Consider the following 47,426-nt stretch of genomic DNA (forward strand, 5'->3'; position numbering starts at 1 on the left):
TAGCATGTTAATTCTTTTTTGCATAAAGCGGATCGAATTGTTGAGCAGTTTGATTTGCATGGGCTGTAAGCATGGTACTTGCCTGGCCGCTTCTTCCATGAAATTGTTGGGCATTAACACAGCTTCGGTTGATTCGATGGCATCGATAAAAAATATTGATGGCTCATTGTTCATGTTGTTACGGTCGGAAACTAACCAATTTTCGGGGGCGAACTGGAGGATGTGTTCTTTGCCTTTCGCATCAATCGAATAGGCACGCAACAAACCTTTGCCTACAAAATATCCGTGTTTAAAATTATCTCCGGTATATTGAAGTATTTCGTTTTTCTCGAATTTTTTAACCTTTAAAACAGATGATATGCTTTCGAACTGCTCATCAGTTATCTCTATTTTTTCCTGTAAGTATTTTTGGAACTGATGAATCATAAAGGTGGAATATTATTTTTTTACGGGCTTAATATCGGAAAAATCTACACCACATTTGCAATTGCCACCACATCCATCTTTTTTTACCTGTAAAGATTTAAAAACCAAACGGCCAACATATACCAATGCTACCGCAAAAAGTAAAAAGACTAAAATCGTTTGAATATCCATAATACAAATATAAGTGCTTTTAAGGGGATGGTGTTCAGGGAAGTGTAAATTATTAATGTGCATTTTTACCACAGAGGAAACCGAGTTTTACACAGAGGACATAGAGCCACTTATCGACTGGGTTCGTGTCTACGCGAACCCTTAGTTTTGCTAAGAAACTCAGAAGGATTGTATCTCTTTGGTCCTCTGTGTCTTATCCTTAGTGATCTCTGTGGTTAAGGAAAACATAGTTTATTCTTCCATAAAACCTACCGTACCGCCAACCCAATCGAAATCGGCGTTATAGCGTACGCCAATCATTTTGCCTTTGCTTAATCTGGCCAGATTAATGCAAAGCTGAGGCTCGCCACCATCAGGCCATAAGTACATCATTCTTACTTCTGCTTTTACACCACCATCAGGTGCCTGTACGGCTGGCTCGTAATTTACTTTTCGTTGTAAAATCCAATTTTCGGGATCTTTTATATTGGTAATGTCTGTTTCGCTTACATCGATAATCACGCCCATTCCAGCGAATGAGAATAATGGCTTAAGTACGTAGTTTTCTAAATCAGTCGGGATTGTATTTAACTCATTTAAAAAAACTGTTTGGGGTACAAATTCGCTTTTCAAGAAAGGCATGGTGTATTTGCTGATGCGGTAAAACCAGTTTGGATGTGTTACCCATTCCACATCGAGTTCTTCACGCGGATCGAAACTGTTTTTGAAAATTTCGGTGTTATTGGCAACTTCATCAAAAATAAGGCGGTTGTAAATTCTTTTTAACTGGATCTTTTTGCCATCTTCTTCGTAAAAGAGTTGTTTATCAACTTTTTTGATGTCTTCCAGGGCCAAAATCTTAATGCCGAGCATATTTCGGGTAACTAAAAAATCAATAGCCGTTTTTTGGTTAAGTGCATCTACATCCATTAAGGCCACTTCTTCTGGTCGATGTTTGCCGATAATAACTTCTTTAAGCAGTTTGATGTACTTTTCTTCGGTAAATCCGTTTAATAAATAATTTGCCGAATGGTCTATTTCGAAACTGTTTTGAAAGGTTTTTGCCAGATGATGCTGAAAGCCATATAAAGAAGGGAAACCTTGCATTTCGATTAACATAGGAACAAGTTCTCCTGCTTCATTTTTACAGATGCCGAAATCGAAAGTTAAAAAGTGAGGCTGTTCATTTTCATTAGGCACGTTCCAGTCTGTTGGGATTGCCTTTTGGGTAAGTGCTTTAAAATTAGGTTGTTTAATCAGGTTTATAATCTCTTCTCCAGCTGCAATTAATTTTTCTTTCAGTGCTTTCGGAATAAATACCGGCGTTTCTGCAACCCTGAAAGGAATTGGAGGGTAGCCACTTTGCAGTTTAGCGATGAAGTTTTGGTACTTCTCATCAGTAAATTGTTGGTTGTATTTTTGGCGTTGAGCAGGTATCATAGGTTTATGTGTTTGATTTCTGTTGCCCAAACCGTCATTTCGACTGAAGCATCGCGAAATGGAGAAATCTTTTTGGTTAATCGTAAAAGATTTCTCCACTACGGTCGAAATGACGATTTAACGTAATAATGACCTCTTATTTTTATACTTCCTGCAAATCCCCAATGGCTTTTTGTAAGAAATTAGGTAAAATAACACTTTGCGTAAGCACAATCCTTGCCGGATCATCTAAACTGTTTAACATATCCAGGTATTTTTGTTCTCCGTGCATATCAACAATTGCTTTTTTCTTTTCTTCCTGAAGCAAATACATTTTCATGCCTACCGGATCAGCTTCTGGATGGAACTGTGTACCAATGATTTCATTTGAAAAGCGGATCGACATCATGCAGCGTTCTAAATCGACATGTTTACGTTCTTTTTCGATGGCCAATAATTTAGCGCCTTTTTTCTCAAAAGCAGCAAAATCTGGCTCGATCACTTGCCAATCTCTACTGTCGACCGAAAAGAAAGGGTTGGTGATGCCATTAAAAATTTCGTCTTTTTCTCCATCTTCCGTTAAAGTAATCGGGAAAATACCAAAAGCATTCGACCGTCTTTCGGTTACGTTGCCCAATTCATATTTTCTACAAGCCAATTGGAAGGAGTGACAGATTAAAAAAGCATACTTTTTTCTATCGTCGTTTTTATGGTTAAAAGCTTCTATCTGATCTAAGAGATTAAAAAAATCATTTTCCCATGATTCGCCCTTACTTTCAATCGGACTACCCGGGCCACCACTAGAAATATAAGCATCATATCCGATGCCCGGTACTTCTCCTTTTTGCCTTAAATCAAATATATCAAAGGTTAAATCGATATTGTTTTCGTTTTTAAAACGGGATAAAATTTCCTGAATTCCCCGCATACCCTGATTAGGTGCACCGTTATTCATGTCAATAACGGCCACCTTTAAGCTACTTTTATCCATTATAAAATTACTTTGCGCCTATAAGTGTTTGAGTAGTAATATAATCTACCACCGCCTCAAAGTTACCAGTTTGTTGGTAAACTGCCAACTGCCGGTCTGCGCCTGTGCCATGTTCAAGAATTTTATGCACGTAATTAATATCATCACGGCAGCCTAAATCATCCACAACATCATCCACAAAATCCAATAATTCTAAAATAAGGTTGCGGCAATTTACTTCCATTTCTTTTCCAAAATCGATTAGATTCCCATCAATGCCGTAACGTGCAGCCCGCCATTTATTCTCGTTAATTAACGCTCTCGAATAACTGATAAATTCCATGTTCTGCAAACGCAGTTTGTACAGTTTGGCACATAAAGCCTGAAATAATGCTGTAAAAGCCATGGTTTCATCAATCAGCATCGGACAGTCGCAAATGCGGAACTCAACCGTGTCGAAAAATGGATGTACACGGATATCCCACCAAATCTTTTTTGCATTATCCATGCAATTGGTTTTGATGAGCAATTTTACATAGTTGTCGTAATCCTCAATGCTATTAAAAATATCTGGAATACCGGTGCGGGGAAATTTGTCGAAAATTTTAGTTCTGAAAGATTTGTAACCTGTATTTCGCGATTCCCAAAAAGGAGAATTGGTTGATAAAGCGAAAACGTGCGGTAAAAAATACCTCACTTGATTGGCGATGTGTATAGCCAGTTCGCGAGATTGGAAACCTACGTGCACATGCAGTCCAAAAATGAGGTTAGAACGTGCAGCTTCCTGCAGTTCGTTCACAATCTCATTATAGCGGGGATGTTCAGTAATTAACTGTTTTTCCCAGTGCGAAAAAGGGTGAGTACCAGCAGCCCCAATCCTTAAGCCTTGCTCACCGGCGAGTTGCGATACGGTATAACGTAACTGAGAAATCTCTTTACGTGCTTCGGTGGTAGTTTTACAAATGCCAGTTCCAACTTCTACCACAGCCTGGTGCATTTCTGCCTTAACCTGATCTTTGTGAATCTTTTGTGCGGCCTCTACAATTTTTTGGTCGTGAGAAGTAAGCTCTCTGGTAACGGGATCAATTACCATGTATTCTTCTTCTATGCCCAGCGTAAACTCGTTCATCCTAATGTTGATTAAAAATTAAATCCCAATTATTTTTTTGCTGCAGCTTTTTTAGGTTTTGCAGGTGTTTTTTCTGCTGTGACAACTTTCTTCGGTGCAGCTGTTTTTGCGGTTTTTGGTGCGGCCTTAGCAATTAGGGGTTTACCACCAACCGACGATTTAATGTATTCGCCCCAGGTTAAATTATCTTGTCCGTCTTTTTGTGCTTTAGCCCTTTCTATGGCATAATTTGCAGTGGTTTCTACTACCCAGTCGAAATTTTCCTGACCAACACTTTTAATATCGGCATCAGGGGCAGGGTTACAGAAATCGATCGCAATAGGTATTCCATCACGCACGGCAAACTCTACCGTATTGAAATCGTATCCTAAATATTTGCACAGTCTTAGGGTGTATTCTTCTACTGTTTTAAGCAATTTCGGATCTGGCGATTTACCTTCAGTTGCATAACGCAGGTGATGAGGGTTCCGTGGATCGTACTGCATAATACGAACGTATTTGCCGCCAATGCAATAACACCTAAAATATTCTTCAAAAATGATTTCTTCCTGCAAAAGCATCACCAATTGTTGTGTGCCGCTATGTTTATCAAAAAAATCTTCTTTATCATGAAGTTTATAAACATCTCTCCAGCCACCACCATCGTAAGGTTTCATATAGGCCGGAAAACCTGTGTATTCGAAAATGGCATCCCAATCTAAGGGCATGGTTAGGTTAGAAAAAGATTCTCCAGTGGTTCCTGTTGGATGCTCTCTTGAGGGGATTAAAGCTGTTTTGGGTACCGGTACGCCAATTTGTTCGGCAAGTGCATTATTAAAAAACTTCTCGTCGGCACTCCACCAAAATGGGTTGTTGATTACAGCGGTTCCAGTAATTGCAGCATTTTTTAACGATGCACGATAGAATGGCACATCTTGCGAAATGCGGTCGATAATTACCGAATAACCTAATGGCACATTCTGAAATATTTTGTCGATTTGAACAGCTTCGGCAGTGATGCCTTTTTCTGCTTTTTGATTGATTCTTTCGATTACGGCTTCAGGAAAAGAGCGTTCCTGTCCAAATAAAATCCCTATTTTTTTCATTGTTTTAAATTTGTCTTTCAATGGTGATGAAGCGATCATGAGCAGCGTTGCTGGTTATACTTTTGCTCATGATGGTTTAATTGGTAAGTATTGAGTTTAATTGTTTAACTGCTTAATCGGTTAATTGTTTGATTATTATAATTTAATCAACTCGGGGCTTAAGACTACCGACTTTGGACTAAACTAAAGCTGCGCAATATAATCTGGAAACATCTCTCTCCAGATGGGCCAATCGTGATCGGCATTTTGCCTGATATCCAGCCAATGGTCGATGCCCTTTTTGTTTAAGATATCTGATAAACGTTCATTGTCAGGCCTGCACATATCCCGATCGGTTGTGCCCAAAACAATTTTCATGTAGTGCAGTTCGGGGTTACTGTTGTTCAGAAGATTGTCTACAGGGTTGTTGAAATAAACATCATCGTTGTAAAAACCGTCCAGCTGACCAGAAATATCAAAAGCACCGCTCATGCTAAACATATGGCTAACCAGCCAGGGATGCCGGAAAGCGAAATTTGCCGCATGATAACCGCCAAAACTGCAACCAGCAGTAATAATTTTGCTATGCCCTGTTTCGTGCCTGGCCAAAGGCGCTACTTCTTCCAATAAATACTTGTCGTACCAGATATGGTTTTTAACCCGATCTGCGGGATGAATACTTTTATTGTACCAACTTAGTTTATCAACGCCATCAGGGCAATAGATCTTAATTTTTCCTTCATTGATAAATCCCTCAACAGAATCTATCAACTTGAAATCTTTATTTTCAAAATATCGCCCCATGCTTGTCGGGAACAGTAGGATAGGGATGCCACCGTGACCAAAGATGAGCATGTCGATTTCGCCATTTAAATTCGGGCTGTACCATTTCTTATGTTCTTCTTTAACCATAATAAAAATTGAATGACTTAAGGTATAAATTAAAATCTACAAAAAGAATAGTTTAGGTAGTAAAATGATACAAATCAAAAGCCTATTGTAAAAATTAACCCATGATAATTAATAGTTTACAGAGATTTGTACCTTTGCACCCTAATTCTGAGGCGAGAGCCATGTGATAGGGGATTTTGATTATGATATACTCCACAATTTTAACGGTAAAAGTTAACACTAGTAACTTTAAAATACCCTCTGCTTACTTAAAGCACGAGGTAGAAATAGATATTTATGCCCCTGAAGGTATTTTAGGAAATGAAAAAATAGAACTTCTTTTATTGAATGATGGGCAGGATGTTGCCAAAATGGATTTCAGACGGATTTTGGAAGAAGCCCACCACAGCAAAAGAAACCATAGGTTAATTGTTGTAGCGATTAAAGCATCAGCAGATCGTTTAATGGAATACGGCGTTGCAGGAGTGCCCGATTTTAAGGGACGCGGAGCGAAAGCCAATCTATACACCGATTTCGTGATCAAAGAACTTTTACCTTTTGTTAAAAAGAAAATTGCGATGCCGATAACCGGCAAAGTAGGTTTTGCAGGATTTTCTTTAGGCGGTTTATCTGCTTTTGATATCGCCTGGAATAATCCATCAGCTTTTGATGCCATCGGTGTTTTTTCCGGAGCTTTTTGGTGGAGAAAAAAAGATCTGGCAGAAGGTTATACTGATGCCGACCGCATTATGCATGCGCAGCTAGAAAGTACTTCAACCAAACCTGATATGAAATTCTGGTTAATGACCGGAACGGAAGATGAAAAGGCCGATCGGAATAAAAACATGATCATCGATTCTATAGATGATACAATTGATATTGTTAAAATCCTCTTGAGTAAAGGTTATAAACGGCCTGAAAATGTTTTTTACTACGAAAAAGTTGGGGGTAAACACGATGTTCCAACCTGGGAAAGTGTAATGCCGGCCTTTTTAGATTGGGCATTTGAGGTTTAGTTAAGAGAAATTCGTCATCTCGACTGAAGCAAGGCGGAATGGAGAGATCTATAGTAGATTTCTCGACTACGTTGAACTCCGCTAGAAATGACGATCATTTATTTATACTTCAAAAAAATATCGGTATCAAATATTGTCCATAAACAGCTGCGTTGACCGCACTTTTTTAATGCGGCGTTATCTATCGATCGGTGTCAAACCGACCGAAATTCTGATTGATTTTTTTTGCCCTACTGCACAATCTTGCCTCGGCTAGCCGCCGCCGAAGGGCTCTTTCTTTTTGGCATCAAAAAAGAAACAAAAAATGCCGTCTGAAAATTTTTCTTTGGAAGCCAGTAGGTTGGCTTGGTCAGTGGAGTCCGAAAAATTTGTTAGGCCGGAATTAAGCTGAACGGAGATATAGTGCGGCGGCCTCGCTTTGTGTAAATGTATGGTGCCGCCAATAGCTCTTAACACATTATTAGAACCTAGTTGTCTACTCATATTTCAAAAAAATCCCGGTATCAAAAATAGTCCACAAACAACTTCTTTGTCCACACGATTTTAAGGCTGCATTGGCCCAGGTATTGCAGGTTTTAAAAATGCTGTAACTTCCTTCTGCTTCATAAAAAGCATCACCAATATCATAATGGATGTTCGATTTAACATTGATCAAGTGTCCTGCTTCATCTTTTCTGAAACTATTCAGTACATAACTGATCAACTGTCGATATTGCGTTTTGCTGATGATAATTTTCTTACAGCTCGCATCTTCCTGAATGTTTTTGTAATAGGTGGTGTGCATGGCAGATGTGCTTAAACCTGAAATAGCTCTTAGCCCATTACTGAGTTTAAGGTCTGAAAATTCTGGAGTTTCGAGGTAGAATTTCTTGTCTCCCCAACCCATCGCCAGGTATTGATAAGTGCTATCGGCTTCTAGCGTGTTTTGGTAACTGATTTCCTTTGTCCAATTTATTTCAGCACTGACCGCCGGAACCACAATATCAGTATGTACGCCGTTAGTCATGATGTAGATGGCAACCTCTTTAGCGTTTGTTGGATTGGCGTTTATGGTGATCCGTGAACAACAAAAAGCCGTTAAAAAATAAATTCCAATCAGCAGGATAAAAGCAATGCAGCATCTACTGGCATATTTTAAAAACCTTTTGTTCATTTCGATCGGATTATTTTATACTTAATACAGCGTTTGAGTTTTTGGTAACCCATTTATTGATTTTATTGATGGCGGTATCGAAAAACATGATTTTTTGGAGCTCTAACTTATCTCTACTTTCACGCTATGATAAAGGGACTATTTGAAACACATATTTATGTTGAAGATTTAGCAAGATCGATCGATTTTTATAGCAATACTTTGGGCTTAACACAATGCCATTACGAAGAAGAACGCAAAATTGCATTTTTCTGGATAGGGAAGCCAAAAGAAGCGATGCTTGGGATCTGGGAAAAACCAAAAAACGAAATCGACATCAGGCATTTTGCCTTTCGTTGTGATGTAGATGATGTACTGAATAAATCAGTTCAATTTCTTGAATCTAAAAATCTTCAGTCCTATAATTTTCTTAAAAATGGAAATCGCGAACCCATGGTTTTTGCGTGGATGCCTGCCTTAGCCATTTATTTTAACGATCCGGATGGACACGCATTAGAATTTATAGCCATTTTAGCAGGAGAAGCAAGGCCCGAGCTAGGCGTAATTTCTTACGAAGATTGGTTAAGCATATAATATATCAATTAGCTAGCTTTGTTAGGGCTTCGGCTGTAGAACCTAAAAAATTGATGTGTTTGCTCTTATTGCTTTCGTAAATAAAATCTTTAATGCTTTTACTTTGATATGGGCTAAAATCGCCGATAATAGCCAGGCTTACCCGGTAATTTGAAAACTTTTGGAGAATTTCTCCAGCTATTCCGGTTTTAAGATCAAAGAAAGCAGGGGTAATGTTCTGTACGTGTATAATAATTTTATCAAACCCTTGGTAATATAAGTTTCCCAATAAATCTAATCCATCTTCTGCATGATTAATAATGATTTCTTCCGAAAGAACTTCGGCAATATTGATATTGTTTATCGTGTGTGATTCAATTTTCATCTGTTGATTTTTAATAGGCTGTTAAAGGTAATGATATTCATTTTCTTGCTACTAATATAAAAATTATGCTTTTAACAGGAAGATCTGGTTAAAATCTGTTCATCATGTTTTAGAATTTATAGCGATATTAGACTCTCAATGCTAATTAACCTCTTTAAATCATGCAAGAAATCGACATTGTTGCCTATGCGTTCGCTCAGTTTGCTAAAATGGATGCTGAAGCGTTCGAACCCTCAAAGCCGCATTGGAAAATAAAACAATATAAAAAAGGCGATTTCTATAATCAGCACAGAACGGTCTGTAAATTTTTAGGATTTATCATTGATGGTGTATTTCGATCTTATGTGGTTGATGAGAAAAGTGGCGAAGAGAAGAATGTCTTTCTCTATTCTGGCAACCAGTTTGTCGTTACGTTTAAAAGTTTTATCAATCAGCAACCATGCGATTACCATACGCAGGCCATGACCGATGCCATGGTGGTTTATATCCATATTGATGATTTATTGCAACTGTATCAACAATCTCATCAATGGGAAACCTTTGGACGTCTTTTGGCGCAGGAGGCATTTAACATTGCCATGGATAGGGCCGAGAGTTTTGTTTTTAAAACACCCGAACAGCGTTATCTAGATTTGATTAAATACCATCCACAGATTTTCAATAATATTCCACTTTATCATATTTCTTCCTACTTGGGCATTCAGGGGCCATCGTTAAGCAGGATAAGAAAAAGACTTACAGGTAAATAACGATTTTAACTTAGGTTAAAATTATTGCTGTTTTTAAGCTGGAGATTTGAGGTATCAAATTAAAACTAAAAACAACATGAAAACTTTAAAATCTAAAACAATCGTATTTGTACATGGTCTATTCGTAAACAATAAAAGCTGGGAAAATTGGAAAACTTTCTTCGAAGCTAAAGGTTACACCGTTTATACACCTGCAAATCCATCACACGAAGGTAATCCAGCTACTTTAAGAACAAACATCGACCCTAATTTAACCAAGGTAAATTTTGTTGATGTGGTAAATAATCTCGTAAAATTTATCGACACCCTGCCAGAGAAACCAATCCTGATCGGACACTCATTGGGCGGTTTAACGGTTCAAAAATTAATGGATCTTGGTAAAGGCGAAGCTGGCGTTATGATTGATGGTGCTCCTCCAATGGGTGTTATTCCATACGAATGGAGTTTTTGGAAATCTAATTTTACTGTTGTTAATCCGTTCAAAGGTAACACTGTTTTTATGCCAACAAAATCGTGGTTTCATTATACCTTCGGTAATACTTTAGCAAGAGCAGAATCTGATCAAGTATTTGATGAATTTGTGGTGCCAGAAAGTAGAGCGATTGCCTGGGGAACGTTAAAAAGTTATGCCAAGGTAGATTTTAAAAAAGCCCACCAACCTTTATTGTTTATCGCTGGCGAAAAAGACCATATTATGCCTGCTACTTTGAACAAAAGAAATTTTAAAGCCTATAAAAATCCAGCTAGCATAACCGATTTTAAAATGTTTGAAGGAAGAGGCCACTTCATTTGTGGTGAAAAAAACTGGGAAGAAGTAGCAACTTATATCTACAATTGGATCAAAAACTAAAATCCGGATGCGTTTGCTTAGGGTTTTCGATCTGTCTAATCAGAGAAGCGAGTGTATAAGAAAGGGAAAACATTGTGCTCACTTTTCTGTTTAAAAATGAGATAATTACAACATTATCATCATATTAAATAGTGAGAGATATAGTAGAAAATCCATTTCAAAACACTATCTTTGCGCCAAATTTGAGGCGCATTTTATGCAAAAGATTAGAAATATAGCTATTATAGCACACGTTGACCACGGCAAAACTACTTTGGTTGATAAGATTTTACATTCTTGTTCTATTTTTCGTGACAACGAACAAACAGGAGATTTGATATTGGATAACAACGATTTAGAGCGCGAGCGTGGTATCACGATTGTATCTAAAAACGTATCGGTTCAGTACAAAGACGTAAAAATTAACATTATTGACACTCCTGGTCACGCGGATTTCGGCGGTGAGGTAGAGCGTGTTCTGAAAATGGCAGATGGTGTACTTTTACTTTGCGATGCTTTTGAAGGTGCAATGCCTCAAACGCGTTTCGTAACGCAAAAAGCTTTAGCCCTTGGTTTAAAACCGATTGTGGTGGTAAACAAAGTGGATAAAGAAAACTGTCGCCCAGAAGAGGTTTACGAACAGATTTTCGAATTGTTCTTTAACCTTGAAGCAACTGAAGAGCAATTGGATTTCCCGGTTATTTACGGTTCATCTAAACAAGGATGGATGAGTACGGATTGGAAAGTGCCAACTACTGATATTTTCGCTTTATTGGATGCAGTTGTGGCTAACATTCCACCTGCACCGATTAACGATGGTACTTTACAGATGCAGATCACTTCTTTAGATTATTCATCTTTCGTAGGCCGTATCGCTATCGGTCGTGTTCACCGTGGTACAATTAAAGAAAACCAACCGGTTACTTTAATTAAACGCGATGGCAAAATCGTAAAATCAAGAGTAAAAGAATTGTATACTTTCGAAGGTTTAGGAAAAATCCGCACTACAGAAGTAAGCTCAGGCGATATTTGTGCTGTTGTGGGTATTGATGGTTTTGATATTGGTGATACCATCTCTGATTTCGATTCACCAGAACAATTGCCTGTTATCAGCATTGATGAGCCAACAATGAACATGTTGTTTACCATCAACAACTCTCCATTTTTCGGTAAAGAAGGTAAATTAGTAACCTCTCAACGTATTAAAGAACGTTTATACAAAGAGATGGAGAAAAATTTGGCTTTAAAGGTTATAGAAACCGCATCTCCAGATTCATGGTTGGTTTACGGTCGTGGTATTCTCCATTTATCTGTATTAATCGAAACGATGCGTCGTGAAGGTTATGAAATTCAGGTTGGTCAGCCACAGGTTATCGTTAAAGAAATAGACGGTAAAAAATGTGAGCCAATTGAGACATTAATTGTTGATGTTCCGGGAGAGGTTTCTGGTAAAGTAATCGAATTGGTAACTCAGCGTAAAGGTGAGTTGTTAATTATGGAACCAAAAGGCGATTTACAACACTTAGAATTCGAAATCCCATCTCGTGGCATTATCGGTTTACGTAACAATGTTTTAACTGCTACAGCGGGTGAAGCGATTATGGCTCACCGTTTCAAAGCTTACGAGCCTTGGAAAGGTACAATCCCTGGTCGTTCGAACGGTGTATTGGTTTCAATGGATAAAGGTCAAACTACAGCTTATTCAATCGATAAGTTGCAAGATAGAGGTCGTTTCTTTGTAGATCCAGGAGTTGATGTTTATGAAGGTCAGATTATGGGTGAGCATATCCGTGATAATGATTTAGTAGTAAACATTGTTAAAGGTAAAGCATTAACGAATATGCGTGCTTCTGGTACAGATGATAACGCCCGTATTGCTCCTGCAATTAAATTCTCTTTAGAGGAAGCAATGGAATATATCCAGGCTGATGAGTATATCGAGGTTACACCTGCAAGCATGCGTTTACGTAAAATCTTCTTAACAGAACAAGAACGTAAAGTTAAAGGAAAGCAGTTCGCTTAGCCCTTAAATCCCCTAAAAGGGACATAAAATACGAAGCCTCGATGTAAATCGGGGCTTTTTTGCGTTTAAATGGTTTTATTCGAGTTGACAACTTTAATAGTAAACAGACCCTGAAGTTGTCAACTCTAGAAGTTAGATTTTTAGGGCTGTGATAAAAATAATAAGGAAAGCAATTTCGGTACCTTTTTTAATGTCCGTCCTTCTTTCCGCTAAATCCCCGATGAAGAATCGGGGGATACCGCTGCTATAAGGTTTAAGACCGTTGGGGCTGTGGTATTAGGTTTCTTCAATTTTACTTATCTTTCCACAATAATATAATATCCATGCAAAGTTACCTCCAATCCTTTAATATTCTTTCGCCGGCAGAAATAGAGATTTTTGTGGCAGGTGCAAAACCTAGAAGATTGAAAAAGGGAGAATTCTTTATTACAGAGAATAACATCTGTAAGGAAGTGACATTCATAAAATCGGGTATTCTGCGTTCTTATTATACTTCGGCAAGTGCAGAAGAATATACTTATTGCCTTACTTTTCCGAATCAGTTTATGACAGCTTATTCATCGCTGATTACCGGTAATCCAACTGCCGAAAATATACAGGCCATGAGTGATGTAGATTTATTGATCATTAAAAAGGAAGTTATTGATGGCTTAGCCACGTCGAGTATAAATGGACTAAAGTTGTTAAAAAAAATCGCAGAGCAGCAGTATTTACATTTAGAGAAACGTGTTTTTCTGTATCAGAAAGATGCTGCTAAAGTGCGTTATCTGGAGCTTTTTAAAAGCCATCCCGATTATATAAAACAAGTTCCGGTAAAGTACCTCGCTTCTTTTCTGGCCATTACGCCAAGGCATTTGAGCAGGCTGCGGCGGGAAATTATTTAAGGACATTTGTCTGCCTTTTGTGTAAATGATCGAAGTTAGTTTTGTGGTGTAAAAAAAAGCAGCATGAAAAACATTTTGATTATCAATGGTCATCCGAATAAAGATAGTATCAATTTCGCTTTGGCAGAAGCATACTATAATGGTGCGAAAGCAGCAGGAGCAAATGTTTCGTTAATCCACATTGCCGATTTAACATTCAACCCCAATCTGCAGTTCGGTTATCGGCAAAGGATGGAATTAGAACCCGATCTATTCTCCAGTTTAGAAAAAATCAAGGCTGCAAATCATCTGGTTTGGGTTCATCCGATTTGGTGGGGTGGCATGCCTGCTGTGATGAAGGGATTTATAGACCGTTTGTTTCTTCCGGGGATTGCTTTTAGATACCGTGAAAACAGTATTTGGTGGGATAAATTGTTGAAGGGAAAAACAGCCAGGATCATAACCACATTAGATCAGCCATCCTGGTATTATAGACTGTTCTTTGGTCGCCCGAGCGTTAATCAATTAAAGAAAAGTGTATTGCAATTCTGTGGTGTAAATCCTGTCAAAGTTAGCTATATCGGAATTATTAAAAATTCAACCGAAAATCAACGTTTAAAATGGCTGGAGGATATGTATAAGATGGGCAGGTTCTTTAAGTAACTAACTGTTGATCAGTTTAATTATTAATCAGATCTGTAGTTTTTCGTCATAAATTCTTCATAAAACCTTTAGGAATAAAAAAACAAACAATTGTATGGCAATTAGTGTTGCGCTCAGCTTTAATTTTGTGCTTTTGCAAGCAAACTAATCATCCCTCATCATGATTAATAAAGGGTTATCCAAAATGGGTATATTTTTATTAAATATGCTCTCTCTGTTGCCGCTATTTATTCTATACAGATTGGCAGATGCTTTTTATGTGTTAATATTTTATGTTTTTGGCTACCGTAGAAAAGTGGTTAAAGAAAATCTGGTTAATGCATTCCCCAAGAAAAACACTACAGAAATTAATGCTATAGAGAAACGTTTTTATAAATTTTTTTCTTCACTTTTTATTGAAGTAATTAAAATGAAAAGCATCTCTAAAAAGGAATTAAACAAAAGGGTAAGGTTTAAAAATGTGGATCTGGTAGAAGCTTATCTCAAAAATAATGAAAGTGTGCTTTTCTGCTCATCACATTATGGCAATTATGAATGGGTATGTATGGCTATTGGTTTAAACTTTTCGGGCGAACATTTCCCGATTTATAAACCTTTGAGCAGCGAAGCTTTCGACAACTGGTTTCTGACGATGAGAAGCAAATTTGGTAACCACATGGTATCGATGCGCCAAACTTTAAGAGCTATCCAATCCAATAAGAATAAACCAACCATGTTTACCTTTGGTAGCGATCAGGCACCTTCAAAAGATGAATCGAATTACTGGACAACCTTTTTAAATCAGGAATCTTCTATACAGTTAGGGCTTGAGAAAATTGCCCGAAAAACTAACCGTCCGGTTTTTTATTTGAAAATCAATTATTTAAAAAGGGGATATTACGAAGTAGATTGTGTGCCAATCTGTTTAAACCCTGCCGAAACTGCCGAGTTCGAAATTACCGAAATGCATACCCACTTTTTAGAGGATATGATTAAAGAAGCACCTGCTTACTGGTTATGGAGCCATCGCAGATGGAAATACAAGCCCGAACCAAAGGTTTCAGAAATTATCGAAAAAGGTCAGAATATAATGGATGCGATAGCTTAACATATGTATGCTTAGAAAAAATTGCTTTTGATTATTTGAATTCTCAAATAGGCAGAATTCTGAAATATTTTATATTTGTTGGGATAACGCCTACCGATGAAAACATTTAAGAAAATACTGTTAATCCTGATTTATTCGTTTTTTTTATCATTGTTAGGATTATTCCTTTGGAAGCCGTATTTATTAAGTGTATTAAAATATAGAACACCTAATTCTGAAACCTATAAAATTTTCCCTCAGGAAATTTCACATAAAAGTGATTTTCCATTCTATTTCATCAGATCGGCCAGGCCGCGGAACGATTTGGATACCCTTCATGTTTTGGACGGGAACAATCAATCTATTCCCTTAAAAGAATATTTAAAAAATGGACAGATCAATGTTTTTATCGTGATCAGGAATGATAGTGTTTTGTATGAAAGATATAGCAAGGGTTATAGCGACAGTACTTTAACGACTATCTTTTCTGGAGCTAAAAGCATAATTTCTATTATGCTGGGCCAAGCGTTAAATGATCATAGTATCAATAACCTAAACGACAAAGTAACCAGGTATATTCCCGAATTAAAATCGAATCCTGCTTTTGAACAGATTACTTTGAGAAACCTTTTGGATATGAAGTCGGGTCTTGAATTTCAGGATGCTGTAGGCGGGATTGTAAAAGCATTTTTTTCTGATGAGGCAAAATATTATTACACCAATGATATGAAAGCACAGCTGATGAAAGTTAAGCTGGTAAATAAACCGGGCACCGTTTGGAAGTACAAAAGTATCGATCCAATTTTATTGGGGTGGGTTTTAAAAAAGGCAACAGGAAAATCTGTAGCGCAGTATTTTGAAGCTAATGTATGGAAGAAAATTGGGGCAGAATATAATGCAACCTGGGGTTTAGACCAGATTGACGGCCTTACAAACACCGCAAGTCGTTTTCAGGTTACGGCCATTGATTTTGCAAAAATTGGGCGGCTATATTTAAATAAAGGTAGTTATAATGGGAAACAAGTGGTTCCCGAGAACTGGGTAAATCAATCCATCAATATTGGTTCAGAACAACCGGCCTCTGCAAAAGGTTGGCAAAAATCAGCGCATTATTACCTCTGGTGGATTCCGCAAGAAGGGGATAAGGGAGACTATGCTGCAGAAGGTATGCTTGGTCAAAGGTTGTACATAGATCCGAAAACGAATACCATTATTGTTCAGTTTGCTGATCATGGCGCCGGCAATTATCCTTACCGGAAAATCAGTAGGTATTTAAGTGGTTTGCCGTTTAGTTACCCGAAGCGTTAGTAACCACAGAGCACACTAAGGTTTCACAGAGGAAAGAAAGAATGGGTGATTTCCTTTCTGGTTGGCCATTAAAACACAAAGGATAACAGTGAACTTTACAGAAAGCTTATTATGAAGCGAACTATGCTCTGTTAGCTTTGTGATGTTCTCGGTGCGCTCTGTGGTTAATAATCATGGCGAAAAAATTAATATATTTTCTATAAAATAGTACATTGCCTCTGGATGGAAAACAACGATGTGAAAATTTCAAAAAAGAAGCCGATTTTTCCGGTAACGCCTGCTTTGCAGAAATATTTGCGCACTTACCAGCGCGAAGCGAAATTACCTATTGGTTATAACGATTTAATGCAGTTTAACGAGGCCTTCCCTTTAATGGATAAGTTTGGTAAAGATTCACTCTGGGAAGGCCCGATATATGCGCAGGATTTAATAGAAACGCTACACGATGGTTTAAAGGAAATTTATGCGAATCTAAAAGCATCTGGCAATTTGCGCATTGTTGAGCACAAGTATATCGATAAAATAGAATATTGCACTTTCGGAAATACCCATCCCTTTCGTATCCGCATTGTAAACCGTTTAAATGACGTTTACGATTATTTCTACATTAAAAAAGCCGATGCTTCGCGGATTTATGGTCTAGAAATGGAAGAGATTCTCTCGCCAAATCAAGTAAATTATCTGGTGGATGGCAATACTTTAGTAGAAGAACACATTGCGGGTATTCCGGGTGATGTGTTTACAAAAGGTCAGCTGTACACACCAGAGTTTAATCCAACCCGGATAGCAAAAGAGTTTGTTAAGTTTAACGAACGCTGTTTGATTATGCTTTTGGGCGATATGCGGGCCTATAATTTTGTGGTGCAAATTACACCTGATTTTGATGATATTCAGTTCCGTATTCGTGCAATAGATTTTGACCAACAGTTTTACGAAGGGAATTTAAAGGTGTATTTGCCTCAGTTTTTTAAAGAGAATTTGCCCTATGTAAAAATGAGCATGGAGCAATTAACGGAGAAAACTGTACTACAATATCAGCAGGAAGAACGATCATCGATTGTGCACCGCGTAAGGAGTGAACGACACCGTTTGACCGACTTGCGCGATGTCTCGAATAAAGAAGAATTAACCACGCCAGAAAATATCGCTTTATTAAAACAGAGTATGAGCGATTATTTCAAGGATACGAATTATCTACGATGCAAAACCATGACCGATATTATTGAATTAAATATCAAAAACATCATCCGGCAGGTTAAGCTATAAGTGGTAAGATGTTTTCGTGGTGTCAGATGTTGCCGTCTGATACAAAAAAACCATCATATGAGACTTAGTTTCTTCCGTCAGGTGGTAACACCTAACGGCACTAATAAAAACGGCTGACAAATTTGCCAACCGTTTTTGAGTGAATCTAGAAAGAGCGTCCAAAGTTTTTAGGCGTGCTGCCCTTCGTGAACACCTTCGGCAAATTCCTCTACAATTTTATCATTAAAAGCAGGTAAATCTTTTGGTGTACGGCTCGTAACCAAGCCTTGATCTACCACTACCTCTTCATCCGACCAGATAGCACCTGCATTGATTAAATCCTGTGAAATGTTTTTTACCGAAGTCATTTTCCTGCCCTGAACCACATCGGCATTGATTAAGGTTTGCGGACCGTGACAAATTGCCGCAACAGGTTTTCCGTCAGCAAAGAAAGATTTTACAAAAGCCAATGCATCTTCATTAACACGTAACTGGTCAGGATTAATTACGCCACCCGGTAAAAGTAAACCATTATAATCTTCTGCATTTGCTTCAGAAATGGTTTTGTCTACATCCACTTCTATCGACCAGTGATCGTGATCCCAGGCTTTTATTTTCCCGCTTTTTGAGGAGATAATGTGAACGGTTGCGCCCTCTTCTTTTAACCTTTTAACTGGTTCGGTTAATTCTACTTCTTCAAATCCGCTTTCTGAAAGTACAGCAATAATGCGGTTACTTAATTGTCCCATAATCTTTAATTTTTTAATAGGTGATGTATTAAAGACAGTTTGAGGAAATTATTGTTTTTGGAAATTTAGATTATTAGAAAATCTCAATTGTTGTTTCCTTGTCGAGTTCTTGAAAATAGAATGCGTCAAAAATCACTCTGCTTACAATAGTTTTTATAAAAATAGCATCTTTAAAATGATCCAAACCGTAAGTGAAAATTAGTGAATCAACGTCTTTTTCTTCTTTAAAACCGATTGATTTAAGTACAATTCTGGTGTTTTTATCTAAGATGTGCTGTTTTTTAAGCTTTTTAATATTTGTAACTGATAATAAGATTTCTTTATCCGTGCGTTTAAACAATAGAGCCAATTTATTTTCTTTTTTCATGTTGAAAATAAATCCTTCAATCTTCTGTTCTACCAAATCAAATATAGCATCATCAAACTCTTGCCCATCGTTAAAATAACCTGGTTTATAACTATTTAGTTGGTCTAATTTCCGATCAACCTGAGCAAGCATGTGAGCTCTGTACTCATTAGATTCTTCCAGCTCACTTTTTTCAACGAAAAAATCGATTGTCCTTTTTAATCGTTCTTTTTCTTGTGTATATGGATCTATTAATGATTTAATCAGTGCAATCTGGCGTTGTATCCTATTGAGGTTTTTAGAATTTAAACGAATTGCTTTATAATCATTATCAATCCGATCTTCTTCAATTATAGACTCGATTAATTTTTTTTCCTGTTCATAGATAGAGAGTAGCTCGTTAATTTCTTCATTCATAAACTAATCATTTGTCCTACGGTGCTTAACAAAATATAAGGCCAAATTTCCCGCGATAATAATATGATTAAAAATGTTGGGTATCAAGCCATAATATTTGGTAAAGATTTTAAACCGTTCCTTTAAACTTTCGCGGTGTTTTTTCTTGCTCATTCCGCCAACCAGGTATTTGGCTACATAGCGGTGAACATTAACAATGTTAGAAGCTTTTTTTGCCGCTTTGATGATCCAATCAATATCGGCACTGTACTTATAAGTTAAATCATAAGGCGTAATAATACTCCTGCGGATATAAATAGCCTGGTGGCTGATGTTCATGCCATATTTAAAACTCGTCCAGTCGAATTCTTCCGGCGCTTCATGTCTTCTGCGACCTAAATTTTCCCAATTGTCATTGTACATTTCGGTTTCACCGTAATAAATGTCGGCACCAGGGGCTGTAGCGAAAATGTTTTCTACAGTGTTTTTATCGTAAATCTCATCTCCAGAGTTCATAAATAGGACATAGTCGCCTGTGGCAAGCGCCAAACCTTTGTTCATGGCATCGTAAATGCCTTTGTCGGGTTCCGACACAATTTTTGAAATCTGATCTTCGTAGCCCTTTACAACCTGCAAAGTTCCATCATTAGATGCCCCATCTATAACAATATATTCAATTTTTTTATGGGTCTGATTGAGGATAGACTGGATAGTACGTTCGATATCGCGAACGTTGTTGTACACAATGGTGATGACTGTTAGCTTTGGCAAGGGATGGCTTTTTGGGTTGGAGTAAATTTAATAAAGATTGTGCGAATTTTTCTGTCTCAACATGAAAATGAAATTGTGTAAATATTTTGCATCAGATTGTGCTGTAGCCTACCTAAAAGTTTTTCGTGAATTCTACGTTTCAGTGCCTATCAAAAATTACTTCGGCTGTAAATCAATCAATGTTTCGTAAAGATGGATATGCTCTGCAGCGATTACTTCTTCTGAGAAATCTGTTAAAATACTTAATCTGGCCGCTTTTTGGATTTCCTCTTTATTGGGGCGATGATATAACCATTCGATGCCGTTTGCTAAATCTTCAGCATTCTGATATTCGGCCAAATAACCATTCTGCATGTGTTTCACCATATCCGGAATCCCACCAGTAGTAAAGGCAACAACAGGGGTAGCACACGATAAACTTTCCATTACTGTATTGGGCAGGTTATCCTCCAGTGAAGGCGTAATAAATGCATCTGCTGCAGAATAACATTTTGCTAAGTGATCATCTTTATTAATGGTGCCTAAAAAAGTGGTTTTGAAGGGAAACTCAGGCATTTCGGCATTTTCCTTGTTTCCGAAAATAACAAGCTCAATATTTTCTTTTTGTATACCGGCCCTACGCGATAAAATTTCTAACGCTTCTATTAAATAGGGGGTTCCTTTATGTTTGTCGTTTTTTGAGGGCATAAACCCGCTCATCAACACAAATTTATCTGGATTGATCTTCAGGATTTTTTTGGCTTCTGATTTAACATAAGGCTTGAAAATTTTTGTTTCAATGGTATTCGGAATTACGGTTGCTTTTCTGGTACCCAATAAGCTGCTAAACTTTATCGATGCTGCCATCCATTTGCTAGGCGCTACAATATGGAAATTTAATTCAGTATATGCTTTTTGTTTACGTACCCAGGTTTTGTGCGAAACATCATTTTTACCACTGATTTTCAAAATCGGACAATTGCCGCATTGTTGATGAAAGTTTTCGCAACCATACCGTACGTGGCATCCACCTGTAAAAGCATTACTATCGTGGAAAGTCCATACAATCGGTTTTTCCAGTTCATCCAGCTGAGCCAAAAATTTAGGATTTAGGAAACCATGGTTTACCCAATGTAAATGGATAATATCGGCATTTTTAACATCAGGATGGTTGATAACCGAGCGGCCAAACCATTGCAAACTGAAAGGGGTTTTTACCGATTTGCTTAACCATTTGGCATAATACCTTTCTGAGAGAATATTATAAATGGCTTTTGCCTTTTGAAATGGTGATTTGCTAAAGGTATCTATCTTCGGGTTTTGACCAAATTTATAGTAAACCAATACTTTTGAATCGATTCCACTGGCCTTTAAGGCATCACTTAAACGCAAACAGGCACGTCCTGCTCCGCCATTTCCATCATAGGTATTTAGGTGTAATACTTTCAAATCAATCAAAAATACATTTTATTGTTTACGAATATAAAATCTGTTGTGTAATTTCATGCATCAAAGCCAAACAAAATAAATCATGATTAAATCTCTGTTAAAATCGCTTGCAACGTTCGCATTTTTGTTGCCCATTCATTCATTTGCTCAAGGTCAAACCTATTTTGCAGCTTACCCTGCTTTAACGCCCGATGCACAAACAATAGTATTCAGCTATGATGGTGATATCTGGAAAGTACCGGTAAAAGGAGGTGTAGCCTCGAGAGTTACAGCAATGCAGGGTGAAGAGATTAATCCGAAAATATCTCCTGATGGAAAATGGATGGCATTTTCATCCAATCAGTTTGGCAATTATGATGTGTACATCATGCCTTTAACAGGTGGAGATATTAAACAATTAACTTTTAACGATGCTGCTGATGAAGTGGACAACTGGAGCTGGGATTCGAAAACAATTTATTTTACCTCTGGGCGGTACAATTCTTTTTCGAGCTATAAGGTAAGTGTAAGCGGTGGTACTGCAGTCCGTTTGTTCGATAATTATTTCAACACTACTCACCACATTGCCGAATCGCCAAATGGTGAACTGTTTTTCAGTGATACCTGGGAAAGTTATCGCTTTGCAAATCGCAAACATTACAAAGGTGCCTATAACCCCGATATCCAATCGTACAATCCAAAATCGAAAAGCTATAAACGTTATACCGATTATATTGGGAAAGATTTCTGGACAAGTGTTGATCAGAAAGGAAATGTGTTTTTTGTATCAGATGAAGGCAATGAGGAATACAATCTGTACACTTTTATTGGTGGGAAGAAAACAAGCCTGACCAATTTTGACACTTCCATCAAGCGACCTTTTGTTTCGGCCAATGGAACTACTGTTGTATTTGAGAAAGATTATCAGCTATATACTTATGATGTGGCTTCGAAAAAAACAGAGAAAATCAATATTAGCACTTCCCGTAATCAGGTGTTGAGTAAAGAGCAAGAGTACGATGTGCGTGGAAATATTTCAGCATTCGATGTTTCTACTGACGGCAAAAAGATGGCTTTTATTTCTCGTGGTGAAGTGTTTGTAAGTGATGCAGATGGAAAATTTGTCCGCAAGATTACCAATAGTGGTGAACGGGCGCTAGAATGCAAATGGCTGGCCGATAACAAAACGATTTTGTTCAGTCAAACCGCCAACGGATATCAGAACTGGTTTACCATTACCGGTGATGGCAAAGGATCGGTAAAACAGCTTACCAAAGATAAGGCAAACGTGCGCGATATCACTTTAAACAAAACCAAAACCATGGCGGTGTACCTGAGCGGCAGAAATGAGCTTAAGCTCATGGACCTTAAAACTTTCGACGCAAAGACATTGGTAACCGACGAGTTTTGGGCTTTACAAAGCGCTGCGCCGAGCTTTTCGCCAAATGACGAATATGTGCTTTTTACGGTGTACCGAAATTTCGAGCAGGATATTATGGTGCATCAGATTAAAGGTAATAAAACCCTTAACTTAACCAACACTGGTGTTACCGAAACTGGGCCGGCATGGTCGCCAGATGGTAAATATATCTTCTTTACCAGTGCCCGTACCAAGCCATCTTATCCAACCGGAATGTCGAACGCACACATTTACCGAATGGCATTGAACAATTACGATGAGCCTTACCGTTCTGATAAGTTCGATGATCTGTTTAAAGAAACTAAACCCACGCCAACAGAAGTTAAACCGAGTTTACCCGATAAGAAAAATGATAAAAAAGCAAAAACAGATACGACCAGAAAGAAAGCTGAAGTAAAACCTACACCCAAACCTGCGAATGTAATTACGATTAATACACAGGATATTTTAGATCGCATAGAACTGGTTGGCCCATCGTTTGGTGGCCAGTATGGAACCGATGCTTTTGCCAAAGGGGATAAAACCTATGTTTTTTATTCATCTAACCACGAAGGCGGAGCCCCAGGGCTTTACCGTACTACTATTGAGCCTTTCGAAGCCAATAAAACTGAAAAAGTTGCCGATGGGGGTGATTATTCAATTGTATCGGCTGGTGATAAATTTTTCGTTTTATCAAGAGGTACGATCAACAAATATACCTTAGAAGGGAACAAGCTTGATCGGGTAGACCATGGTTATAAATTTACCAGAAACCTGAATGCCGAGTTTAACCAGATGTTTTACGAAACCTGGGTAGGTTTAGATGAAAATTTCTATGATGAAAAATTCCATGGCGTAGATTGGGATAAAATGAGGACACGTTACGCAGCTTATTTGCCTTATGTGAACAACCGGAGTGACCTGAGAATTTTATTGAACGATATGTTGGGCGAACTGAATTCTTCGCACATGGGCTTTAATAGCGCAGGAGCAGAGGAACGCAAAAACCTTACTTATATCACCAACGAAACGGGAATTATCTTCGATAATGTAAACCCTTTAAAAGTTGAACGTATTGCAGCTAAAAGCAATGCAGCCCGAACTGGGACTAATATTTTGGCAGGGGATATTTTGACCGAAGTAAACGGGGTTAAAGTAGATGAAAAAATAGACCGCGATTATTATTTTAGTAAACCATCATTGGATAAAGAAATCACCCTGACTTTTAAACGTAGTGGGAAAGATGTTCTTGTAAATGTACATCCGGAAAGCTCAAGTGCTTTGCGCGGAAACCTTTACGATGAATGGATTACCCAAAACCATAAAAATGTAGATAAATGGGGCAACAACCGGATAGCCTATTCTTACATGAAAAATATGGGTGGCGGAGAACTGGAGACCTTCCTCTTGGATATGGTTGCACAAGAAGAAAATAAAGAGGCCATTATTCTCGATCTGCGCTACAATACCGGTGGAAACGTGCACGATGATGTATTGAAATTCCTTTCTCAGCGCCCTTATCTGCAATGGAAATACCGCGGTGGGAAAATGGCCCCTCAAAGTAATTTTGGTCCGGCAGCAAAGCCGATTGTGTTGCTCATTAACGAACAATCTTTAAGCGATGCCGAAATGACGGCAGCAGGTTTTAAACAACTGAAACTGGGTAAGATTATTGGTACAGAAACCTACCGCTGGATTATTTTTACTTCGGCTAAAGGGCTGGTTGATGGTTCTTCTTACCGTTTACCATCATGGGGCTGTTATACCATGGATGGTAAAAATATCGAAAAAGAAGGTGTTAAGCCAGATATCTTCGTGAAAAATACTTTTGAAGACCGCCTGGCAGATAAAGACCCTCAACTCGAAAAAGCAGTGGCTGAGATTTTGAAAGATTTGAAGTAGGGTTAATCGGTTAATTGTTTAAATCGGTTAATTGAACGGACAGAATCGTCATTTCGACTGAAGTGAAACGAAATGGAGAAATCTTTTCAGCAAGTTTAAAAGATTTCTTCTCTAAAGGAATTCCTTTGGAATACTGCGGTCGAAATGACGATAAAATTTCAAGATAACATTTTTGGCAACTTACACTTTTAACCAATTTCATATTTTAAACAGTTAACCACTTTAAACAATTAACCATTTTAGGCAGTTAACCAAATTTTTCCGTTTCTTTGGGCTTGGAATTATTTAAAACATGGCAAATTTATTAACCGACAGGGCTTTTTGGGTAAATTATTGGGAAAGTAAAAAAGGACTAGCGGTTCAGTTACCTTCTAATTATTTATTTCATCAACAACTGGCAGATGTTATTCAGAAAAATAATGTTAAAACAGCTATCGAATTGGGTGGTTTTCCAGGTTATTATGCCGTGTTCCTTAAAAAATATTTCAAGCTTGATGTTACCCTTTTAGATTATTTTGTTCATCCGCCGGTTGTAAACGAGCTTTTGGAAAAGAACGGCTTAACCGAAAAGGATATCCATATTATTGAGACTGATCTATTTAATTACACACCCGAAAAGCAATACGATCTTGTTTTAAGCTGCGGTTTAATCGAGCACTTTAATGATACTGCCGATATTATTAACCGCCATATTGCTTTTGTAAAACCAGGTGGTACTTTGTTTATTACGCTACCAAATTTTAAGGCAGTTAACGGCTGGTTTCAAAAGACTTTCGATAGAGAAAATTATGATAAACATAATATTGATAGCATGGACCCAGTGTTATTGAAGTCTATCTGCGAGCAAGCCGGACTTACAGAAGTAAAATCGGGTTATTTTGGTCGTTTTAGTGTTTGGCTAGAAAATGAAAGCCAAAAATCGGCAGGTGTTCGTCTATTTAAGAAGGCAGTTTGGCTGACCGGAAAAGTATTTACAAAGATTATCCCATTCGAAAGCAAAAATTTATCACCTTATATTATCTTAGTAGCGAAAAAAATCTAACGCGCTATGTCAATCAGTTGGGGTTACTCGCCTAAAATTGAAAAGTATATTCCTTTGGCCGAATTTCCGGCAGATCAATATTTAATTATTGCCAAGCAGGCCATCGAAAATCTTGGCTGGAGCCTTAGCCATGTGTCAGAAAGCGGACTAATTGCTTACACACCAATATCTTTCCAGTCGTATAGCGAAGAAATATCAATCCGCATCCATGGCAATTTTGCTGTGGTAAAAAGCGAGTGTGTAGGGATTCAGATGCTTTTTAACGATTATGGCAAGAACGATTTAAACCTCGAAAAATTTTTTCATGAATTTGAATATGTAGAGTTTCATTTAAAAGATGTTTGGGAAGAAAATTTATCTAAATTTCATCAGTTCATAGCAACGCAGGATGATCGCTATTTTGAAAAAGCTCCTTTGGCAACAAAAAACAAGATCAAAAATGTACTGTTCCTGTTTTTTCCTCAAAAAGGCTATACTGCAACGCCAATTTTGGTGCTCATAAATGTTTTTTATTATTTGGCACTTGTTCTTTTCTCGATTGTGTACCTGAGGTATCAGTTTGTAAGAAATGGAAGCAGTTATGATCCCGATTTTATAGAAGAACTAAAAAAGATAGCGTTAAATTTTGGCGTTAATCAGCGTAATCTTGTGCTGGGCGGCGAATACTGGCGTCTGATTACCTATCAGTTTATTCACGGATCTAAATCGCATTTGTTTTTTAATATGTATGCCCTGATTTATCTGGGTTTAATGATCGAAAATAAACTGGGCTGGAGAAAATACCTCTTTATTTATTTGGTGAGTGGCATTTGTGGTGGCTTGGTGAGTTTGATTTTTCATCAGGAAGGGGTTATGATGGGGGCTTCTGGAGCAATTATGGGCTTGTATGGCGCTTTTATAGCTTTATTGATTACTAAATCTTTTGAACCCAAGGCAACCAGGGCACTATTGGTGAGCACATTGATTGTTTCATTACTGGTGCTTGTAAATGGCGCATTTGGTAAAAGGGTAGATAATGCGGCGCACATTGGTGGCTTTGTTTCGGGCTTTATTTTTACCTATTTGCTTAACTATAAATGGGATAAAGCTTTCGAAGTTAAAACCTGGGCAAGGTATGCGGTTTCAATGCCTTTATTCCTAATGTTTTTTAGTGGGGTAATTTACTTTAATCCAAAGTATGGTACTGAAGAATACCGCAAATTAAGCGATACTTTTAATGGCAATCTACGATCGCTTAACGGGATTATGAACTTAAAAGTTTCTTTACCAAAAGATGTTAAATTAGCTTCTATCAAACAAGATGGTATTATTCCTACCGAAAGGAATTTGGTTGTAGTTAAACAAATGCAGGCTTTAAATTTAAAACCTGAGGATGTTAAAGAGCGTGATGAAAAAATAAAACTCAGTAAAGCATCCTATCGGGCCGTAATGCTGATGTACAGAGACATTAAGGCCGATAGTACTTATCGTTACAGTAAACAAACGTCTACTGCCATAGGAAGCGTATTCGAGATACTTTACAAATAGATTAAATTAATTTACCCAGCTTTTTTATATATCCCAATTTCACTCAGTGTAATACAAACCGGAGATTTATTAATGTTTATTTTTACTTTATTAGTTGTAACCGGACTGTCTAATTTAATTAAGCGTTTTGCACCAATGCTGGTGCCATCGTAAACTTTTTTCCAGGCATTGTTTTCAAATACCTCAATAGTATAAGCCTCTATCCGCTGACCTAACGGAATGTACTCTTGTAGGCTAATGATGTCAAAGGTTTTGGCTGTTTTTAAATCTACTTCTAAGCTTGCCTGATGAATATCATCCTGTGTGGCCCAATAACTCTCTCTTTTGCCATCAAGTAGGGTAGTAGCATCGTACTTTTTACCTCTGCTATTGCTCGCTTTAATCGATGCATTTTTGGCCAGGTTATTCTCGAAGGTATGTTTAACTTGGTCACCAAAGGTTTTGAGCGCAGCTACGTCATCATCATGGAGTTGTCCACGTGTATCAGGCGCTAAACCAAGATCTAAACCTGCACCACGGCCAACACTTTTTAAATATAGATCGAATAAGGTTTCTGGCGTTTTTGGCTTTTCGTTGGCATGATAAAACCATCCTTTTCTTAAAGGAACATCGCATTCTGCAGGCATCCAGAATTTCCCGTTTCTAATTCCTTCGGGGCTTTGCGGGTAATTTGCTTGTCCAGGCACTGCTACATTTTTTCCATCGGGTGCCATTGGTGTGAAGGTTGCCCAAGAGGTTGGTGCAGCATGCCCATCTTCATTGCCTACCCAGCGGATATCTAAACCGATATCGCTAAAAATATTGGCCATTGGTTGCATTTTGCGCGTAATTGCCCAGGTATTATTCCAGTCGTAATACGTGGTATTATCTATCGAACGTTTTTCTTTTGCCCCACCGTAATAGCCATCGCCACCATTAGCACCATCATGCCAGCTCATAAAAAGTTCACCAAAATTGCTGTAAAGCTCTTTTAACTGTGCTTGGTAAATGGCAAGGTATTTATCTGTTCCATAAAGCGCACTGTTCCTGTCCCAAGGTGAGCAATAAACACCGAATTTTAAGCCGTTTTTACGTACGGCTTGTTCTACCTCTTTAACTAAATTTCCTTTTCCTCCTCTGAAAGGACTTTTACTGATGTTATAATCAGTTGTTTTGGTTGGCCATAAAGCAAATCCATCATGGTGTTTTGCAACTAAAATAATACCTCTCAAACCGCCTGCTTTGGCTGCTTTGATTATCTGTTCGGCATTAAAATCTGTTGGATTAAATGTTTTTGGGTCGGCATCACCAAAGCCCCACTCTTTATTTTCGAAAGTAGTTGGCGTAAAATGGATTAAGCCATAAACTTCGATATCATGCCAGGCCAACTGCCTGTTTGAAGGTAATGCACCGTAAGGTTTAGGTGGCGTTTGTGCGTAAATAGTTGTGGAGAGCAGTAGAAAAAGAATCAATAAAGGTTTCATTATAATTATAGCTTATGTAAAACTAAAGTACAAATAATTAGCCTTGGTAAGGTAAGAGTTAATCAATATTTAACCTGTTGAAAATGTAAACATGAAATTATTTTTACATCTTGATCGTTACACGGATTCATCAAACATTTAATTTCAGTTTACGTTAGTTAACCATGAGCGCCTTTATCCAGCATCCTCCTGATGGAGGTACAATATATACAGAAACCAATCTTAGTCAGGTTTTTCCGGAGCCTTTTAATACCATAACCAGTTGCTTTTTCCTGGCTATTGCGGTGTATTGGACAATAAAAATTTGGGGAAATTTTAAGCAGCATAGGTTTCTAACCATTGCATTAGTTTTACTTTATATAGGGGGGATAGGCGGCACTACCTATCATGGGCTAAGACGGTGGCCAATCTTTATCATGATGGATTGGATACCTATTATGCTTTTGTGTCTTTCGGCCGGTGTCTACTTTTTTTCCAAATTAACCAAATGGTATTATGCCGTTTTAATTGTAGCTGTATATGCCTTCTTTCAATTTTATGTTCGAAGGCTTTTTAGCAACGGCGATTTTCAGATTTTCATCAATATCAATTATGCTTTTATGGCCGCACTCGTTTTATTTCCAGTATTTGGCTATTTGATCAAAACTGAGTGGAAAAATGGCAAATGGGTGGGCTTTGCCCTAATTGCTTTCATCTTCGCACTCACTTTCCGTATTGCCGATAAATGGGATGTGTTTACAATAGGCACGCACTTTTTATGGCATACCTTTGGTGCCGTGGCTTCTTTCTGTATGCTGAATTACATTTATTTGGTTAACTTTAATAGGATAAAGAAGTAGTCGATATGAGAAAACTAATGATTTATTAATATCAAGAGCAAAATATTTACAAGAGAAAAATTGAGCTTGCTGATTTGATAACCTCAGCAAGCTCATCCTTAAATTTATAATTTCGAATGTGCTTTGCTGTAATCTAATTTCTTTTGGCTACCAATAGCATACTCGATACCGCCCCATAAATGGTTCTGAAATTTATCGTCAGCCCAGCCTTCTTTAGTATGCCCCATGCAGGTATAGAAAGCTCTTCCACCATCAAAGTTATGGTACCAGCTAAAAGGATGGAAATCGCCATTTTTACCACCAGTGTAAGATTTTTCATCTAAGGATATCAAGACTTTAATGTCAGGGTTGATATCCTTAAAGTTATATAGCTCGTCTTTTCTCATCCAAACTGAATCGGTAAAGAATTTAGTGGCGGGATGTTTTTTGTCTTTAATGATAAATTTAGCTTCCTGCACGGCTGGGTGACTGATGAAATAAGCACCTGCTAATTTGCCATACCAAGGCCAATCGTATTCAGTATCGGTTGCGGCGTGGATGCCTACATAACCTCCACCTGCCTGGATATATCTTTCGAAAGCTACTTGTTGTTTATTATCTAAAACATCGCCTGTTGTATTTAGAAAAATAACAACGACATATTTTTTAAGGTTATCTTCTGTAAACAGATCCGCATTTTCGGTGGTATCTACATCAAAATGATGCGCGACGCCTAATTTCTGGATCACTTCTTTCCCGGTTTCGATAGAGTTGTGTCTAAAGCCTTTGGTTTTGGAGAAAACTAACACTTTTGCAGATTTCTTAACAGTAGTGTAGCTCTGGAATAAAAAAACGGATGCAATTAATAAACATAGGGACAGGTACTTTTTCATTTTTGTTGACGTGGTTAGTGGTGGATAATGCGCTTTAAATTTAAGAAAGTTGTTTGATAATTTCCCTACATCTTTCTTCAACCTGCTTGCAAACAGGATTAAACAGGGCATTATCCCAGTATGGGTCTGTAACTTCGTCGTTATCAAGAAAAAGTTTAACCTTTTTTCGCTCCTCATCGGTTGTAGCCAGACTTTTAACATCGGCTAAATTATTCCGGTCCATAACCAAAATCAAGTCATATTTAGCAAACATGGAGTGGTTAAATTGTTGTGCCCGCTGTTTGCTGATATCGTAACCAAGAACTTTCGCTGCAGAAATACTTCTATGATCGGGTGCTTTGCCAATATGCCAATTGCCTGTTCCTGCCGAAGCAATTTCCCAGTTTAAATGCTGTTTATCTACCAAGTGGCGCATAATGCCTTCAGCCAATGGCGAACGGCAAATATTACCAAGGCAAACCATTAAAATTTTCAATATATTATACTTTAAAAGTAAACACTAGTCCTTCGAGAGGCTCTCCGTAGGAGTCCTTTGGACAGGATGACAATCTATATACTGATACAACCTCATTCGTTTTTTTATCCGTAGATATCGTTTAACATTTTCGCCAGGCGTACACCGCCTTTTAATAACTGGTCGTTAAGGGTATCAAACCATTCGAAATTGTAACGGTAACTTAATTTCGAATCTGGTTTGGTGTTGTCGTAAATTTTGTTGCAAATGCCGTACGATTCGTAAATGCAATCTTTTAAACTTGTCTTTTGCCAGTTGTAAAGTTGAACTGCCGAAGGATGATTAATTGCTTTAGCATATTCGGTATAGCTTAACTGTTGGTATTCGATCAGCTGCTCATCCCAAACCCTGTGGATGTTCGATTTTTCATTGAACCATAACACCGAAATGCGGTTACCGCCCAAATCATCTTTACGGGCAACATGCATCGGCTGGCATAAATCTCCTGCCAGGTGAACCAACATACGCAGGGCTAATTTTTTTTCGGTTACGGTACTGCTTGTTTTCTTTAAAATGGCAATTAAATCAGGAATTTTATTGTAAAGATTTGGTGTTTTTTCTGTCTCCAAAAAATGATATACGCCATTCTTATCTAATCCTGCCGGAAGATTAACAAAATGCCAGTTGTACATATAGTTATAAGTGGAATCCGATTTAATAAAATCGCCCCAATTGGCCGACATGGCCAAAGTTTCGTAGCCTAAAATACCTTGAATAGCTTTGCGCGTTTTAGCCTTTAAATAACTATCGGCAATTTCGCCAACCACCCGGTGACCAATAGTACCCCAGGCATTCACCTGATTTGGTAAATAGGCTAAAAAACCAAAAACTAGCGCTATGGTTAATTTCTTTTTAATTGATGTTAAAATCATTTTATAATTCTTTTTGTACGCAGGTAATTTTTTCTTTAAGTGTTAATTTAATTTCGCGCTGATCGCTTAAACTTTCTAACAATAGTGTATCTGCTGATTTCCTTTTGATGAGGAAGTTCTTGTCGTATCGGCCAATGCGGTAACATCCCGATATTTTCTGTTTGTAGTTAGCATGTGTAAAGGTGGCGCCAACAAATAGGGTATCGCCTTTAACTACGTAAACACCTTTGGCATATTCTTTCCAAATGCCATTGTTGTAGCAAGAATCTTCGTAAAAATTTATTTTGCTGTGGGTAACCATATCAATGTAAACAGAATCGCAGGTAAATTTGAAATGATGCTGCGTGTAGTTGCTTAGTTTATTGCTAAAAGCGACAGAATCTTCATTCCAAACGCCTTGCATAAAATCTTCACCTTTGCCCTGTATATTGGGCCGCGGACTACAAGCTATTTGCAGTACGAATAATGTGAAAAGGATGATGTAGATCCCCTTTAAACCTGGATGCAGTTTGTTCATTGTATTGTTAATCGATGCTTTTAGGAAACTGATCGTAGGTTACAGTATTCTTTTTAACGGTATTGATAATCAGAATTAAAAAGCCGATGGCAAAGCAGAGACTGGCAATCAGATTAAAAATACCTATTACTGTATAATACTTTGAAATATCTGTGTAGGGAATATTTTTATAACTCGTTAAAATTGGCATCAAAAGGTAAAGTAGGTGAATTATTAGGCCCATTCCTGCCCCAATGGTCATTAAAATAGCTTCTATACAAGATTTTTTTGCTAAAAAATAACAACAGGTTCCTAATACAATAACCGGTGAAATGATAGATGTCAAACTGAGCAGTGTAGAGAGTATTGAATTCATTTGCCTGTTGTTTTATTAATTGTGTTGATTTAGACCTGTAATTTTAAAAGTAACGTCATTCCCGCGCAGGCGGGAATCTTAATGCAATGCGCTTTAAGATTCCCAATCGAGTTGGGAATGACGATCCTTCTAAGTTATTTCAAACTGCCAACCATGTCTTCCGGGCGAACCCATTCATCAAACTGTTCGTTGGTTAATAAACCCAGCTCAACTGCTGCTGCTTTTAAAGTTTTATTTTCTTTATGTGCTTTCTTCGCGATTTTGGCGGCATTTTCGTAACCCACATGCGGATTTAAAGCAGTAACCAACATCAAAGAATTTTGTAAATGTTTCTCAATTTCTGGCAAATTAGCTGTAATTCCTTCAGCACATTTATCGGTAAAAGAAACGCAGGCATCGCCAATTAAACGGGCCGATTGCAATACATTAGCGGCAATAAGCGGTTTAAATACGTTAAGCTCAAAATGACCTGACATACCGCCTACTGATACAGCAACATCGTTACCAATTACCTGTGCACAAACCATTGTTAAAGCCTCTGGCTGTGTAGGGTTAACTTTTCCTGGCATGATAGAAGATCCCGGTTCGTTATCAGGAATTACAATTTCGCCAATACCACAACGAGGGCCAGAACTTAACATCCTTACATCGTTAGCCACTTTCATTAAGGCAACAGCAGTACGTTTTAACGCGCCAGAAAGTTCTACCATTGCGTCGTGCGCTGCTAAAGCTTCGAATTTATTTGGAGCTGTAACAAACGGTAAACCAGTTAAATCAGCAATTTTTTTAGCCACTAAAACATCATATCCTTTGGGTGTATTTAAGCCCGTACCAACAGCGGTACCACCTAAAGCCAGTTCGGCAACCATAACCAAAGCATTTTTAATGGCTCTGATGCTGTTATCGATCTGTTGTACGTAACCAGAAAATTCCTGACCTAAAGTAAGCGGTGTAGCATCCATAAAGTGTGTGCGTCCGGTTTTAACGATCGTACTGAATTCTTCTACCTTTTTGGCTAAAGTATTTCTTAATTTTTCTAAACCTGGAATGGTATTTTCTACCGTAAGTTTATAGGCTGCAATGTGCATTGCAGTTGGGTAAGTATCGTTTGATGACTGTGATTTATTTACATCATCATTAGGGTGAAGTACTTTTTTATCGTCAGCTAATGAACCACCGTTAATTACATGGGCACGGTTTGCGATCACCTCGTTACCATTCATGTTGCTTTGTGTGCCCGAACCAGTCTGCCAGATTACCAACGGAAACTGATCATCTAACTGTCCTGCAATAATTTCATCACAAGCTTTGGCAATTAATTCAGCTTTTTCTGCTGATAAAACACCTAGCTCGGTATTAGCAAGAGCCGCAGCTTTTTTCAGGTATCCAAAAGCATGGATGATTTCTTTTGGCATCGAACCTTCGGGTCCGATTTTGAAGTTATTGCGTGAGCGTTCGGTTTGTGCACCCCAGTATTTGTCGGCTGGTACCTGCACCTCGCCCATGGTATCGTGTTCTATTCTGAAACTCATTATATTTTTGATTTTTATTGTCGCAAATTTAGGTTTTTTGCCTTTTAAAGCGTTGGATTTATGTAAGATATTTAATGGATAACAAAATATATGGCCGAAATGTCGGTATTCTTTTTATTCTTCTTCATTAATGTACAAACTTTTATCCTGGCTAGCCGCTTCTACCAATGAAATCATATTCATACCTTTACCGCAAATATGCAGGGATTAGTTATTAAATCTACAGGGAGCTGGTATAGTGTTTTGGCCGATAATGGCGAACGCTATGATTGCCGGATTGTAGGAAAATTCAGAATTAAAGGACTTAAAACCACCAACCCGATTGCGGTTGGCGACAGGGTGAAATTTGATCTGGAACGGGATAGCAACCAGGGTTTGATAAACGAAATGCTGCCGCGTAAAAACTACATCATTCGCAAATCTATTAATCTGAGCAAGCAGGCACAAATATTAGCTGCAAATTTAGATATGGCTATGCTAGTGGTAACGCTAGCTTCACCCCGCACTTCTTTGGGCTTTATCGACCGTTTTTTGGTTACCGCCGAAGCTTACGACGTGCCTGCAGTGTTGGTGTTTAATAAACTCGATCTGTTTAGCAAAGAAGGCTTAGAAATTCTTCAGGAGTTTAAAGATATCTACGAAAATATTGGTTATGCCTGCTACGAAGTTTCGGCTTTAAAGGGCATTAATATTCCGGTTATCCAGGAATTGATTACGGGTAAAATTACCCTGATATCTGGTCACTCTGGTGTGGGGAAATCGAGTTTGATTAACGCATTATTACCTGATCGTGATTTGAGAACAGGAGAAGTGTCAGACTGGAGCGATAAAGGACAACATACCACTACTTTTGCCGAGATGTTCGAGTTGCCACAGGGTGGTTTTATTGTAGATTCTCCCGGGATAAGAGAGTTGGGTGTGATTGATATCGAGAAGGAAGAACTGGGACATTTTTTTAGAGAAATCTTTAAAACCTCACATAACTGCCGCTTTAACAACTGTAAGCATGTTAACGAACCTGGCTGTGCAGTTTTAGCAGCAGTAAATGAGGGCGAAATTGCAGTTTCTAGATATGAAAGTTACCTAAGCATTTACCACGGAAACGATACAAGGCACTAAAAAAGCTGAAAGACCAAAGACTAAAGGAGGTAAATAGCTTTATGCACGAAGTTTTAATTCAAACTGCTTAAAAATCTTTGTGTACTTTGTGCCTTAGTGGTTAAAAAAATAAAGAAATGAAATTTAAACTGGGAGATTTTGTGCGTTTTGTTGATGAAAAACGTGAAGGATATGTAACTAAAATTATCGATACCCAAACTTTAGGCGTTACCGATGAAGATGGTTTCGAGATACCTGTTGCGGTGAGTAATTTAACTTCTGTGCATGGTCATGGCGTGGTAGCCGAAGAGTTGGATGCCCCAAAACCTATCCAGGTAAATATTCCCAGCATTAGCAAAATCGAAAACGGCATTTATATAGCTGTTGCTACCGATGATAAAGCAGGTAATGTAGTGCATTTCCACTTGAAGAACCAATCACCAAATATTTTGTTGGTAAGCTTAACCACCGAGCGGAAAGAAAAATACGCTGGTACTTTTCATGGCGTGATTGAACCTTATGCCTCCGCTTTGGTTTACTCAGCTTCGTTGGCCGATCTTGATCTTTGGCCAGAATTTAACTTTCAGGTTTTAGTATTTAGTAAAGCAGACGTTAAGCCTATTGATCCTTTGGTAATCCGTAAAAAATTTAGGGCAAAAGATTTTAGCACCGAACAAAAGGAATTGCCTCAGTTGAGAAACAAGGGCTGGTTGATCCGTTTGGATGATCTGGTTCCTGTAACCATCGATCCGCAGAAATTAAAGGAAAGTTTTTTCAGATCAACTGAAGAGAAAAAAACAGTTACAGCTCCACAAAAAGAAATTGATCTGCACATCGAAAAGCTAAGGGATGATCATCATTTTTTAGAAGCCGATGAAATGTTGCAGATTCAGATTAACCATTTCCAAACTGCAATGGATGCTGCGGTTGTGCATCATTTTGATAAAATCGTTTTTATCCATGGTTCAGGTAATGGTACCTTAAGAGATAAAATCCATAAACTGATCAGTAAAAATCCGCATGTAAAAACATACATGGATGCCAGAAAAGAGAAATTTGGCTATGGTGCTACGGAAGTTGTTTTTAAATAAAATGTCATCCTGTCCAAAGGACTCCTACGGAGAGCCTGTCGAAGGACAACCTCATAATTTACTTATTTAATCATTTGGGCGTTCCCCAATCCCGTGAAGAACGGGAAAGGGGCGGGCTTTGATGGGCTACGCTTCGCTACGGTACCGATGAAGAATCGGCACTAAACCCTTCCAATCCCTAACGCAAAACCCAGCTTCAAAAAATATCCGTGGTGTAAGATGTTACCATCTTACACTGAATTAAATCTTTTTAGATATATGCTAAGTCAGATTGTAACACCTGACTGCACTGCATTCCTACATCCGTCATTCTGAACTTGTTCCAGAATCTATTCAGTAAATTAAAGATTCTTCACTGCGTTCAGAATGATAGAAAGATAATTGTCATCCTCGGCCTCCAGATGAATTGGGACGGGTAGTAGAAAGACTAAGCGTTAATCTTCCAAATCTGCGGGAAAAATGTAAGTCCTTTTAGGTGGACGGGGTTAACTCCAAAATCACTACAATGGCATTATTGCTCAATGCTTCCAGTTCTACCTGTTCAATATCCCAGAGCGCTAAACTGTCTCTTGCGTGCATTAACCGACCTTCAATTTCGAAAGCACCATCAATAATAAAGGTAAAAAACTGATGATTTGAGTTTTGCATTTTATAAATCGCTTCTTTGCGACCAGCAAAAATGCCTGCACTTAATTTAAATGGTAATTTTGGATTGGAAATAATTTCGAGCAGTTGGTTTTGGTTTTTTTCGAAATCGAAGTTGAAAAGCATTTCACTTGCTCGCATTAAAAACATATCCGTTTTAATCCCAAACTGCATGTAATTAATCATATCATTTTGATACGGATTACTGATTTCTAACACTTCGCCTTTGCCCATATTCAAAACCTGTATCTGTCCGGTTTCTAAAGCAAATTCTTTTCCATTGGCAACAATGTCTATTCCGCCGGTAATGGGCATAAATATTTGAAGAGAATCCTCTTTGCAAAGAAAAAAGGTAACCTTTCCGCCAATAATAGATTCATCGTTGCATAAAAATAATTGGCCAAAAGGCGCTCTATGCTCGCTGTAATAATTCTCAAAATTAAAGGTGCTGTACCTCATTAATACTGAAGTTTCGTTTAGTCCACGTTGATCGGCTAAAAATATTTTTCCAGGTGTGAGTTCCATTGTTAATCGATATTCTTTATGGCATGAATACTTACAAAAGGCTGTATTTGAAAAAGGTTGGTGAAAGCTTCCTCCTCGTTGGTTTCTTTAAATTGCGACACCAAAAGCTGATTACTAATTGTATCGTGCCAAATTAATGGCTTTGAGAAAAAATTGATTGCAATTTTATGTTTTTCAATGTCGTTGATGTCAGAGTTAATGATTTCGAACTTAAAATTTTCAAAAGTTAAAAAACGCCGGCCCAAATTATCCAGTATGTCGGGGATTATTCCGTTTAACTGGCGTAAATAGCCTGTAATGGCCGCGCTGACCAAGAAATGCAATTTCTCAGCTTCTGGAACGTGCAGTAACATTTCGGCAAAAGTAGTAAACCGCTGTTCTTCATTATAAAACTGAGCCTGCATTTTAAATTCTGCAAAGCTATCTTCGTGTACAAACTTATCCCATGCATTGGCATTGGTTGTATCAATTACTTTTCTATAACACAACGTAATTACTTTTCTCGACATGGCATAAAATTAAAAAAGACGCTAAGAAATCCTAGCGCCTTAATAAAAATAAAACAATAATAAGGATTATATTACGCTTTAACATTTAATTTAAATGTAAGTTCGAAACCTGCAACCAATGTTCCGGTTACGGTGGCAATTTCTACGCCCGTTTTATCATCACTAAAAACATTGTCGGCATTATTATAGGTGTAACCTGTCATTCCTTTGTTATAGCCATTCACCAAGGCTAAAGATGTTCCAGTGCCTTCAGGAAAAGCAATCTGTGTTACATTTAAAGATGTTCCTGCTGCATTGTAAACATGAACATGGATGTGTGTTGCACGGCCACTATACCAGCCCGGAAAAATAGAAGTAAAGGTTACTAATCCGTTTGCATCGGTGATTTGGCGGCCTCTTAAAAAATGAACCGATTGATAATTGATACTTTGCATGCCAGAACCACCATATTCAGAATAATTTCCCTCCGCATCGCAATGCCATATATCTACAATTGCATTGGCTAAACCAGCGCAATTGTTATTTAAATTGCCAATTGTAATTTTTGCAGTCAGTTTATAACCAGATCTCCCATCGGTAATGTCGCTTCTTACATAAGATGCCGGCGCCTTAGTTGGGAAGGGCCCTTCAGTTTCTGTTGGTGCTACCGTACAAGTTCCGTTTGTACTTGTAGTTGTTCCCGCTGTTCCTGAGCCTGATGAAGTTCCATCAGTAACGCTACTTTTTTTACATGCTTCAATTATTACAGGAGTAGAGATTGCTCCAATCATTAAACTCCTAATAAAATTTTTTCTTTCCATGCTATTATCTTCTTGTTAGTTACTGATTCTAAAGTCGAAAAATTCTATAAACCAGGCAAGTGTGTGTCGATAAGGAGAAGTTTTGTATCGGTCAGTTAAAATTTAGTTAAAAAGTGTTAAGAGAAAGATTAACCCTTTTTCCATTTATTTATAACATCAGCATAGCTATCACTAACTGGGAGTATTTCTCCGGTTATCAATTCTATTTTTCGGTTGTGTATGGCTTTAATTTTTTGTGTAGATACCACAAAACTCCGGTGTATGCGTTCGAAACGATCTGCAGGGAGTTTATCCATCATTTTTTTTAGCGGCATTAAGGTTAAAACCATCTTGCTGCCCTGCAAATGAATTTTGACATAATCCTCCAAACTTTCGACAAATAAAATATCAGGCAAATTAATTTTAATAAGCTTGTATTCTGAATGAACAAATATGCTTTCTACAAAATCTGTAGCTTGTTTTTCATTTTGATAACGATAAAACTCTTTAGCTTTGTTTACCGCTTTTTTAAACCTCGGGTAATCTATTGGTTTAAGTAAATAATCAATGGCTTCCAGCTCAAATCCTTCAAAAGCAAAGTTTTTATAAGCCGTAGTAAAAATTAACATGGGTTTATTTTTTAACGATTTGAATAAATCTATACCTGTAATATCGGGCATATTTATATCCAAAAAAAGAAGGTCTGTTTTATGGTTATTTAAATATTCTGAAGCCGCAATTGCATCTTCAAATACACTTCCAATTTCCAGGTTTTCCGATGCTTCTACATAACTTTTTATCAGGGCTGCTGCTAGTGGTTCGTCATCAACAACTACGCATTTTAAGGTTTTAGCCATTATAATTGAATCGTTAAATTAACTGTGAATAGGTTATTGCTGTTATCTACGCTTAAAATGTGCCTGTTTTTGTAAAGGTAGTTTAAGCGCTGTTTTGTGTTTTTCAAACCAATACCACTTCGTTCGGTATTGATCTTATCGGGATATAAAGTATTTTGACAAAATAAAATTAATGAATTTTGCCTGCTAAAAATTTTGATGATTAATTTGTTGCTGTTATGATTACTGATGCCATATTTAAAAACATTTTCAATAAAGGCCATTAACATCAAAGGCGCAATTTTTTTATTTTCAAAGTCACCTTCAAGTTCAAATAATAAGGTTGTTTTTTTGGTGAGCCTTAATTTTTGTAAATCAATAAAATCGGTAACGCAATCCAGTTCCTGTTGTAAACTTACAAAATCATGCCCAACCTCATCGGTTATATAGCGCATAATGTTGGATAACTTCATTATCGAGGGAGCTGTATTTGTATCTTTAATTATGGCAAGCGTATAAATATTGTTGAGCGTATTAAATAAAAAGTGTGGATTGACCTGAGCTTTTAAAAAAGACAATTCCGCTTGCGCTTTTTCGGCCTCTGCAATCAATGCCCTTTGCGTAGTTAGCGTTAATTGTTTATTTGTTTCCTTGGTGAAACTAATTATAATGGTTAGAAAAAAAAGAAAAACACTTGCCACATCGATTCGTGGACCGGTATTAACGCCTCTTTCGGGGCCGCCTGGAAATGGTTTGCCGTTAAATGGTGGAATTTGTTTCTGGTCTGGAGGCATCTGAGGGCGGTCAAATGTGGCCGGTCGCTCAGCAAGGTTCCTGTTTTGAAAAATAAATTTATCAAAGGGCCTGAGTACTAATATACCGGCCAAAATAACCATCAATCCAAATAAGTATAAAACATATCGTGATTTGCCATATAATTTTGGAAACAAGTAAAGGGCATGTATAAAATAAATTGCAATAAAAATCAGGCAAAAAAGCAAATATTGTGCTAATCCCGAAGTCGTAAGGATGTGTTTAATGTTTTGATCTGAAACTAAAAGAAGCGGCAGACTTAACAGAAATATAGCAGCAATAACTTGAATAATTATTCTAAAGTTTAATTTCTTAAGCATAAACAAATTAACATATATCCACAGAATTTATCTGTTGGGTATCGGTAATTTACGCTTTTGTATGGATGATTCCATCGTTCATCATTATGATGGAGTTGTTTTTATATAAAAAGTTAAAAAATTGAGGAACGCTTTTTGCAATGATGTAATTTCTTTTTATAAAAGATTAAAACTAGCTTTGCCGCTATTAATGAAACACCTTGTTACCATATCGCTTGTATTTTTTAGCTTAACACATTTGGCAAAAGCCGAACGTGTTGAAGGGCTAAGAATATTAAACGAATATTGTAATGAGCATAATATCAGCGTTAATGCAACAGGTAAAGAGTCGGTTCAACTTAACGAAGACCGTAATCCTTATTTATTATCGTATACCAAGTTAGCGCTAATTGGCACCCAAGCTCAATTAAAAGTTGCAAAATACGTAAACGTAAATCAGGTAATTGCTGATTTAACCATCAGGAAAAAACCTAAGAATAATAGCCCCTAGTTTTCTCTTCTACAAGATCTTTTAAGAGGTTTTGAGCCTCATTTATACCAGCAACTGCCAAACTGACTTAAGAAAGACAATGGCTTGGTTGTTGTGACACACCATTTTTTAATAATAAATACGATTTAAAATATTATAATGTTAGGATTTTTAGCGAAGGTTTTCGGAAGTAAATCAGAAAGAGATATAAAGGCTATCCAGCCATTGGTTGTTAAAATTAACGAACACTACAGTAAACTGTCTGCGCTTAGCAACGACGAGTTACGTGGTAAAACCATAGAATTTAAAGACAAGATTTCTGCTTTTTTAACCGATATTGATGAGAAAATTTCAGCACTAAAAGCTGATGCAGAGAATGAAGATTTAGATCTTCACCAAAAAACAGCTATTTATGATCAGGTTGATGCCTTAGGTAAAGACCGCGATACAGAATTAGAAAAAGTACTTTTAGAAATCCTTCCGGAAGCATTTGCTGTAATTAAAGAAACTTCTCGTCGTTTAAGCGAAAACGATTATTTAGAGGTTACCGCAACCCAGTTCGATAGAGATTACGCTGCAAGAAAAAACAATGTTAAAATTGTTGGCGATAAGGCGCAATGGGCTAATAAATGGGATGCCGCAGGAACTGAAGTAGCCTGGAACATGGTACATTACGATGTGCAATTAATTGGTGGTGTTGTATTACACAGCGGTAAAATTGCCGAAATGGCTACTGGTGAGGGTAAAACCCTGGTAAGTACATTGCCGGCTTATTTAAATGCATTGGCCGGACAAGGTGTTCACATCGTTACGGTGAATGATTACCTGGCCCGTCGTGATAGTGAGTGGAATGGTCCTTTATTCGAATTCCATGGTTTAAGTGTTGATTGTATTGATAAACATGAGCCAAACTCCGAAGAAAGAAGAAAAGCTTATGCTGCAGATATTACTTACGGAACCAATAATGAATTCGGGTTTGATTACCTGCGTGACAATATGTCGCAAACACCTGATCAATTGGTGCAGCGCAAGCAGCATTTTGCAATGGTAGATGAGGTCGATTCAGTTTTGATTGATGATGCCCGTACGCCTTTGATCATTTCTGGCCCCATTCCACGAGGCGATGAACATGAGTTTTATGAATTAAAGCCACGTATCGAACGTTTAGTTAATGCACAGAAAGCTTATGTAACGCAAGCATTAAACGAAGCGAAAAAATTAATCAACGCAGGCAACAGCGGAACCGAAGAAGGTGAAGGTGGTTTAGCTTTATTGCGTGCATACCGTGGTTTGCCGAAAAACAAAGCCTTAATTAAATTTTTAAGTGAAAGCGGTGTTCGTGGTTTGTTGTTGAAGACCGAAAACCACTATATGGCAGATCAATCTAAGAATATGCCGAAGGTAGATTCTGAATTGTATTTCTATATCGATGAGAAAAATAACCAGGTTGAATTAACCGAAAAAGGTATCGAACTGATTACCCAATCAGGTGAAGATCCACATTTCTTCGTATTGCCTGATGTGGGTACTGAAGTAGCGGAATTAGAGAAATCGGATCTGCCTTTAGAAGAAAAGGTAGTTCAAAAAGATGCTTTAATGCGCGATTATTCTGTTAAAGCAGAACGGATCCACTCGGTTAACCAGTTGTTAAAAGCTTATACTTTATTCGAAATTGATGTAGAGTACATCATCGATGAAGGAAAGATTAAAATTGTTGATGAGCAAACGGGTCGTATTATGGATGGCCGTCGTTACTCTGACGGTTTACACCAGGCAATTGAGGCTAAAGAAAATGTAAAGGTTGAGGATGCTACGCAAACTTATGCAACCGTAACCTTGCAAAATTATTTCCGTATGTACCACAAACTTTGCGGTATGACGGGTACAGCAACAACAGAAGCTGGCGAGTTTTGGTCGATCTATAAATTAGACGTAGTAGAAATTCCAACCAACAGAAATATTTCTAGAAAAGATGAGCAGGACTACGTTTACCGTACTGTTCGCGAGAAATACAACGCTGTTGCTTCAGAAATTCAGTTCCTTGTTTTTCCATATTCTCATTACGAAACAGAATACGAACTGGATAAAGAAGGAAATCCTAAACAAAAAGATGGCAAACCGGTAATCAAATACGATCCAACAGGTAGGGCTGTGCCTAAGCTTGATGCTAAAGGCGCATTAATCCCTGCGGTTAACCCTCAAACAGGACAATTAGAAACACAAGCTGGTCGCCCGGTATTGGTGGGTACAACATCGGTAGAGATTTCAGAGTTATTAAGCCGAATGCTTAAACTTCGTGGAATTAAACACAATGTGTTAAATGCTAAAATGCACCAGAAAGAGGCTGATATTGTTGCCGAAGCTGGCCAGGCGGGAACCGTAACTATTGCAACTAATATGGCTGGTCGTGGTACTGATATTAAATTGGGCGCAGGTGTTAAGGAAGCTGGCGGTTTAGCCATCGTGGGTACTGAGCGTCACGAGTCTCGCCGAGTAGATAGACAGTTGCGTGGTCGTGCTGGTCGTCAGGGCGACCCAGGTTCATCTCAATTCTTCGTTTCATTAGAAGATAACTTAATGCGTTTATTTGGTTCTGAGCGTATCTCTGGTATCATGGTGCGTATGGGTATCGAAGATGGTGAGGTGATCCAGCACTCTATGATTACCAAATCTATTGAACGTGCACAAAAGAAAGTAGAAGAAAATAACTTTGGTATCCGTAAACGTTTGTTAGAGTACGATGATGTGATGAACTCGCAACGTACCGTAATTTACGCTAAACGTAAAAATGCTTTATTTGGCGAGCGTTTAGATGTAGATATGAACAATATGGTTTTCGATGTTGCTGAAGATATCGTAAGCGAATATAAACAAGAAGGAAATTACGATGGTTTCAAACTGGAAGTAATCAAAAACTTCTCTTTAGATACGGATATTACCGAAAAAGAATTTACTTCAACCAGCATCCCTCAGTTAACTGAAAAGTTATTTGACGAAGCAGAAGCATTTTATGCACGTAAATCTGAAGCGATTATCCAACAATCATTACCAGTTTTAACTCAGGTTTATCAAGAACGTGGCGAGCACATCGAACAGATCGTGGTTCCGTTTACCGATGGTATCCGTGGTATTCAGGTGGCGGTTGATTTGAAGAAAGCAATCGATAACAAAGGAAAAGAAGTAGTTCGTTCATTTGAAAAAACTATTGTTTTAGCCTTAATCGATGATAGCTGGAAAGAGCATTTACGCGAAATGGACGATTTAAAACAATCGGTACAAAACGCAGTTTACGAACAAAAAGATCCATTGGTAATTTATAAAATGGAAGCTTTTAACTTGTTTAAAAACATGCTTAACGCGGTAAATAAAGAGGTAGTGAGTTTCTTGTATAAAGGAGGCATTCCAGTTCAGCAAGAACCAGATCAGGTTAGAGAGGCACCAGCCCCGGTAAAACAACCGAAGTTGCAAACTACTAAACAAGAATTTGGCAGAGAAGAGCCAGGTATCGAGTTTGGCGATACACGCGAGGCCGTTCCACAACAACCAATCCGTAAGGAGGCAACAGTTGGTAGAAACGAACCTTGCCCATGCGGTAGCGGTAAAAAATACAAAAACTGCCACGGCGCAAATTTATAATCAAGATATGCTATGCATTGCTAAAGCCTCAACAAATGTTGGGGCTTTTTTTATAACTAAATTTTTAATTCTCAAATTAACACCTATATTTAGTGACGGTCAATTCGAAATTGGTAGGCATTTCTTAATGATCAATAAACTTAAAAATGGAGTCCAGAAACCATATAAAACGGGGCGTAACTGAAAAGCCATAAGAGTAAGAACACACACACAACCACACACAAATGAAAAGAATTTTTAACATTGCCGCTGTTTCAGCGACACTGCTGCTATCGAGCTGCGCCACTATTTTCACGGGAACCACCCAAACTGTTCAAATCAATTCAAACCCACCTGCCGCTACTATCGAAGTAGATGGTGTTAAAACAGGCGTTACACCAATGGCTGTAACTTTAAAGAAAGGATTTACCGGACAAACCATTAGTTTAAAGCTTGATGGTTATGAAACCAAGACATTTCATCCTCAAACCACATTTAACGCGGTATCTGTAGTAAATTTCTTGTTTATTCCAGGATTTATTGTTGATGCTGCTACAGGCGCGATGATGAAATACGATCCAAAAGTTTATGAATTTACATTAGAACAGAAAAAAGCTAATTAATTAAACTTTTAATGGTTATAATTCTTAAAGCCAGATTTCGAAAGGAAGCTGGCTTTTTAGTATTTCAATAAAAAAATTATCTTTACAAAATGGCTAATTAATATGATAGCTAATATTTTTAGCATTATATTTGTTGTCTGTAAGTTATGGAATCAAACAATCTAAATCAGCAACTTGGTGGAGGAATTTATACAATTCCTGAAGTAGCATTTATACTAAAGCTACCTGTGGGGAAAGTACGTCGATGGATGACTGAATTTTGGGATAATAAATTTTCTAAAAAAAATAGCAACAAATATTCTTGGGGTGAGGGACGTGATAAGGCCACAAATTTCTATACTCTAATTGAATTTTATGTTTTTTATCAATTAAGAGCGCTGAATATAAGCACTAACAGGATCTTTAAAGCTCATCAGGATATGGCTGAGCAATTGAATACGGCATACCCCTTTGCTTCTTCCAAATTACTTTCTGATGGGAAAAGTATATTATTTACAATGAAAGATGGAACCATTGTTGAAGCAGACAATACAAGGCAGGCCGTTTTTAAACAAATAATTGAACAGTTTTGTAAGAAAATTGAGTTTTCCACTACAGATATAGCTGAAAGGTTTTATCCTCTTGGAAAAGAAAAACATATTATCGTAGACCCTCATCATCAATTTGGACAGCCGGTGATTGAGGAAACTAATATCTTGGCTCAAACACTTTACGAACTCTATAATGCAGGGGAAACTGTAGCTTTTTTGTCGAGGCTATATGATCTTAAGGAAATAGATATTCAAAGTGCAATTGAATTATTTACCATTAAAGAGGCGGCATGATAAAGGTTTTAGTAGATGAAAATCTTTCAAAATACTTTGCTGAGGGTTTAGATAAACTGCAATACCCACTCAACAATAGTATAGAAGTTACATCTATTGAAAAAGAGTTTTATAAAGGGATAAAAGATGAAGAATGGATTCCTGATTGGGGGAAAAAGGCTGGAGTTTTTATTTCACAGGATATAAGGATTTATTCTACTAAGCAGCAATCAGCGTTGTTAACTAAGTACAACATCGGTGCATTTTTTTTGAAATTGCCAAAGGGATATAAATATTGGGACAAAACCCAAGTAATGATAAAGCATTGGCTCGAGATTGTTAAAATTATTGAGAATAATAAAACACCATACGTTTATTTCATTTCGGCAAAACGTGTTACAAAAGGATAAAGTTTTTTATTATGCTCTCCCAAGAATAACAAGAGGAAATAACTTCATCTCAAGAACAGATTGATAATAGTCTGTTTGTAACGCAATCAGAATTGGAAGATGAAGTAAATAAATGGCTAGAGAAATAATCTTTGCTGTTTTAATACTCGTGTCGTCACCCTGAATTTAGTTCAGGGTCAATTTTGCCGGAAAGATGCTGAAATAAATTCAGCATGATTGTTATGATAAAAACAAATTTTAAGCAGCCATATTATAGTTATTTTTATAGCTGGCTTGATTTTTTATAACTGCAGCAACTCTTAGTGCTATCTTGTTTCTAACAGCATTAATTATGCTCATGCTATGCTTCCCTTCATCCTTTTTTCTATTATAATATGTTTTGAATTCCGCATTATGTTGAATTAGAGATAATGCACACATATGCAGCAATCTTTTAAGCTCTTTATTAGCCATCCGGTGTACCCTGGTTTTACCTTTGATACTTAT

General features: G+C 37.6%; 48 protein-coding genes (1 of these 48 only partly in view). 21 read left to right on the plus strand and 27 right to left on the minus strand.

Going from position 1 to position 47,426, the window contains the following annotated elements:
- The 7 genes from EZ456_RS20190 to EZ456_RS20220 all read right to left on the minus strand — a co-directional run.
- Positions 1-426, minus strand: the 5' portion of a protein-coding gene (locus EZ456_RS20190; protein WP_131533272.1) for a Crp/Fnr family transcriptional regulator. It extends 162 nt beyond the left edge of the window; 426 of the gene's 588 nt are visible here — the first part of the coding sequence; its start codon is at positions 424-426; its stop codon lies off the left edge, out of view.
- Positions 427-438: 12 nt separating this feature from the next.
- Positions 439-597, minus strand: coding sequence for a FeoB-associated Cys-rich membrane protein (locus tag EZ456_RS20195; protein ID WP_082458743.1), 159 nt, complete (start codon positions 595-597; stop codon positions 439-441).
- 231 nt (positions 598-828) lie between these two features.
- Positions 829-2,016, minus strand: a complete 1,188-nt coding sequence (locus EZ456_RS20200) for a hypothetical protein (RefSeq protein WP_131533274.1) — start codon at positions 2,014-2,016, stop codon at positions 829-831.
- A gap of 142 nt (positions 2,017-2,158) precedes the next feature.
- Positions 2,159-2,986 (minus strand): type 1 glutamine amidotransferase, encoded by an 828-nt coding sequence (locus EZ456_RS20205; RefSeq protein ID WP_131533276.1) that lies wholly within the window; start codon positions 2,984-2,986, stop codon positions 2,159-2,161.
- A 7-nt stretch (positions 2,987-2,993) separates the two neighbouring features.
- Positions 2,994-4,094, minus strand: a complete 1,101-nt coding sequence (locus EZ456_RS20210) for a carboxylate-amine ligase (RefSeq protein WP_029274724.1) — start codon at positions 4,092-4,094, stop codon at positions 2,994-2,996.
- Positions 4,095-4,123: 29 nt separating this feature from the next.
- Positions 4,124-5,179 carry an ATP-grasp domain-containing protein gene (locus EZ456_RS20215; RefSeq protein ID WP_131533278.1) on the minus strand — a complete coding sequence of 352 codons (1,056 nt, stop codon included), beginning with the start codon at positions 5,177-5,179 and terminating at the stop codon, positions 4,124-4,126.
- 183 nt (positions 5,180-5,362) lie between these two features.
- Positions 5,363-6,070, minus strand: a complete 708-nt coding sequence (locus tag EZ456_RS20220) for an esterase family protein (RefSeq protein WP_131533280.1) — start codon at positions 6,068-6,070, stop codon at positions 5,363-5,365.
- A 182-nt stretch (positions 6,071-6,252) separates the two neighbouring features.
- Here EZ456_RS20220 and EZ456_RS20225 point away from each other — a divergent pair, with 182 nt between their 5' ends.
- Positions 6,253-7,065, plus strand: a complete 813-nt coding sequence (locus EZ456_RS20225) for an alpha/beta hydrolase (protein WP_131533282.1) — start codon at positions 6,253-6,255, stop codon at positions 7,063-7,065.
- 252 nt (positions 7,066-7,317) lie between these two features.
- Here EZ456_RS20225 and EZ456_RS20230 read toward each other — a convergent pair whose 3' ends face one another.
- Positions 7,318-7,548, minus strand: coding sequence for a hypothetical protein (locus EZ456_RS20230; RefSeq protein WP_131533284.1), 231 nt, complete (start codon positions 7,546-7,548; stop codon positions 7,318-7,320).
- Positions 7,541-8,218 (minus strand): TIGR02117 family protein, encoded by a 678-nt coding sequence (locus tag EZ456_RS20235; protein ID WP_131533286.1) that lies wholly within the window; start codon positions 8,216-8,218, stop codon positions 7,541-7,543. The genes EZ456_RS20230 and EZ456_RS20235 overlap by 8 nt, the downstream gene beginning before the upstream one ends.
- 126 nt (positions 8,219-8,344) lie before the next feature.
- Between EZ456_RS20235 and EZ456_RS20240 the strand changes: the two genes are divergently transcribed.
- Positions 8,345-8,791 (plus strand): VOC family protein, encoded by a 447-nt coding sequence (locus EZ456_RS20240; RefSeq protein ID WP_131533288.1) that lies wholly within the window; start codon positions 8,345-8,347, stop codon positions 8,789-8,791.
- A 4-nt stretch (positions 8,792-8,795) separates the two neighbouring features.
- Here EZ456_RS20240 and EZ456_RS20245 read toward each other — a convergent pair whose 3' ends face one another.
- Positions 8,796-9,155 (minus strand): DUF4180 domain-containing protein, encoded by a 360-nt coding sequence (locus tag EZ456_RS20245; RefSeq protein WP_131533290.1) that lies wholly within the window; start codon positions 9,153-9,155, stop codon positions 8,796-8,798.
- A gap of 161 nt (positions 9,156-9,316) precedes the next feature.
- On the opposite strand from EZ456_RS20245, the gene EZ456_RS20250 reads away from it, so the two are divergent.
- From EZ456_RS20250 to EZ456_RS20285, 8 genes are all read left to right on the plus strand, one after another.
- Positions 9,317-9,904 carry a Crp/Fnr family transcriptional regulator gene (locus EZ456_RS20250; RefSeq protein ID WP_131533292.1) on the plus strand — a complete coding sequence of 196 codons (588 nt, stop codon included), beginning with the start codon at positions 9,317-9,319 and terminating at the stop codon, positions 9,902-9,904.
- Between the two features lie 76 nt (positions 9,905-9,980).
- A complete protein-coding gene (locus tag EZ456_RS20255) occupies positions 9,981-10,754 on the plus strand; it encodes an alpha/beta hydrolase (RefSeq protein ID WP_131533294.1) in 774 nt (257 codons plus the stop codon).
- A 196-nt stretch (positions 10,755-10,950) separates the two neighbouring features.
- Entirely contained in the window at positions 10,951-12,756 is a 1,806-nt protein-coding gene (gene typA / locus EZ456_RS20260) for a translational GTPase TypA (protein ID WP_131533297.1), read from the plus strand.
- Positions 12,757-13,079: 323 nt separating this feature from the next.
- Positions 13,080-13,640 carry a Crp/Fnr family transcriptional regulator gene (locus EZ456_RS20265; protein ID WP_131533298.1) on the plus strand — a complete coding sequence of 187 codons (561 nt, stop codon included), beginning with the start codon at positions 13,080-13,082 and terminating at the stop codon, positions 13,638-13,640.
- Positions 13,641-13,703: 63 nt separating this feature from the next.
- The gene (locus tag EZ456_RS20270) at positions 13,704-14,282 is read left to right on the plus strand and encodes an NAD(P)H-dependent oxidoreductase (RefSeq protein ID WP_131533300.1); all 579 of its coding nucleotides are present in this window, start codon (positions 13,704-13,706) and stop codon (positions 14,280-14,282) included.
- A gap of 160 nt (positions 14,283-14,442) precedes the next feature.
- Positions 14,443-15,369, plus strand: a complete 927-nt coding sequence (locus EZ456_RS20275) for a lysophospholipid acyltransferase family protein (protein WP_131533302.1) — start codon at positions 14,443-14,445, stop codon at positions 15,367-15,369.
- Positions 15,370-15,465: 96 nt separating this feature from the next.
- Positions 15,466-16,656 carry a serine hydrolase domain-containing protein gene (locus EZ456_RS20280; protein ID WP_131533304.1) on the plus strand — a complete coding sequence of 397 codons (1,191 nt, stop codon included), beginning with the start codon at positions 15,466-15,468 and terminating at the stop codon, positions 16,654-16,656.
- Between the two features lie 222 nt (positions 16,657-16,878).
- A complete protein-coding gene (locus EZ456_RS20285) occupies positions 16,879-17,922 on the plus strand; it encodes a hypothetical protein (protein WP_055908699.1) in 1,044 nt (347 codons plus the stop codon).
- Between the two features lie 167 nt (positions 17,923-18,089).
- Here EZ456_RS20285 and EZ456_RS20290 read toward each other — a convergent pair whose 3' ends face one another.
- From EZ456_RS20290 to EZ456_RS20305, 4 genes are all read right to left on the minus strand, one after another.
- A complete protein-coding gene (locus EZ456_RS20290) occupies positions 18,090-18,650 on the minus strand; it encodes a type 1 glutamine amidotransferase domain-containing protein (protein WP_131533306.1) in 561 nt (186 codons plus the stop codon).
- A 73-nt stretch (positions 18,651-18,723) separates the two neighbouring features.
- Complete coding sequence (locus EZ456_RS20295) at positions 18,724-19,413, minus strand: hypothetical protein (RefSeq protein ID WP_131533308.1); 690 nt, start codon at positions 19,411-19,413, stop codon at positions 18,724-18,726.
- 3 nt (positions 19,414-19,416) lie between these two features.
- Positions 19,417-20,163 carry a glycosyltransferase family 2 protein gene (locus EZ456_RS20300; protein WP_131533309.1) on the minus strand — a complete coding sequence of 249 codons (747 nt, stop codon included), beginning with the start codon at positions 20,161-20,163 and terminating at the stop codon, positions 19,417-19,419.
- Positions 20,164-20,319: 156 nt separating this feature from the next.
- Positions 20,320-21,591 (minus strand): glycosyltransferase family 4 protein, encoded by a 1,272-nt coding sequence (locus tag EZ456_RS20305; RefSeq protein ID WP_225876579.1) that lies wholly within the window; start codon positions 21,589-21,591, stop codon positions 20,320-20,322.
- Between the two features lie 82 nt (positions 21,592-21,673).
- On the opposite strand from EZ456_RS20305, the gene EZ456_RS20310 reads away from it, so the two are divergent.
- From EZ456_RS20310 to EZ456_RS20320, 3 genes are all read left to right on the plus strand, one after another.
- Positions 21,674-24,871 carry a S41 family peptidase gene (locus EZ456_RS20310; protein ID WP_131533311.1) on the plus strand — a complete coding sequence of 1,066 codons (3,198 nt, stop codon included), beginning with the start codon at positions 21,674-21,676 and terminating at the stop codon, positions 24,869-24,871.
- A gap of 292 nt (positions 24,872-25,163) precedes the next feature.
- A complete protein-coding gene (locus EZ456_RS20315) occupies positions 25,164-25,913 on the plus strand; it encodes a class I SAM-dependent methyltransferase (protein WP_131533312.1) in 750 nt (249 codons plus the stop codon).
- Positions 25,914-25,919: 6 nt separating this feature from the next.
- Positions 25,920-27,440 carry a rhomboid family intramembrane serine protease gene (locus EZ456_RS20320; RefSeq protein ID WP_131533313.1) on the plus strand — a complete coding sequence of 507 codons (1,521 nt, stop codon included), beginning with the start codon at positions 25,920-25,922 and terminating at the stop codon, positions 27,438-27,440.
- A gap of 11 nt (positions 27,441-27,451) precedes the next feature.
- Here EZ456_RS20320 and EZ456_RS20325 read toward each other — a convergent pair whose 3' ends face one another.
- Complete coding sequence (locus EZ456_RS20325; RefSeq protein ID WP_131533315.1) at positions 27,452-28,903, minus strand: alpha-L-fucosidase; 1,452 nt, start codon at positions 28,901-28,903, stop codon at positions 27,452-27,454.
- 164 nt (positions 28,904-29,067) lie between these two features.
- Here EZ456_RS20325 and EZ456_RS20330 point away from each other — a divergent pair, with 164 nt between their 5' ends.
- Entirely contained in the window at positions 29,068-29,742 is a 675-nt protein-coding gene (locus tag EZ456_RS20330) for a hypothetical protein (RefSeq protein ID WP_131533316.1), read from the plus strand.
- Positions 29,743-29,846: 104 nt separating this feature from the next.
- Here the strand turns inward: EZ456_RS20330 and EZ456_RS20335 are convergent, their stop codons facing one another.
- The 6 genes from EZ456_RS20335 to fumC all read right to left on the minus strand — a co-directional run bounded on the left by EZ456_RS20335 (position 29,847) and on the right by fumC (position 34,404).
- Positions 29,847-30,614, minus strand: a complete 768-nt coding sequence (locus EZ456_RS20335; protein ID WP_131533317.1) for a ThuA domain-containing protein — start codon at positions 30,612-30,614, stop codon at positions 29,847-29,849.
- A 40-nt stretch (positions 30,615-30,654) separates the two neighbouring features.
- Complete coding sequence (locus EZ456_RS20340) at positions 30,655-31,089, minus strand: low molecular weight protein-tyrosine-phosphatase (protein WP_131533319.1); 435 nt, start codon at positions 31,087-31,089, stop codon at positions 30,655-30,657.
- Between the two features lie 104 nt (positions 31,090-31,193).
- Entirely contained in the window at positions 31,194-32,000 is an 807-nt protein-coding gene (locus tag EZ456_RS20345) for a S1/P1 nuclease (protein WP_131533321.1), read from the minus strand.
- 1 nt (position 32,001) lies between these two features.
- Positions 32,002-32,517, minus strand: a complete 516-nt coding sequence (locus tag EZ456_RS20350) for a fumarate hydratase (protein ID WP_131533323.1) — start codon at positions 32,515-32,517, stop codon at positions 32,002-32,004.
- Between the two features lie 7 nt (positions 32,518-32,524).
- Positions 32,525-32,872, minus strand: a complete 348-nt coding sequence (locus tag EZ456_RS20355; RefSeq protein ID WP_131533324.1) for a hypothetical protein — start codon at positions 32,870-32,872, stop codon at positions 32,525-32,527.
- A gap of 134 nt (positions 32,873-33,006) precedes the next feature.
- On the minus strand, positions 33,007-34,404 hold the full coding sequence (fumC, locus tag EZ456_RS20360; RefSeq protein WP_131533326.1) for a class II fumarate hydratase: 1,398 nt from the start codon (positions 34,402-34,404) through the stop codon (positions 33,007-33,009).
- Positions 34,405-34,602: 198 nt separating this feature from the next.
- On the opposite strand from fumC, the gene rsgA reads away from it, so the two are divergent.
- The gene (gene rsgA, locus EZ456_RS20365; protein ID WP_131533328.1) at positions 34,603-35,523 is read left to right on the plus strand and encodes a ribosome small subunit-dependent GTPase A; all 921 of its coding nucleotides are present in this window, start codon (positions 34,603-34,605) and stop codon (positions 35,521-35,523) included.
- 116 nt (positions 35,524-35,639) lie between these two features.
- Positions 35,640-36,593 carry a Smr/MutS family protein gene (locus EZ456_RS20370; RefSeq protein WP_131533330.1) on the plus strand — a complete coding sequence of 318 codons (954 nt, stop codon included), beginning with the start codon at positions 35,640-35,642 and terminating at the stop codon, positions 36,591-36,593.
- 471 nt (positions 36,594-37,064) lie between these two features.
- Here the strand turns inward: EZ456_RS20370 and EZ456_RS20375 are convergent, their stop codons facing one another.
- The 5 genes from EZ456_RS20375 to EZ456_RS20395 form a co-directional block, all read right to left on the minus strand.
- Positions 37,065-37,763 carry a pirin family protein gene (locus EZ456_RS20375; RefSeq protein ID WP_131533331.1) on the minus strand — a complete coding sequence of 233 codons (699 nt, stop codon included), beginning with the start codon at positions 37,761-37,763 and terminating at the stop codon, positions 37,065-37,067.
- A 2-nt stretch (positions 37,764-37,765) separates the two neighbouring features.
- Complete coding sequence (locus EZ456_RS20380) at positions 37,766-38,272, minus strand: hypothetical protein (protein WP_131533333.1); 507 nt, start codon at positions 38,270-38,272, stop codon at positions 37,766-37,768.
- A 71-nt stretch (positions 38,273-38,343) separates the two neighbouring features.
- Positions 38,344-39,072 (minus strand): dioxygenase family protein, encoded by a 729-nt coding sequence (locus tag EZ456_RS20385; RefSeq protein ID WP_131533335.1) that lies wholly within the window; start codon positions 39,070-39,072, stop codon positions 38,344-38,346.
- Between the two features lie 128 nt (positions 39,073-39,200).
- On the minus strand, positions 39,201-39,908 hold the full coding sequence (locus EZ456_RS20390) for a LytR/AlgR family response regulator transcription factor (RefSeq protein ID WP_131533337.1): 708 nt from the start codon (positions 39,906-39,908) through the stop codon (positions 39,201-39,203).
- Entirely contained in the window at positions 39,908-41,020 is a 1,113-nt protein-coding gene (locus tag EZ456_RS20395) for a sensor histidine kinase (RefSeq protein WP_131533338.1), read from the minus strand. Before EZ456_RS20395 ends, EZ456_RS20390 begins: the two co-directional genes overlap by 1 nt.
- A gap of 190 nt (positions 41,021-41,210) precedes the next feature.
- Between EZ456_RS20395 and EZ456_RS20400 the strand changes: the two genes are divergently transcribed.
- The 5 genes from EZ456_RS20400 (at position 41,211) to EZ456_RS20420 (ending at position 46,940) form a co-directional block, all read left to right on the plus strand.
- Entirely contained in the window at positions 41,211-41,510 is a 300-nt protein-coding gene (locus EZ456_RS20400; protein ID WP_131533340.1) for a hypothetical protein, read from the plus strand.
- A gap of 138 nt (positions 41,511-41,648) precedes the next feature.
- Positions 41,649-45,125: a preprotein translocase subunit SecA gene (locus EZ456_RS20405; protein WP_131533342.1), complete on the plus strand. Its 3,477-nt coding sequence runs from the start codon at positions 41,649-41,651 to the stop codon at positions 45,123-45,125.
- A gap of 224 nt (positions 45,126-45,349) precedes the next feature.
- Positions 45,350-45,727 carry a PEGA domain-containing protein gene (locus EZ456_RS20410; protein WP_131533344.1) on the plus strand — a complete coding sequence of 126 codons (378 nt, stop codon included), beginning with the start codon at positions 45,350-45,352 and terminating at the stop codon, positions 45,725-45,727.
- A 146-nt stretch (positions 45,728-45,873) separates the two neighbouring features.
- On the plus strand, positions 45,874-46,551 hold the full coding sequence (locus EZ456_RS20415) for a DUF433 domain-containing protein (protein ID WP_131533345.1): 678 nt from the start codon (positions 45,874-45,876) through the stop codon (positions 46,549-46,551).
- Positions 46,548-46,940 (plus strand): PIN-like domain-containing protein, encoded by a 393-nt coding sequence (locus EZ456_RS20420; RefSeq protein WP_131533346.1) that lies wholly within the window; start codon positions 46,548-46,550, stop codon positions 46,938-46,940. Before EZ456_RS20415 ends, EZ456_RS20420 begins: the two co-directional genes overlap by 4 nt.
- Before the next feature lie 237 nt (positions 46,941-47,177).
- Here EZ456_RS20420 and EZ456_RS20425 read toward each other — a convergent pair.
- The coding region (locus tag EZ456_RS20425; RefSeq protein ID WP_205945001.1) for a transposase at positions 47,178-47,426 on the minus strand (249 nt) is incomplete at its 5' end.

Source organism: Pedobacter psychrodurus (assembly GCF_004331735.1).
Lineage (GTDB): Bacteria > Bacteroidota > Bacteroidia > Sphingobacteriales > Sphingobacteriaceae > Pedobacter > Pedobacter psychrodurus.

Bases quoted from the DNA above. Each gene is read 5' to 3' on its own strand.
- EZ456_RS20400 (WP_131533340.1), top strand. From the start codon at position 41,211: ATGAAACACCTTGTTACCATATCGCTTGTATTTTTTAGCTTAACACAT.
- EZ456_RS20250 (WP_131533292.1), top strand. From the start codon at position 9,317: ATGCAAGAAATCGACATTGTTGCCTATGCGTTCGCTCAGTTTGCTAAA.
- EZ456_RS20255 (WP_131533294.1), top strand. From the start codon at position 9,981: ATGAAAACTTTAAAATCTAAAACAATCGTATTTGTACATGGTCTATTC.
- EZ456_RS20240 (WP_131533288.1), top strand. From the start codon at position 8,345: ATGATAAAGGGACTATTTGAAACACATATTTATGTTGAAGATTTAGCA.
- EZ456_RS20310 (WP_131533311.1), top strand. From the start codon at position 21,674: ATGATTAAATCTCTGTTAAAATCGCTTGCAACGTTCGCATTTTTGTTG.
- EZ456_RS20235 (WP_131533286.1), bottom strand. From the start codon at position 8,218: ATGAACAAAAGGTTTTTAAAATATGCCAGTAGATGCTGCATTGCTTTT.
- EZ456_RS20380 (WP_131533333.1), bottom strand. From the start codon at position 38,272: ATGTCGAGAAAAGTAATTACGTTGTGTTATAGAAAAGTAATTGATACA.
- EZ456_RS20350 (WP_131533323.1), bottom strand. From the start codon at position 32,517: ATGAACAAACTGCATCCAGGTTTAAAGGGGATCTACATCATCCTTTTC.
- EZ456_RS20390 (WP_131533337.1), bottom strand. From the start codon at position 39,908: ATGGCTAAAACCTTAAAATGCGTAGTTGTTGATGACGAACCACTAGCA.
- EZ456_RS20335 (WP_131533317.1), bottom strand. From the start codon at position 30,614: ATGAAAAAGTACCTGTCCCTATGTTTATTAATTGCATCCGTTTTTTTA.
- EZ456_RS20415 (WP_131533345.1), top strand. From the start codon at position 45,874: ATGGAATCAAACAATCTAAATCAGCAACTTGGTGGAGGAATTTATACA.
- EZ456_RS20245 (WP_131533290.1), bottom strand. From the start codon at position 9,155: ATGAAAATTGAATCACACACGATAAACAATATCAATATTGCCGAAGTT.
- EZ456_RS20270 (WP_131533300.1), top strand. From the start codon at position 13,704: ATGAAAAACATTTTGATTATCAATGGTCATCCGAATAAAGATAGTATC.
- EZ456_RS20410 (WP_131533344.1), top strand. From the start codon at position 45,350: ATGAAAAGAATTTTTAACATTGCCGCTGTTTCAGCGACACTGCTGCTA.
- EZ456_RS20195 (WP_082458743.1), bottom strand. From the start codon at position 597: ATGGATATTCAAACGATTTTAGTCTTTTTACTTTTTGCGGTAGCATTG.
- EZ456_RS20315 (WP_131533312.1), top strand. From the start codon at position 25,164: ATGGCAAATTTATTAACCGACAGGGCTTTTTGGGTAAATTATTGGGAA.
- EZ456_RS20225 (WP_131533282.1), top strand. From the start codon at position 6,253: ATGATATACTCCACAATTTTAACGGTAAAAGTTAACACTAGTAACTTT.
- EZ456_RS20370 (WP_131533330.1), top strand. From the start codon at position 35,640: ATGAAATTTAAACTGGGAGATTTTGTGCGTTTTGTTGATGAAAAACGT.
- EZ456_RS20210 (WP_029274724.1), bottom strand. From the start codon at position 4,094: ATGAACGAGTTTACGCTGGGCATAGAAGAAGAATACATGGTAATTGAT.
- EZ456_RS20265 (WP_131533298.1), top strand. From the start codon at position 13,080: ATGCAAAGTTACCTCCAATCCTTTAATATTCTTTCGCCGGCAGAAATA.
- EZ456_RS20205 (WP_131533276.1), bottom strand. From the start codon at position 2,986: ATGGATAAAAGTAGCTTAAAGGTGGCCGTTATTGACATGAATAACGGT.
- EZ456_RS20385 (WP_131533335.1), bottom strand. From the start codon at position 39,072: ATGGAAAGAAAAAATTTTATTAGGAGTTTAATGATTGGAGCAATCTCT.
- EZ456_RS20320 (WP_131533313.1), top strand. From the start codon at position 25,920: ATGTCAATCAGTTGGGGTTACTCGCCTAAAATTGAAAAGTATATTCCT.
- fumC (WP_131533326.1), bottom strand. From the start codon at position 34,404: ATGAGTTTCAGAATAGAACACGATACCATGGGCGAGGTGCAGGTACCA.
- EZ456_RS20355 (WP_131533324.1), bottom strand. From the start codon at position 32,872: ATGAATTCAATACTCTCTACACTGCTCAGTTTGACATCTATCATTTCA.
- typA (WP_131533297.1), top strand. From the start codon at position 10,951: ATGCAAAAGATTAGAAATATAGCTATTATAGCACACGTTGACCACGGC.
- EZ456_RS20215 (WP_131533278.1), bottom strand. From the start codon at position 5,179: ATGAAAAAAATAGGGATTTTATTTGGACAGGAACGCTCTTTTCCTGAA.
- EZ456_RS20375 (WP_131533331.1), bottom strand. From the start codon at position 37,763: ATGGAACTCACACCTGGAAAAATATTTTTAGCCGATCAACGTGGACTA.
- EZ456_RS20420 (WP_131533346.1), top strand. From the start codon at position 46,548: ATGATAAAGGTTTTAGTAGATGAAAATCTTTCAAAATACTTTGCTGAG.
- EZ456_RS20325 (WP_131533315.1), bottom strand. From the start codon at position 28,903: ATGAAACCTTTATTGATTCTTTTTCTACTGCTCTCCACAACTATTTAC.
- EZ456_RS20345 (WP_131533321.1), bottom strand. From the start codon at position 32,000: ATGATTTTAACATCAATTAAAAAGAAATTAACCATAGCGCTAGTTTTT.
- EZ456_RS20405 (WP_131533342.1), top strand. From the start codon at position 41,649: ATGTTAGGATTTTTAGCGAAGGTTTTCGGAAGTAAATCAGAAAGAGAT.
- rsgA (WP_131533328.1), top strand. From the start codon at position 34,603: ATGCAGGGATTAGTTATTAAATCTACAGGGAGCTGGTATAGTGTTTTG.
- EZ456_RS20285 (WP_055908699.1), top strand. From the start codon at position 16,879: ATGGAAAACAACGATGTGAAAATTTCAAAAAAGAAGCCGATTTTTCCG.
- EZ456_RS20395 (WP_131533338.1), bottom strand. From the start codon at position 41,020: ATGCTTAAGAAATTAAACTTTAGAATAATTATTCAAGTTATTGCTGCT.
- EZ456_RS20220 (WP_131533280.1), bottom strand. From the start codon at position 6,070: ATGGTTAAAGAAGAACATAAGAAATGGTACAGCCCGAATTTAAATGGC.
- EZ456_RS20280 (WP_131533304.1), top strand. From the start codon at position 15,466: ATGAAAACATTTAAGAAAATACTGTTAATCCTGATTTATTCGTTTTTT.
- EZ456_RS20290 (WP_131533306.1), bottom strand. From the start codon at position 18,650: ATGGGACAATTAAGTAACCGCATTATTGCTGTACTTTCAGAAAGCGGA.
- EZ456_RS20295 (WP_131533308.1), bottom strand. From the start codon at position 19,413: ATGAATGAAGAAATTAACGAGCTACTCTCTATCTATGAACAGGAAAAA.
- EZ456_RS20275 (WP_131533302.1), top strand. From the start codon at position 14,443: ATGATTAATAAAGGGTTATCCAAAATGGGTATATTTTTATTAAATATG.
- EZ456_RS20330 (WP_131533316.1), top strand. From the start codon at position 29,068: ATGAGCGCCTTTATCCAGCATCCTCCTGATGGAGGTACAATATATACA.
- EZ456_RS20230 (WP_131533284.1), bottom strand. From the start codon at position 7,548: ATGAGTAGACAACTAGGTTCTAATAATGTGTTAAGAGCTATTGGCGGC.
- EZ456_RS20200 (WP_131533274.1), bottom strand. From the start codon at position 2,016: ATGATACCTGCTCAACGCCAAAAATACAACCAACAATTTACTGATGAG.